The organism is Marinobacter sp. LM1 (assembly GCF_042763285.1).
GTDB lineage: Bacteria > Pseudomonadota > Gammaproteobacteria > Pseudomonadales > Oleiphilaceae > Marinobacter > Marinobacter nauticus.
The window spans coordinates 2,757,167-2,814,837 of the sequence record NZ_CP114373.1 but is presented as its reverse complement, the minus strand read 5'-3'; the positions used below and the strand labels follow the sequence as shown (position 1 = coordinate 2,814,837).

The window sequence follows — 57,671 nt, the reverse complement described above, 5'->3', positions numbered from 1 at the left end:
TCCTTCGGGCCGCCCGTTTCGAGAAAGGCCTGAGTGAAGCGCTGGATTACCTGGAAAAGCGGAACCTGGTGTTCCGCTCCGGCGCGGGCCGCTATTTCCTCAGTTCTGCCGGCAATTATTTTCTGAGCCAGCTGGTGCAGGAGTACGAGCAGAGTTAGTGTCCCGTCTGGCTAATTCCTTAACCTACTGAGCTTCTGAAAAGCCGAAGAGCTAGGCGTGCTGGTGAAGGTTTGGTGGTTCCAAATCTAGCCAGCAGAACGACGTTCTTCGGCTTTTCAGAAGCTCCCGGAGGGCTTGTCTCTGAGGACCCTGAGCCCTGTGTTGCCAGTCCTTGATGTGGAACCACCACATCTGCAGACTGGCGCCTTGGTCAGAGTCCTCAGAGGCAAGCAGTAGATTAAGGAATTAGCCAGACGGGACACTCGCTGCCGCTCAGGCAAACGCCAGGTTGTTCCGGCCGCTGGTTTTCACGGAATACATGGCCTTGTCGGCGGTGGCCAGTAGAAGCTCAGCGGTCTGGCCGTTGTCCGGGTACAAGGCGATTCCCACCGAGGCACCAATGTGTACAGTCTGGCCCTGAATGTGAAACGGCTCATTCAGCACCTGGATCATTTTGCGAGCAATGGGTTGGGCATCGGCATCGTTGGTTAATGGCCCGGTTATGATCACGAACTCATCACCACCCCGGCGTCCCACCACATCTTTGAATTGCGAAGCGTCTTCGACGTTGTGCCGGTAATGTCGCTGAAGGCCGGATTGGCCCGAATAACCTGTAAACCGGTATCGCAGATCACAATGGCTTCGTGGGTGTGATTGAAGACTTGCTGGGCCAGCCGCAGCTCATCGGTAGAGCGGGCAATCTGGGAGGCCTGGTTAACCAGTGCATGCACAATGGGCCTCAGTGAACGCCAAACCACCGTACCGGCCACAGCGGACAACATGAGTATCAGGACAACGCTGATAACAATGTCTTCGATAACTTCGCCGAACACACTGGAACTCCTGGAGTTCATATGGATTTCCCAGTCATACCCTTCCACCGGTCGAATGAACGCCAGTACACGGGTGCCATCTGGAAGCGAAGTCCGGAAAAAATCGAGACCTGGTTTGTAAACGATACCTTCCCGTTCGGCCAGGCAACCATTGGGCGTTGTCAGTTGAAACTGGTGAATGCCCTCGGCCCAGATCAGTCTCCGTGTTCTTTCTACATCCACCAGGCACAGACTGGAGTCCGCATCCACGCGAAAAGCGCTAATCAATGGAGAGAGCTCGAACAGCAGAAGGTCATAGCCAACAATCTGCTCGTCCACGCGTATCGGAGCGATGGCGTGCAGTAACGGCCTCGCTTCGTTATCCACCCCTACCGGGTAGGACTGAATATCAAGCCCGGATGGCATAGGCATGTCAGCAGGTAGTTGATCGTTCAGGGGCCCGGCGCGCACGACTTCGTCACGACTGGCATCAAATCGAATGATTGCGGCAAGGTTATCGATGCTTTTTGCGGCATCTTCAAGTCTGGGGCGAGAAAAGGTTCGCAAGACAGCTAGTGCCAGGTTTCCACTCTTGAATTCGCCCATAACTCGCGCCAGTTCAGAGCGGCTGGCGGTTTGTCGGGCCAGATCCTGATGCTGATCGAAAACCGCCCGAACGCTCTCGGCCTTGGCATCGGCCACCAGGCTCGCAGTGTCTGCGGCCTGGGTATGGATCTGATTGATCAGGGGGGTGGAGACCACCACGGCAATACTGATTCCAGTGAGAACAACTGCAACGATGGCAGTGGTGATAATGCGGCGTTTCTGCTCGAAGATATCCATAGGTGCCGTCGGACGAAAGCGAGGTTATAAGGACATGGTATCCGTTTTTTGCAACGGGTATACCCACCTAGAGTTGTTTTCTGTAACCGATGTTGACATGTGTCAGCCTTCATGTTGGAGATTTTCCATGTAGACTGAGGTTTTTATAGCAGGAGTACTGAATGACAGAGCCCGCACTGTTCCGTTCCCGGCCCAAACGGCGAATATTGTGGCTGGCGCTCTTCGCGTTGGTTGTGGCCGTTCTGGTGTCAGTACGCTTGCAACCGCAACCGGTTGAGGAACGCCTGGTGCGCCTGCATGCACAGAACGTATTCGGTACAGAATCACCGCTGCTGGACGAAGCCTTGCCCCTGCAGGCGCTGCTGCTTGATTACCGGGATGACCGTCTGCTGTTGCTGAAAGCCCAGGCTGCGTTGCAGGTATACCCTGAGTGGGCCAGGTTTGTGATGGACCTGTTTGGTGAAGAACCGGAATTTCAGCAGGCCCTGCGAGCTCATGGCGAGTATCTGATTCCCCCGGTGATGCATTTTTATCAGAACCCGGTTGGGTCGATTGAAATGGTGAACCGGGTGGCAGGCACCGGGCAAGCCCTGACTCCGGAGCAGCGAGCCTGGTACGCCGTCAACTTCGCCAATAAAGAAGGGCAGGATTTCACCGGCCAGTTCGTGGCGGGGGCCGATGGCAATAACATAGAGTGGATCTGGACGGAGCGGATTACGGAGGGTGTTACGCAGTTCTTCACCAGTGGTATCCGGACTCTGGAATCCCGGTACCGTACCGATCAGCCGATTCGCATGGAAGATGTCGGCTGGGCCGCCGTAGATGCGCTGATTATTGGCAGTGCGGTAAAATTCCTGAAAGCCGGTCGGGCAGCGGCCAGTACCGCAAGAGCCTCCAGTGTCACCGCCCGCTCAGCTGCCTATTCTTCCCGATTGGCCCGGGCCGGGCGCATGGCTTCGGTGATGGTTAGCAACGCAAAGTGGCCGGCCATAGCTGCGCTGGCTTACGTGGTTGTCAAACACCCCGCCTTACTGAACGACGTATTTGCCGGCGCTGCCCGGGCATTGGGTGTGCCGGCCTGGATGGTGCAGGTACCAGGATGGTTCCTGGTACTCCTGCCTCTGTTGTTGCTGGTCCGCTGGCTACTGGCCACCGTGGTCTGGCTGTCACCAACGACGTGGCTCCGGGGGCGAAGGCTCAGATAGTGCGCACCAACTGGACGTTCCGGTTTTTCAGAACGGTGGTGGCTTCCTTGAGTTGCTCAGAACTGGAGGCATGCACGGTCAGTACATACTTACCCTCCCGCAGAGCTGACTGCGCTTTGGCAACATAGGGTGTGTGGTCCGGCCGGAGCGTAACGCCTCCAGCCACCAACAGTCCAAGTATCAGGCCGAGCGCCGCAAGAACAGCTGCGGCAACCACGCCATTCTGGGCAATAAACCCCACGCCGATAGCGCTCAGTATGAGGAACACAATAAAGCCTGCGACTGCACCGCCGATACCGAGCCAGAGATGCGAACGCACCAGCGTTTGCCATATGCCCTGATTCTCTGGCTCCAGCTCTTCACCCGGGTGTTGGTCCTGGGGGCTTACAACAATGACTTGCTCGTGATCCAGACTGGTTTCCTGCGACAGCACCCTTGCAACGCCGTTGGCATCGGTTTCTGTCTCGAATATTGCGGCTACTTTATGGGCTTCCTGTTCACCGGTAATACTCACTGAGGGTTTCATGGAAAGACCTCCTGAGTGTTTCGCCGAGGACCAGATCCTCGTCAAAACATAGCGGCTTCATCAGTAACCCTAGTACACCTGAACCTGTATTTCGAATGACCGTATGGCAACAAACCGATCGGGAATCGCCCACCATCCCCCAAATTACCAGGCCAGCCAGATTGTGTGACGGGCGCCTTTACCCGGACGCAGGGCTCTCACAACAACGGGTTCCACCGAAAAGCCAGCGCGCCGCAAGCGTTCGGTAAAGGCCTGTTCCGGACCGGCCGACCAGTAGGCGAGAATGCCGTCGTTGCTCAGGGATTTCTGGGCGGCGGCGATGCCTTCCGGAGAGTAGATCCAGTTGTTTTCTTTACGGGTAAGACCTTCCGGACCGTTATCCACATCCAGCAAGATGGCGTCCCAGTTGCCATCGCCCTGTTGCAAAAGTTCTGCCACATCGCCAATGTGAACGGCGGCCCGGGGATCGTCCAGAGGGTAGCCGGCGGCTGCGCCCAATGGTCCGCGATTCCAGGTTTCTACCTCGGGAACCAGCTCTGCCACCGTCACCTGAGCCTGATCGCCTGTAGCCGAAAGCGCTGCCGCCAGGGTAAAGCCCATACCCAGCCCGCCAATCAGGATCCGTGGCGCGGGCAGATGGCTCAGGCGTTCACAGGCGAGGGTGGCCAGAGCATCCTCCGAACCATGTAAGCGGCTGTTCATCAGTTCACCCGGGGCGCCGGCAATCTTGATGGAAAACTCGTCATTACGTTGCAGCAGTCGCAAGCGGGTGCCGTTGCCGGGGATGGTTGCGGTGCCAATTTCGTTAAAGCGGGCCATGGTTTGTTTCCGGTAGTGTGGGCAGGCGGGCATTCTAACCTGTAGAAACAGGCATCGGCGAAAACCGTATCAATCAGTTGCTGCTAAACTGCAGCAATCATTCCGTCCGGCGCAAAGCCCGTTGAATAGTGTTGACGGAACCGAAACCGTTGGAGGCAGACTTGGAACGAATGCAAAAGGTAGTCCTGGTGACAGGAGGCGCGAAGGGAATTGGCCGAGGCATAGTGCTGCACCTGGCGGCGGCGGGCTGGAAAGTGGCAGTCTGTGATACTGACGAAGCCGTAGGTGAACAGTTGGTTGCCAACGCAGAGGGTGAAGTCGTGTTTCTGGCAGGCGACGTTGCCAGCGAAGCGGATGTTGAGCATATCATTTCCCAAACGGTGCACTGGGGTGGTGGCCTGAATGCCGTTATTAACAACGCTGGCATTGCGGACCCTCATACCGGCCCGATAGAACAACTGGGCCTTGAACAGTGGCAGCGTCGAATGGATGTCAATCTGACCGGGCCGTTTCTGGTGAGCAAACATGCGGTACCGTATCTCCGGAAGGCGAGGGGCGTGATTGTGAATATGGCCTCCACACGGGCCCTGCAATCAGAGCCGGATACTGAAGCCTACGCCGCCACCAAGGGCGGCCTTGTGGCACTGACCCATGCGTTGGCCATTAGCCTGGGACCAGAAATACGGGTGAACTGTATCAGCCCGGGCTGGATAGATACCCGTGACTGGCAGGGAAGCGAGCAGGCTGTCGAGCATCTGTCAGAAGCGGATCACCAGCAGCATCCGGCCGGCCGCGTTGGCAGGCCCGAAGACATCGCTACACTGGTGGCTTACCTGATTTCCTCCGAGGCTGGCTTCGTCACCGGGCAGAATTTTGTGGTGGACGGAGGCATGACGCGCAAGATGATTTACCATGAATGAAAACCTGATTATGGGAGAAATCATGAAACTGATTGGATCTACCACGTCGCCCTACGTACGTCGCATTCGGCTTCTGCTGAACGACGAACCTTACGAGTTCATCAATCTCGACATTTATGGCGAAGGCCGTGATGAGCTTCGGCGCACCAATCCCACCCTGAAAATCCCGGTACTGATTGATGGCGATCAGGAGCTCTATGACTCACGGGTTATCGCCCGTTATCTTGGTCAGAAGCTTGGGCTTGAACCTCTCACCTGGGACCAGGAAAACCAGTTAACGCTGATTGATGGTGCCAACGATTCTGCGGTAACCATGCTGCTTTCTGAGAGGTCCGGAATCGATACCAGCCAGGATGCGATGTTCTATAACCTTCAGCGCGAACGCATCATGACAACGTTGCGAACCCTGGCAGCTATGGTGGAAGCGGGGCAGTTTGAACAGTGGAACTATCCCGCCATCTGTCTCTATTGTCTCGTGGACTGGCTGGATTTCCGTGACCTGGTGGACTTTTCCGAAGTGGATAGCCTGGTGGCATTTCGCGACAGGCACCGAAGTCAGCCCGGGGTAGGGGAAACGGATCCGCGGGCAGCCTGAAAATAGGATGGTACCCCCGGCAGGTTCCACACTAATGTCCCAGTTAGTCTCAGAATGCCCCATATGGTAACTAACCAGCTGTTTTTAAAATAAATTAATTGTGCGATTTGATTTTGATGGTATCGTTGAGTAACAAGTATGCCCATCTAACGACAGGTGTTTTGGGGGGTAGGATGATGGGTAGATTGAAAGTTGGAGCTAGACGATGCCAAAAAAAGTGCCTGAAATGAGCCCCGCTCAAGTTCGCAACCTACGCCATGGGGTGGTGAAAAAGGACAGTAAAACGCGAAAAGCCGGAGAGCCTTGTGTTGCTTATCACAGGGTGGGTGGGGTAGACGGTCTAGTTTTGCAATGTCGTCCGCCAGCGGCTGGACAGGAAATCGGCTCACGCTCTTGGCTTCTGGTCACGACGGTGGGCATACGTCGTCGCGAGATTGGCCTGGGAGGCTATCCCGATGTGAGCCTAGGAGAGGCGCGAGAGCAGGCCCGCCAGAAAAAGGAGGAAATCCGTAATGGCGTAGATCCTGTTGAACAGAATCAAGAGCGAAAGGCCAGAGACCGTGAGCGTCAGCGGAAACAAGTCACCTTCGGAGAGCTCGCGGAGGAATATTACAAGATTAAAGAGGTGACTTTTCGCGGCAAGAACCCGCAGCGGCAGCGAAACCGCTTACGGAAGTCGATTGATCGATGTCTAGGGGAGATTGGTGATACCCAAATCGGCGACCTCACCGTTGAGGACGTAGTACGAGTTCTGAATCCACTATGGACCACCCAAACACCAACGGCCACCAGAATTCGTCAGACTATTGCCCAAGTCTGGAAGCTGGCGGCATCTCGCAACTTGGTTTCCGGGAAGAATCCTGCAGATTGGGACGACAATTTGGATGGCTGGCTGCCACCGGCAAAGCGCATCCATCACACTAAGCATAAACCTGCGATGCGGCATCATGACTTGCCTGAGTTTATGAAATTCTTGCTGAAGCGAGACACGACACCCGCCCGCGCACTGGAGTTTCAAATACTGACTATCGCCAGACCGACAGAGGTTCAGTTTGCTGAATGGCCGGAAATCAATCTTGACGAGGGCACTTGGACAATCCCAGGCTCGAAAATGAAGAACAGAAATCCGAATGAGCTCCACGTGGTGCCTTTGGTGCCGCGGGCAATAGAAATCCTACGGAGTATGCCTCAGTCGGGCCGTTACGTATTTCCGGGTTATCAAGGAAAAGAGCAGATTAGCGAGAACGCGTTGAACAACACGGTGAAGGCAATTCATCAAGAGTCTCTGAAGTCTGGCGGCAAAGGATTTATGGACCCTCGGTATAACAAGATCGCGTGCGCCCACGGAATGAGAAGCTGCTTCAAAAATTTTGCTGCAGCTAGGACAGATTTTGATGATGTGGTCTCCGAGCTCAGTTTGGCGCACCTGGACAGCGATGAGACCCGCGCAGCTTATCTGAGCGAGCAGATCTTGGATCGTCGCCTGCAACTGCTCAACGCCTACTCCAGGTACGCATACACAGGCAAATTGCCACGGAAACGCCAGCGCAAGGATTATTAACCAACAATTCGGAGTTTCTGCACTTTTCTGGCAATTACACGCGCCAACCGGTCCTTGTTTCCGATTAACTTATTGAGTACCAATTAATCGGAATGAGGTACATAACGTGTTCTACAGCATCAAAGAAGTCAGCGAGCGTTACGGAGTTGCTCCCAAGTCCATTTGGCGTTGGATTCGCGAAGGACGTTTTCCGAAACCGCTCAAACTTTCACCTAAAACTGCTCGTTGGCGCGAAGCCGACCTGCAAGCTTATGAGGAGGGTCTCAAAAAGTAGCGGTCTGAAAATCTCGATCGGCCATAATTGAGCTAATGGCGGGTTCTGTTCGTTTCGAACCCGCCACAGAGTACCGCTCTGTTCATCGCATCATGATTTTTCTTGCCTCCGGTAGCCCTGCTTTTCCGGAAAAGCGGGTGTGTAGGCGGGAAGCAAGCACGTTGTTTCTTCTCCCTATCAGCTCGACGCTGTAGTGCCCTTTTCTCTCGCTCAATCTCGTCCTGACGTAATTGCTGCTTGAGTTGGCGTAATACTGCTTTGGCGTTTGATGCGTTGCGAAGCTGGCGGGCCAAATTCCTGCATGCCTCCACGTTGCCTGCTCGGGCACCCCGGGCGAGCACCAGAAGGTGAGGGAGGTTCTTGGGTTCCAATATGCCGGTTTTCATGTGTTCGTTCCTCAGGTTTTATTGTTGGTTGACCTTCAGCAGTATTGATTTATCGACGCTTCAAAGCATAGTGGAGGATGATGGCCATAAACCTTTGGAAATGTGATCAAATGTGGCAGCGTCTGAATTTCAGGGCTTTGTCGCCACTGTATAGAGGAGCATATGAAGAGCAGAGTCAGGGTTACACTTCCGCCACTCGACGTGTTCTTTCTTCCGCACGTGTCTGATTTTCTACGAATCGCGCTCGGCGACTCAGGTTCGTTTCCCCGGTTGATAAAGACAATGGCGAATGCTGCCGGGGTTGAGGCACCGCATCTGAACACGCTAAAAAAAGCTGAGCAGAAGCCAGTAACACTCAGCACCGCGATGAAAATTAAACGCGTCTGGCACGCAAGTATTCCCGACAAGCAATTCCGGGAATCGATCGAAGCTGCAGTGGAGCCCTGGAATGGCCTCCAATTGAAGAACAATGGCTCCTCGTGGGTAGCTGCACTGGCGGGTGCTGACAAGTCGAAAATTGGCTCCGCCCTCAACGGATCCAGAGTTGCCAGTTTCCTTGAGAAGCGGATGGTCCAAGAGAAGACTTTTCTCGACTGGGTCAAACAGGAGACCAGCCGACAGCCGAATAAACAGCATGACCCCGCCGTCTGGATTCGACGGGGTCAAGACTTCTTGAGGGAGTACACCCTGGTGGATCCGGCACTCATCTCCTTGATCGCCGAGATTGACCACACAGCCACAAATCCCGAAAGCGCAGAGTGGCGCAAGGGAAAGAGCATTCTGCACTTGGTTAACCACCAACTGCGAATTGATTTCTACTACACGTTGCTCTGTGAGTTGACTTTGGATGTGGCCGATCATCTTGTTGTGCATGGGGCGTATGAAGCGCACAAACAACAGTTGGTCGATCAGGGATTCGTGGGAGATATTGCTCCCCAAACATCGGCTCAGGAAGCCCCGTCTGAAAAGGACAGACCCTTAATTCGGCTATTTGAGGTTTGGAAATATCGATTGTCTGAGCTTAATGGTTGTGACTTCAGCTATAGACGAATGGCCAGCTACTTGCCTTTGCCCAGAGACTGCTCAGAGGAAGAGTTTGCTTCTCGTGCATTTGAAACCCCTGCGGATCATAAGTACGGAAAGCTGAAGCGCTGGCGCAAAGGCACAATTCCCGATTTATCCGATTTCGAAACATTCATTGCCAGGCTCTGTGCTGGCCACGACTCAGACCATTATCTGGCGTGGATGAAAGCTCAGGTTGCGCTGGCATGGGGGCGATTGATCGATGAGGAAGAAGAGGCCCTTGCCTCAATTGCCACTACGCATCCAGATCTTCAATGTTTCAATGCCATCGGGTCCTACAGCGCATACTGGAACCATTATCAGAAACAGGCCGCCGACATTTCAGCGGCCTGATCTTGCATCGCTATTTACCCTTGGAGGGGGCGTTCCCTCGGCCTCCTCCGGATGGCCGGCCGGTTGTGCTTGGCCAGTTGCCACCCGGATGACCGTTGGAGGGGCGAGCGCTACCTTTACCTTTTGACATAGGAATCTACTCCAGTTCTTGAGTGCGTTTTGAGGGTTTTCTTCGTCGGGTACTACTGTTTGGTCAGATGCCAGCCTGTTTGGTAGGGGCATTCATAGATCCGCAAATGAATGTGGTTGTCGCGACCAATGATCTTCGCCCGGGCCTCCGCTCCCGCCTTAGTTGAATACAGCTCCTTGGTTTCTCCGTCGCTATCGGTGCAGAACTCGCAGGGTTTACTGGGTGTGTCTCGCTCCTTGGGGGTTAAATGCCAATGTTGGCATTGAGGACACCGGTAATATGTGAAATCTTGACCGTAGAACAGGCTCGCATGGTCCGAAGCGCTCCAAGCCTCATACTCACAGTCGTAGGCTGCCAGTGGTTTGCCTGTTCGTTTGCTGACGCAACTGTCGAATGTGTGTCTCATCGGGTACTCCAGTTCAGATTGTGGATTTGCGTTTTCCAGGCAATGAGCTCTCTCATCACCTAACGCGATCATCGGAAATCTGAACCAGTGCCGGGAGGGGGCTCGGCCTGTGAAATTTTTCAAAGAACCCCCACCCGAACAATCGGAGGATCGTTTATCGACGATTTCGTGACCTCGTTTTCGTGACTCGTGAAACCACTCGCCGCCCCCCGCGTGAGGGGTCTTGGACCAGACCCAAGTGACCGAACCAATGCCGTTCTTTCCCCAGCGCCTTTATCATGAGCCGCATGGCACGGGTGTAATCAGCCATTGTTGTCGGTTTCAGGCCTTCGTTGTCGAACCAGGCCTCCCTCACGTATTTCATGTGCTTCAGCTTGATCTGATTGCAGTATCGGACCTCTGGAAACTGGATCTCAATAGCGTTTGCCATCGCCTGAATCCGCTGGATCGTCCGATCTTTAGTCGAATCAGAGGCACCCTCTTTCCATTTGATGTGCTTTGTAATGTCCCGAATATTCATCAGTAGCCCCCGATGTAAGAAGAGGCTACCTGAGGACGCCCATGCCCCAGCAGATGAGCCACCTTTTCACGGGCGATGCGATCCAGTACCCGATCCCCGACAGGCCCGCGGAGCGGGCTGGGCCCACGCACGATTTCTTCGTAAACGTCCTGCGCGAATCCACTGCGAAGTTCCCGGATGGAAGGGATCCCGCATCGCTTGAGGATTCTCCTGCAGCGCGCCAGATCCCGTCGGTAAAAGCTGATGACGTTGTCTGTTTTCGACAAAATGCATTTGGAGCCTGCCGGCCGGACGGAGATAGCGAATTCGAGCGCCTCACGCTGAAATTCACCGGCCAAAATGGTCCTGCTCTTGCAACGCCGGCCTCCTTTCGTTCCCTCCAGAATAGCGGCGGACCCTGTTGCAGTTACCTCTCGCATCATGCGGTCCAGGTCCTGCAGAATGGCCTCATTCGCTCTCATGCCCCAGGCACGCGCTAGCAGAACCACGGCAGCTCCGCGCTCATTGCCGGACGCGATCATAAGATCTGCTGCCGTCTTTGTATCCGCGATATCAGCCTGAATCTGGGTTTTGCGGACATTTGATCTGGCCACGCCCAGCGCTTTGCGAGCGGACAAGTACAGCTTCTCATCTCGACGCATCGCGTACAGACAGGTGTTCACTGTCGAGATAAGATTATGTGCATATGACACTGAAATCGTCGTGTCACGCTTGCCATCGGCCCACTCGTAGGCATCGTACAGGCGGTGACGCAGGTAGCTGCCATAAGCCTCCACCAGCTGCAGATCGATATACCGAGCATCCCGGATACCATGCCGCCGGCAGAATTCGACGAAGAGCCGGATGCGAATGCCGTGAGTTCGGCGCGTCGCGAAATGGTCGTGCTGGCCGAAGAGCGCGTCCAGTGCCCTCTTAATGGCGTACAAAAGCTGTTTACCGTAGCCAAAATTGCGCTTCTGGCTGCGCGGCGTCTTACGTTTCCGTTTCATTGCAAAATTACCTGTTCTTGATGGTTTGAGATTAGTTGCAGCTGTTGCGAGGCAAACCCTGCGGCTGTCGGGGCAGAGCCTGGTCCCCTCGCTGACACTCCACCCCGTCGCCGCAGTCAGATACAAAACCATGGGGAAATCTCCTCTGGTCGTTGGGAGTGTCGTTCGTGCCGCTGCAGGCACCGTGTTTGTCCATTGCGAACCGTGGCTAACGAATCAGCGAATGCTGTTCGTTGGGGTAGCGGAGCCGTCACGGGGTCAGCGTGACGATGCAAAAGATGGGTGCCTGATACGGATCAGGCTTGGGGGCGAACAGGTCGAATCAAGCATGCCGGTGGTGACGCACCGGGGGAATGATTCCGCTCGAATCTGGTTTTAGTCAGGGTTTTCGACGAGTTCTAGTCCGAGGATCGGCTTGGAAGCATTGGAAATACTGGGGTTCCCAGTTCCAGGTCAATGCATCTCTCTAACGTTCGGTGATCGCTCGTAGAGATGAGGGATGCCCAAAAGGGCGATTGGGTTGGCGGAAATGAATTCCGCCCGGCTGCTGTGAGCAGTTTGGATCGGGCTTTGCCCTGAAGGAGACCGCCCAAGAATTGACGGTCATTCGCGTACTGTTTGAGATTTAACGAAGGCCAGCTACCTCGCCGAGTGCTCTCACTCGGATTGAATTTCCATTATCAGAACCGAGAATGGGCTTGTCTACTCGCGTAAACGCAGAATTAGTGCAATAAGACCAATATGATGCCTGTTACCATGCGGCATTATGTGGGGCGCGAATACAGTCCGGGATTGTTTACTGGCCTCCCAGTAGACTCCAAGTGTACTTAGGAGCGACAACCTGGGAAGAGCAAAAAGGGAACCCGTCCCGAAAGTCCATTACAGATACATTTGGAGGACACTACGGGGCACCTTGGAGTAGTTTGAGCATCACCGGTGCACATCTTTTGCCGAGAAATCGTTCAGGCAGGATTTCTAAGTCCAAACTCCGTGTTCGAGCCGGCCGATGATATCGAGCAGCTGTTGCGCTCGCTCGGAGGTATCGATGTAGTTGATGGGCACCTCGTTACCGATTGCTGGAAGAGGTTTTGATAGCCATTTTTCCGCCATCTCCTGATCGCCTTCAAAAAGCTCGGTAGCGTTGGAAATGACTTGAGCCCGAAGCCATTCAAGGTCCGCTTTTAGATTGGCCATGTGAACCCTCATCCTTCAGCCAGCCCGTTAATCTATCGATTCTATGCTGGTGGTAGGGGATAGTGAACCCTTGGAAATTTCCAACGAAGCAAGCAGTATTGATGGCGGGTCAAATTCGCAGGCTAACTACTGGAGTCCGGAAGTTGGCTCAACATCCGATGGATGGTTCTAAGTTTTGGGAGAGGAAATGATTGATTTGTTGGAATCCTGGATTGATGAGATCAATGAGGCCCACAAAAGCGACCGCCACCCCTGTTCAGTTTTGCAGCATCAGTTTGGAAGCTATTATCGCCCAGAGCTGCTCCGCTCATCCTATTTCGTGGTCGTGAACGCTCTCCCCATGCCAAAGATGCCGGAGCTCAGAGAAGCAGGGTTGGGTGACTTTATAGATAACGAGGACCACTTCGGTGGTATCACCTACAAAGATACTTACTACCTTTTGCCAGAGGCAGCCAAAGATGTTGGTATCCACTTTCACGAACTTGTGCACGTAATCCAATGGCGAACGCTCGGCGCGCGAAACTTTATACAGCGCTATATGGAAGAAATACGAAGATTTGGGTACAGCGAAAAGGCACCGCTTGAGGGGATGGCGTATCGTCTGCAGAAAAGGTTCGAAGAGGGAGTCTTGCCCTTCGACGTGGAGAAAAAAGTAGTCGCGACCCTCTGACGAAAAGCGAGGGTTTCAGAATAATAAACAGAAGGATCTGAAACGTTATGCCTTTCCTTTCCCTCCTTGATGACCGAGCCAAACCCAAAGGATCGCGAGACCCGCTTGGCTTCGAGCTGGTATGGACCCATTTCGGCCGAAAGGTGGTTGGTAATCTTACAACCATCACCAGCTCCGTTGAGAACTTCACCGTTGCGCTGCTTGGCTTTTATTGGGTACACCAGATCCATGGGAATGCCGACAAAGACAGTCGCGAGCGGTTAATCAGGGAGACGTTCCTTCGCTACGAGCAGCTTGCCGCCTACCTCCGCTACCAGTCCGGTAGCAAAGAAATCATGGGCATCACCCGCGTTCACAAACATATGACTGATCAGGCGGAGTCACTAGCTATTAGCTTGAAAGCGCAGATTCTGAGCAATCAGGCAAGTTATGGACTGTGGGGCCTGTACAGCTCGGCCCTGAAAGATTCCGGGCTTGTAGAGGGGAGCGATCGGAAGCTTACAGCGGAAGGGATGGACCTCGCTGCAACAATCGCACAGGGTCTGAACGCCAACGAATTCATTCAGCTGTTCAGGGTCGACGGTCAGCTTTCCAGACATGAATGTGAACGCTTGGCCCCCCAATTTTGGCATGCAATTCGTAAGGAGACTGTCCGACAAAATCTCACTCATATACTGCTTCGTGGTCGCCACAATCAGTCAGCCTCGGTACAAGAAGGTCTTTTCGCGGCGACCGAGAAGCTCGTGAGAGCGGGTAAGCTAACCGGTAAGTTTTCCCAGAATTTGAATCAGGTTCAAAGCGTCGGGTCGCCCGAATTGCAGAAGTGTCTGGAGGAAATCCAGCGAGTAGAGCGTGTGCTGGTCGCCGCTAACAACGTTTTCTATTACCTGCTCACACAGGATCATCGACCGGTTTCTTCAGTTGTGGAACAGATTGAAAGCCAAGCTTATGACTATGAACACCTGCCAGAGACTTTGCCCCAAGGGATGACTCGCAGGAGCTCGCTTTGCGAGATCAATGACAATCTGAGAGCTCGCAACCATTGGGGAGCAGTGAGTGCCGTCATCAAGTTAAATGCGGAGGTGATGAAAGCGAGGGGTGGTGCTCCCTGGGTAACCTATGACGGCGACATTCTGAACGTCAAAGTGAAGTCAGAAACGGCTGTTCTTCGGTCCAGGGAAGCTCTCCTGGATGACTGGGACTACGACTACTTCCTGGGCTCCTATTTTCGCATTGCCAAAGCGAATCTGGAGGAGCGTAATGGATAATGCGCAGATATCCCAATACCTTGAAGAACGTCTGGGAGGGCGCCCGGTTAAGGCCGCTGTCTTTACCACCTACACCTTCGATCCCGCATTTTTTGAGCTGGAAGTTGTTCCTCTTTTATTGCCAGAAAACAGCTCGTTCTCGATCGATGAACGGGTGAAACAGTTCCAGGTACGAGAATCCCTCAGGGAAGCCGAACTGCCGATTGATGTCTTTTACGATCAGAACATATTTCGTATTCAGGGCGAAAGCTCCCCTGGAATGGAATACGGCTGCCACGGTGTTTCAGAAGGAAATCGCGCTTTCCACCCGAAGCTATCGTTCCTGCTTGTAGGTAACGGCGCTGGGGAAAGTGACTCCTTACTGATATCCGCCGGTTCCAATAACCTCACTAAGGCTGGTTGGTGGGATAACATTGAATGTCAGCACTGGGAGGAAATTGGCCAACAGAATGGCGATGGAGAGTTTCTGCAGGTACTGAAACAGGACCTTGAATACCTGAAAGGTAAGCAGATAGTCCAGTCGGGCAATGGTGCTGTTTCTGAAATTCAGAGATTTCTGGCTAACTGCGTAGCGGATCCTGAAGCACCACCAGTCCACTACTTCGGATTATCCAGTACAACACGGTTTCTGGATTTTCTATCGGCAGAGACCAGCCAGCTTAAAAAGCCCGTTGAACTGGAGATTATCTCGCCATTTTTTGCCGACGACTCCAGGAATAATCTGCATGAGGCATTTCAGGATTTGGGCGTAAGTAATGTGCGCCTATTGTTGCCGCGTGATGATAAGCAAGAGGCTCTTTGCAACATCGATTATCTGGCCCATATTGATAGGTTGGAGAACGTCTCCTGGTCCGATTGGGTTAAAACAACATCAGACCCATTGGGAGTAGGAAAAGAGCCTCATAGGGAACTGCACGCCAAGATTTTCAATTTCATTGGCGCTGATCGGGCTTTCACCTTTGTTGGGTCAGTGAATTTCACGTACAAAGCGCTCAATGAGAATGTCGAAGCCGGTTTTCTGGTAGCTACAGATCCAGAGTCGCTGTTGGAGACGATCTCCGACGATTTGCCGGAGGTTAGCCAACGATCATTCGAACCAGCACCGGGCGAGATTGACGGCGAAGAGCAGGGCATCATGCCGCAGATCTCCCTCACGTTTGATTGGCTGACCAAAACCCTGAGCGGGAGAGTGGGCTCTGAAAGCCCGATCGAAATTGATTTAATCGGCCCTGACGGGGTAGATAGCACGGCAGTGAAGGGCTGGCCTCTCGGCAACTGTTTGAGCAACTACACTGGCGACACGGAAGCTCTGGAGAAGGCGCTAGCCAACGGCTCCCTGATCCTCGTTTCTGGACGAGTTTGTGATTCCGGTGAACTAATCGCCCCGCACCGTGTTTTGCTTCAGCAAACGCACTGGTCGCACAAACCACAGCCCGAGCTCGCCACACTATCTCCTCAACAGATACTGGCGATTTATGCCGGAATGTCTCCGGAACGACGCCAGCTGCTGCTGACAGACGCACGGGTTAAACGGCTTTTCGAACTGGGCGAGCGAGGAGAAACCAGCCTGATCGAAGAGGCGCCTCTGGAGAACGAGTTCTTTTCCGAATATGCCGAACTGTTCCACGCATTTCGCATGCTGAGGCGTGACCTCAGCAACGAGCAATCCACACCGAAGAAGCAGGATTACTACCTCACCGGCACCGGCGTGGATAGCCTACCAACATTAGTAGGCCGGGCTGCAGCTGCACTCGAACCCGCGCAGGAGAGTGATCAGCAGCTCCATCCCGTCAGTGCGTATCTGTTATTACTCAGTGCCAAGGAAGTCTATCGATCAGCCGAATTTGCAGGTCGCCCCTATGTCACAGAGCAGTTGGAATTTATCGAAACGCTTCTTCAACAGATACGCGAGAGCAAATTGATCAAGCTTTCCAGTGAGCGTGAGGCTGATCGAGACCGGTTCTTTGATTGGTTTGAGGCTCAATTTCTGCAGCAGTACCGGATCGAAAGAGCGGAGGGTAGCGCATGAAACCTTACCCTATTCTCGACCTGGACTCTGCACGCCATATTCTTGATTTCAGTGGTGGTAGGGATGAGCTCAAATCGCTCGGCGAGGTCCAGCTCCGTGGCGCGGTTGCTCTCTACAACATGATCAACACCGAGAATATCGGGTTAGGTTATCTCGCCGATGAAGTCGGAATGGGAAAAACCTACATAGCGCTCGGAGTTGTTGCGCTGATGCGGTATTTCAACCCGGCCCTGCGGGTTCTCTATATCTGCCCGAGTGCCAATGTTCAGGACAAATGGCTGCGGGAACATGCCAGCTTTATCGACAGGAATGTCTGTACTGCTAGCTACCGAGTGCGTACTCCGGAGGGCAAGCCGGCTGCCCCTGTGGCCAAATGCGATAGCCTGGAAGACCTCATCCGCACATCAGCCTCCGGCTTCTATGCCGACTTTTTCGTTCGCAATGGGAGTTTCAGCTTTGGCTTAAAAAAGGCTGCCGATGAATACGACGGGGAAGCAATCAGAAGCTGGAACGAGCAGCGCAAGAAACTGCAGAAAATGTTACCGGCGTTTTCGGTTCCGAGTGGCGATCCCACTCATCGTGGAGTAAAAGACGAGTTCGCCCGGGCACTGAATTACGTGCTGCCCACCTTTGACCTGGTGGTTATCGACGAGAGCCACAATTTCAAACACAACTTCGAGAGCAGCGACCGAAACCGCGTACTTTCTCAGGTCTTGGGTTTCTATCAAAACCAAAACGCTGAGGACAGACCTTTTCAGCGTCGCGTACGCAATGCCTTGCTGCTCTCCGCCACGCCTTACGACCGCAACCTGGAACAGCTACGAAACCAACTTGCTCTGGTAGGGAAGGACGGCCTACTCAGGAACGCCCAGTCTGTAACGGACAAAGCAGAGATTGCCCGGTTTATGGTGCGCCGCCTCAACCGGTTGAAAATCGGCGACCGGGAATACACCCGCAATATGTACCGTGCGGAGTGGCGCGATGGGCAAAAGGCAGCGATTGAACTGGAAACGGATGAACAGAAGCTGGTCACCGCCCTGGTTCAGAAGAAGGTTGGTGATGCACTTGGTCACAAACATGGCTCGCCGTCATTTCAAATGGGCATGCTCGCATCCTTCGAGAGTTATGGTGAAACCACTCGCTCCCCCCGGGTGGAGTTCGACAGCGAAGACCCCGATGACAGGGGACGCGATGCGCAGGACCGGAACGTGGTTGGCGCTATTGTCGACAGCTATGTCAATGCAAACCTCGGGCGGTCACTGCCACACCCTAAAATGGACACCGTTGCAAAGCAGTTGGCCAATGCGGTTTTCCAGGAGAATCGCAAACAGCTTGTATTCGTGCGTCGGGTGAAAAGCGTCAAAGAGCTCAAACAAAAACTCGATGAGTGCTATGACGATTGGCTGATCAATTATCTGAACTTCCGCCTGCAAGATCGCCCGAAAGCCCTGAGCTCTATGCAAGGCGTGATCGGCGAATACCGTGAAATCAGCCGTTTCAGGGACGAGCGCATAGACGAAGGCCTCGCTGAGGAGGGCAGCACTGGGGAGGCCGAACTCCGGCAGCCCCCCAAGAACGACAACCTCTTCAACTGGTTCTTCCGGGGCGATGCGCCAAAGCCTCAAAAACAGAAGAACTGGGGGGATCTTTTAACGCCGGATCAGGTGAGGCAAAGCCTTTCCCAACCCACGCGCCTCGCCAGCCCTCTGTTAGAGGTGAATTGGGCACAGCTCATCTGCTTTTTCAGCGGCGTGGATCCACGCCAAGTTATCGAGCAATGCTTGGCCGCTGCAACCGAAACGTCCCTTGCCGATCTTGGAAAGGTTCAGGCGCAGGAGTACCTCCGGAAATTCAGGCTGTCGCAACTGTTTTTCCTTGATGCCTGGGTCAACCGCCTCGGACACAGCGCATTTGCACCACTTCGAGAGCATCTTCGAGCTTCCGTCAGTCATCAGAAATCTCAGAAAGATGGTGCTCCACTAGACCCTCAGGATGTTCGAGAGCAACTCGGCATACCAACACTGTTCTCTGAGCTAGAAGCCAGCGATGCGCTGAGGGGGCAAATTCTGCCAAGTTTAGGAAGGCTGCTTCGTAAGCTGACTGAAACGGCAGAATGCAATAACCCTGAGGACATTCAAGCGCTTCTGAGGACCGTCGATATACACGCGGCACTTGTATCGACGGTGCTACGCACGGGCCACGGCATGATTGATCTGTACGTGTCACGTCTGAGGCAGGGAGAGGGAGATCTCAGTAGCAGCGTCCTCACTGGCTGGGTTAAAGACTTCGTCACGGAGCTGACTCGACAGTCCCAGGTTCCAGGGTTTTCCACCTATCGTGAACTAAAGGGGCTGGCGGATGAGCTGCCGGCGATTCTGAAAGCCAACCTTCCAGGCATTTTTGACCTGGGTACCAATGAATATCGCCGCTATCTGAGTAACCAGCTAAACCCAATCGCTCCGATCATTGGTGCCACGGGCGAGACCAATGCGCCGGGACAGCGCTCAGCCCAGGCCCGCAAGTTTCGTATGCCGGGGTATCCATTGGTTCTGGTGAGCACGAACGTGTTTCAGGAAGGGGAAGACTTGCACCTGTTCTGTGACAGCGTTGTTCACTACGGCGTATCAGGCTCGCCAGTGAGCATCGAGCAGAAGAACGGCCGGGTTGATCGGGTTGGCTCACTGGCACAGCGTCGACTCACTCGTGAAGGCTTCATTGATCCGGAAGAGGATGACTTAATACAGGTCAGTTTCCCTCATGTGAAGGAGAGCATTGAGCGGGTTCAGATTCGTCGGCTCTCGGAAAATATCAATCGTTACATGGCATCGCTCCATGAGATCGGAAACACGGTCGCTTCAGACAGGGAGGAGATTGCCGAATCTGAAATCGCTGATCGCACCCGAATAGAGCCCCAGATAAGAGATTTCCTGGAAAGTCCTTTTGATCCGACAGATCCAAGATCTGATATGGGACACCTAAGTTTTCTCAAACAGCAGATCAGGGAGACTCAAGAGCAAGTGCAGGCGAACGTCGATCAGGCGAAGCAACTGATTGCCTCAGCGCTCGGTGTAGGTGAGCGCGGTCGCTGGCCACTGAGCGTTAACCTGAAGGTCAGCGATCTAGTCGGACAGGTATCGGATATGGCGGAAGTCCGGCTGACGACAGCCAGGGCATCTGGAGAAATCCTTGCCCGAGTCGTGGTTGATCACCAGGACGGTCGTGGAAAGCAAGTCCAGATAGCATCCCATGGTGAATTGGCTTCCTTGATGCACCAACAGTCCTGGAGCACGCTCCATAGAACCTTTGCCTACCAAACTGCCAGGAATGTTTGGCGATTGGCCTACGATGCCGAAATGCTGGTGGGGGATGAGATTGTAACGGTCGAGAGGGATATGACGGCGCTCCTTGATCGGTTTCATGAAAGGCACGACCCGAAGCAATACCGACCGCCAGGCTCTGTGGTTTCTCAACATCTCGAACGACTTCGGCAAGACCAAGAAGTTCAAGTCGGTCAACAGGCTCTGAAGGTGGATGTGGTCGATTCCGGGAAAACGGTCGGACTCCGGTTTTGGTTCAAAGAGGGCGAATTGCAGCGCTCCCAGACCGTCCTCCTATCGGAGTGCGACGGGCAGTGTATTTTCATAAGCTCCGCAGTGCCTTCGGACGTTGTGAGGATACTGGCTGTTGAGAAAGTTGTAGAGCTTACATGGGAGCGAAATCGCTCTACCGACGTGGTCGAGTTCATGCTGAATGACCACCAGGAGATTGTCGGCCGCTGCGTGCATCCGGTTGATAGCCTGCATTGGCGGGAATTCGTCTACTGTGCTCATGTGCTGGCGGTGGAGAGTGACCGGCTGGAATACCTGGTCTGCGAGGAGGATCAGTTTTGATGCTCCTCTCTGAAACGCAGACACAGAACCAATTGGGACTCTCGTCTCCTTTGGAGAGCTAGATGAGATGAATAGCTGGATGATTTGAGGCTTATTGCAGAAGCTAACATGCACATCGATAGTTAACCACAAGACTGACAAGTTCACACCAGTCTTACGTCGCGTAAGGGGCGCAACGATTACTGACGGGAGCCCTTGGAAATTTCCAATGAATCGAGCAGCATTGATGATTGATCAAATTTACAGGCTAACTATTTGGTAAACATCCCCAGTTGAGTGGCAGGCCACGCGTGGAACGAGTTATGCCGGAGGGGTAGCCCACAACTCCTCCAGATTGACATCATCACTGTCAGGTCGAAGGTCCGGGAGGAGCGGGTCAACCTTCAGGATCATGGGTAGGTCAAACGCTGTCCCCGTCACGACACAGCATCCTTTAGCTAGAGTGGGGATCAGCGCCTTAGAAGATGAGTCCAGAGTACTGATGGTATTGTCCAGAAGCATAAGGTCTCGTTCGTTGACCAAGCGGTGGATGAAGAAGTTGTGAATCTGGGACACGATAGTAGGAGAAATGTCCGCTGGTCTTTGGCTTGACAGCGTGAGGTAGACCCCATATTTGCGGCCCTCCTTAATGATCTCCTCAAAAAGTTCCAGCCGGTAATCCTTCCAGATTTCATGTTCTCGCGTGGACTGTTCAGAAAGGATATTGTGAGCTTCGTCAATAATTAGGTGCAAAGTGCGCGTCGGCGGACTCTTGAGGTTCTCAGAGTCCTTGTGATTGCTGTAGAAGTTTTTAGCGATGAGCAGCGGCAAGATTTTCTTGACCTCGTTCTTGCACTTCTTCAGCGAAATAACGTGCAACAAATGGGGCGGAGATGGGACATCGACGATCTCAAGCACTTTGCGGAGGGCCGATAGAGAGGACTTGGCTCGGGATAGTACGGGCTGGATGTGTTCGTACTGGGCGTAGCCTAGAACAACATCGGAGCAGAGCTGGAGGTAGCATCTCAATATGAGTTCTTTGAATGGATCCAACCCATCCAAATCAATATGCTCGGCAATAATTGGCTTCAGATGGGTTAAGAACCCATCACCGTCAGAGTTATAGTAGTTCCCTGAAGAGTCCTTGAAGTACTTTCTATGAGCATTGTAAGTCATGCCTTTGAGATGATCCTGCAGCTCCTCGCAGTCAGCAATTCTCGCAATCTCTCGACTCAATTCCAAAGCATCAGGCTTTGGTTCGCTTGCACTAAATGCTTTTTCAAGAGTTCTTTCAAGGTAGTGCTTAAGTGGCACATCTCTATACCTGTCCCTGCCGTTCAGTACACGCCGTAAAAACGGCTGTTGAGTGTTGGTTGTAGCTTGGAATAGCAGGCTCAAAGTCTCTGCATCCCAGAAATGGGAGCTCTCAATCTTGAATCTATCGGCACCTTTTTTTGAATCAAGAACAGTGACACGCTTGTCTTTCGCTGGAAGGATTTGCCCTTCTGTGTATTCTCCATTGAAATCGATAATGACAAATTTGCTCTTGTCCTTGAGCCCCTCCAGTTTCTCGCTGAAGAGTGTTGTGTAGAGCTTGGCAAGCGTGTTCGACTTCCCGCTTCCAGTATTGCCGAAGATTCCAAGATGACTGTTAAAGATCTTTGCCCACGGTAAACTGATCGGCACGTTTTCCTTGAGCATGCTACCGATAGAGATCTGGCTATTTCCATCCGTGCCGTAGATCTTGCCCACCATAAGTTCACTTAGTAGCGATGCTTTATCCCTGATCATGGGCATATACTTTACGCCCTCAAAGAATGTACCATCTACAACATAGCCAATAGGGCGAACATCCACCTTTCGAACATAGACAGTTCTCTCGGCCTCAGCCTCTAGCTTTTTTTCGTCAAGGTATTCGCCTTCAACTAGGCATACGATATCAATAAATCCGCGTTGGATTACCAGGTGCTCCCTGAGTGAGACGCCCCTATACTTCACGCCTTCGAAAAAAATTGTTTCCAGGCTGGAGTCTTCGAAAATTCGAAGAGATATTCTTACGCCAGAGACGGCTATCACTTCACCTACCACGATGCTCATAGTTGAACCTCAGGTGGCGTGTAAGTTTCAGGTTTCAGGGAGAAGACGTACTTGTTGAAATTAGTAAAGTCCATCTTCGTTCCGTCCGGTGGGCTAATTACCTTTACGTTTTTCCAGAGTTTAAATTCCTCTTCGATAGCTCTCGCGCTGCCTTGGCTGTAGCAGCAAATGAATGTCTGAAGTAGCGGGTTTGACAGTGAACGTTGGACAAGTTTTAGAATGTGCTCATCCGCAAACGAAAAGCCGAACGTTATCAATATCGAGTTTGGCTTTTCGAGCTCATAACTCAAAAGCCGAAGCATTTGGTAATAGTGTTCTTCAAAGACCGTTTCGTGAAACTTCCATTTCCTAGGATTTACAATTGGAAGCTTATTGTATTCTTCCCAGAACGACTCGATCTTAGAACTATCCAATGAGACTGAAGGAATTTTAGCAGTGGTTCCTCCCTCAGTTCCTAAGTATGTTGAGAATTCTTTTATATTTCGGGCTGTTGTTGGCTCTAGCAGATAATTGAAGTCGTTGGTGTAATTAACCTCGATCTTATCGCCACTTTTTGACCAGTTAACGGACCCATGTAGATGAATAATGTTTAGCTGGGGAATACCATAGGTCGCACGTTCAAATATGCCAGTTTGACACTGAAATGTGTTGAAGTTCTTAGCATGCAGATGCTTCTTGTGAAATCCTGACGTGCCATCGTTCACAACAAAATCATGTGAGCCGCTCATAAGTAAGCTGTCGGCACTGTGCTCCAAGCATCCATCGTAATTTGTAGTGAAGATGTTTATTTTCCGATTGAGATCGTTTCTTCGATCCAGTAAACCAAGGAGGGTTTTTAAAAATATTTCGTAGTTTTCAAGGTTAGCCAAGCCTTTCGCATCTTTAACTTCGGATTGTGTGAAATTCTGCACTGGATAGATGCACGTATCGTAGTAGTGCATGAATAGTGCAGTGAGTTTTTCTGAGTGTGTGTCAAATTTAGTAGCAAGTTTTTCGATCGTCTCTCGGCTACCGTTTTCGTCCTTGATTTTTAATGCCAGTGTCGGGAACAGGTCAGCTGAAGCGCCTGAGCCAATGAGAACATTGATGTTCTTATTGTATGCGTCCAGTGCCTCAATCGGCTCGAACATAACTTCCTCTTTCTTTGGTTTCTTAGAGTAGTGCGTAGTGCGTTGTATGTCCCCACATGCAACGAATCCTAGTTACAAATACCCAAACACGAAAGGTGGCCTCTCCAATGGTTTGCAATACGACGTTGCTATGGCGCTATTCTCTAAACGAATGCCTCTATTGTCCGAACAGGCAGCGAGAGGCCCTCTCCGCACAAGGGCATCGCTAACACAGTAAGCTTCACGGGCCGATCTACTAGGTTCAAGCTCATCTGGTACTCCCCCCGAAAACCCGATTGCTCAGGATACAATAGCATCACCTGGTCACAGCGGTAGGCGCTAGCATAAGTACTCAGTTGATAGAGATCCGCTGAGGAGAGAGAAGCCAGAGGGTTACTGGATTCCAGCAGTTTCCATTTTGTGTCCAGAATGGCTACCGGCCGGTTCAGTTCATCCAATAAGCTGATATCCGGTCGCATCAACAGCCGGCCTTTGCCGGAGTCATCTTCGCCCAGGTATTTGCGCGGGCCTTGCTCCATCAGGCGCAGGCCCATCTTTCGGACGGTTGGCCTAAGTTTGACGGCTACAAAGCGCTCGAATAGCTGGTTCATGTCAAATAGCAGGCTGTAAACCTGTTGGTGGCCGGCCCGGGCGTCCAGGTACTGGCCGTCAATAAACAGTCGGGCCAGATCCACCACGCTGGCATAGCGACGCTGCATCCGGTTCAGGTCGTCGGCGCGGGGCAGGTGATCGCCTTTGTGAATGACACCGATGCCGCCAAAGCGCATCCGCATACTCTGAATGTGTTGGCGAAGCATGGGCGAGCTTGCCAAATGAGTCATACAGAGTAGGGCTGTGTGCAAGAGCCGGTTCACCGGAATATCCACTAACAGCTCATTGAACCGGCAAGCGAGGCGCTGGGGCTTGAACAGGTTCTCCCGTTGCTGGCGGATCAGGTCGATCCGGCCTCGAACCTGGTCGAGCGTATCCTCCACATCCTGGTAGTCCCGAAGCAGGCCCTGTTGAAGCTGCGCTTCGAGAAGCTTTAGAAAATGGCGTATGAATACATCCAGAAGTCGGTGATTGCTGGTGCCCAGGCCCGCTTGCCGGGCACTGAGCCCCTCGATGTCGCCGGCGGTGTCCAGCATTTCGATCAGGGTGGTGCGTTGCTGTTCCGGTGTCTGATGCGGAAAGACCTTGGGCAGAATTTCGATTTGCAGCACCTGCTGAACCTGCACCACGCCACAGAACTGCCGGAACTTTACCCGGTTACGGCCCCATTCAAGACAGTTCTTGGGAAGCACGCTCTCTGCGGCGGCCAACGCATCAGCCTCCGGCGCCGTTAGATCGCCTTCCTTGCCGATGGTCAGCCAGCCATGCTCAACGGCACTAACGAGTTTCACGCGGGCATTTCCAATGAGTCATAGATTTTGCGCAGGGCATCCGGCGTGATCTCGCCTGGCTGTTTCACGCGGAAGTCAGGTTTCTCCGGCAGATCCAGCTCTGCGCCCGCAAACAGCTGGCCGGGGTCCAGTATCTTGCGGGTAATAATCTGATGCTCGGCCGGCGCTGTGTCGTCCGCCAGCACTCGGCGAATCTGCTGCCAGTCGTCATAGAAGTATTCCGCCAGCATGGGGATAATGTCGTACACCATAGCGTGGCGCAGGCTGTCGATATCCTTTACTTCCATGAAGTAGGCATGCCCGAAGGTCTGGTCCCGGTGTAACAGATAGCGCAGGCGCAGGTTAATGGCATTCAGCAAATCACGCAGGCTCAGCAGGCCCCCTTCGCCATCCGGTATATAACCATCCCCCTGATTACCGGTTATCTGTTTGGGCTCCGGCATCAGCTCAATAAAGCGGAACCGCCGACGTAGTGCAGCATCCATCAGGGCAATGGAACGGTCAGCGGTGTTCATGGTGGCGTAGATATCCAGGTTCTTCGGCACACCAAAGCGTTCACCAGAATAGGGCAGCGTAATCTCCATGCCGTCCACCAGTTGGCCTTCTTCATCCCACCAGGCCCGTTTGTCGGCCTCGATCAGGGTAATTAGCTCCCCAAAGATGCGGGAGATGTTGCCCCGATTTATTTCATCAATGAACAAAGCGTAGCGTTGATTCGGATCTTGCCGAGCCCGGTTACAAAAAGCTTTGAACAGGCCATCTCGTACCTCATAGCTGATGCCGCCTTCGGCGGTGGTTTGAGGCCGGATGCCTTCTACGAAGTCCTCGTAGCTGTAAGATTGGTGGAAGGTCACGGTCAGGTGGCGTTTGATCCGTGTTTCCTCGTTTTGAGGTCCTGACTGTAGTTTCTTGAGCTGCTCGCGCAAGCCTTCCCCGGCTTCCTCCCAATCGCCGGCGAAGATCCACTGTCCACCGGGTTTCTTGTCAAAGATAAGCGGAGGCTGGCGTTTATCCGGTGAGTAGTTGACGGTTTCCGATTCCATTACCGTGTGGCTCTGCAATGCGGCCCAGCACTGGGCGCGGAGGTTATTGCTGCCAACACGGCCTTGCACCCGAGTCTTTGCCTTGAAGTAAGGGTGCAGCAACAGTTCGTTGACCGTTGCACTTTTTCCCTTCTGGGTCAGGTCTGCGAGGGCCAGCGCCACGGCCTCCCACCAGGACGTATTGGCCAACTGCTCCTCCAGCCATTCGCCCGTTGAGACCTGGCTGGCGGCCCGTTCGTATTTTGGCTGGATGTGATTACGCCAATGATGGGTTTTGCCTGTGCCGGGTGGCCCGTAGAAAATCTGATTCACCGGTCTGCCGATATTGATGGCCTGTTGCCGAGACGTAGGTTGATGAGCCTCCACGACCTTTACAGGCGGCAACTTGTTCCAGAGGCCCGCCACGAGTTTCGCGGACCTGGGTTTGATTTCGATACCAGAGCCTTGCGGTGTCCAGTTCTGGCTATCCACAGTGCCGGCTTTCAGGTCCGCTAGACTGATGTAGGGCTCGGCCTTTGGATCTCGCAGATCGGTCAGTGTGATGTCCACATACAGCGCTTTCTCGCCCTTGTCCGCCAAATCCGGGTCGTAGTGGACATCTTCATAGGGTTCACTTGTCACGGTGCCCCGGGCAACCAGGCCTTTCGGCTCTTCACCCAGTCTCACCAGGTAGGCGGTGTCGCCTTCTTTCAACTGCTTGGAGACGGTTCGCCAGGGTAGGGTGACATTCTCGCCACGTGCAACCCGAAGCCGGTCATCCTGAAAGGATTTCCACTCCCAGTTCTCCGGGTTCCAGGCCATTAACCAAACACGAGGCGACGGTCGCCATTGGTCGATCCAGGGTGAGGCGTAGAAATCAACGCCTTGCTCCTCCTGCTCTTCCAACTGCTTGCGTATTTCCAGCAGGGTTTCATCCACTTCCCGGTTGCTCATTGCCTTGAGCTTGGCTTTGGGTAGGTCGCCGAGCACCCGGGCTATTTCTTTCTTGTCACTGCCCACGGATATGGATTCAAAGTGATCGGGAAAGAGCAGGAAACAGATAATATGGCGAAACTGTCTTGCCCTGGCATCCGGAATGCTTTCCAGCCAGTCTGCAAAAGACCAGGGACTTTCCAGTGTCTGGCGTTGGGCCTCGGGTGCCAGGGCCTTTAAAGCTTTCATCATTTCGATCAGGAACACTAACTCACGCCACCGCAAGGTGTTGTAGCCAGTGCCTGTACTCCCGGCTCCTGAGAGGGTCGCGTCTTCCAGTAGCCAGCTTTCTGGTAGCGTGTCGCCGGATAACTCCCAGATATTGCGCACCAGATCCCGCTTGGTACCGGGTTTGATGTTGGTGGAGAACAACAGCAACAACCAGTTCAGCTCTGCCATCAATTTGATGGCCTCGGGGGTGGCATCCGACAGCTGTAGCGCCAGTTTGTCGAAGTAGCTCTCGTCGCCCTCCTGGGGATTCTGAATAAAGCGCTGATCCAGCTCCGCCAGTTTGGCACTGCTCCAATACTTGCCATCACCCAGCAAAGGGCCGTCATCCAGGAGGCATTGGTCCTTCCAGAGCTGGGCGGCCTCTAGCAAAGCTTTGATGTCATGACGGGGATTGTACTGGCTCATGACGGAGTTCCTTCAGTTGCGGCGAGTTGATCAAAGGCTTCCAGTACCCGGCGCTGGGTGAGGTATTCGCCGTATGTGGCGATTTCCTTGCGCTTGAGGCCGGGGAAGGTGACAGATGGATAATCCGGGCCCATAACATCAGCTGGGTCGAGGATGTAGCGCAGTTCGTCCCGGGTCAGGCCGTACAGCCGGGCATAGTAGGCATCCAGTTCGCAGCGCAGTTGGTGCCGGCGGTCTGGCTCCCAGGCGAATGGCTCGCCGTCGTAGCCCAGGTCGCGGGCGAAGGGCGCGAGGTCGTGGCTGGTGTAGGTGAGTTCCAGAGCGCGTGGGGCGATGTAGTTGAGGTCGGCTTCAGAGTAGGCTTTCGGCGGTAAGACTGGCAATTGTTTCGCGATAAAAAAGTTCAGGTGGGTGCCGCCAACCTTATGCCGCGTCACGAAGTCGAAGACGATTGTAGAAAGGTTTCCTTGCAGCGCGGCAACCAGATTTGCGGGTGTGGTAACAGGCAAAATACATAACGGGAAGTTGTTACCGACTCCGGCGAAAGGAACTGAGCTGGCAATTGTCGTGCGTTCGTTTGTGGCGTTTGTAATATCCCTGAACCCGAGAAGGTATCTAGGGCTTCGACTCTTCAGACGATCCTCCACCAGTACTGCGTAATCTTGCTGTGCGGAAAACGCCGCCACCCAATCATCCAGCTCCGCATCGGTCATCGGGTGATCTTCAGCCATTTTGCGGGATGCCAGGCCATCTTTGGTGAACTCCGCGGCTTGGAACAGGTTGCCGGTGGTGCCGCGTTTGGTCACCCGGCTACCCAGCAGTTGCGAGGCTTCTTCAAACTGCTCACGGACCAGCAGTTGGCCCGCCAACCATTGGCGCAGGCCTTCCTCCAACTTGGCGGTGTCCTGCTTTTTCAGGCCGTCCAGCACGACACGAGGCATATCGGCGGTGCGCAGCAGTACCTCACGCTCTTCCACCCAGTACCGGGGAAGCGGGGCGTAATCTGTCTGCTGCTTTTCGGCTACCGTCGTGTCGCGGGTAGTTTCGCCGTCTGTTTCGTAGGTAGCAAAGCGATGGTCGTAGTGGTGCACCATTTTGGCTTCGTACAACGGCAGGTAGCGGGTGCCATCAAGGTGGAATTGGTTGTCTTCGAGCTGGGCGCCTCGATCGTCCAGTTGCTGATAGGTGCGGAACAGATCGCTGTCGGCGGACATGTGGAACATCGCCTGGAACTTGATATTCCAAGGATTGGTTTCAGGGTTCTCCTGCATCAACACCGGCGCTTGGCGATACAGCTTACGAGTCAGCTCCGCGTCTTTTTTCGCCCGGAACACCGGGCAGGTGCGGGTGTTCGGGTTGATTAGGGCGAAGTCTTCCGGAGACAATTGGAACAGCCGCTCTTGGTCGTCCAGGTGCTCAATCCGGGTGGAGAAGAACATCAGGTCCGCGTGATCAATCTGATCAGCGATGGTTAGAAGGCTGAATTTGTAACTACGGTGTACCCCTTTGAACAGTCCTTCGCGATTCTCGAAATCGAACAAACTGGCCAATCGCTTGCCGGAAGCCAGGGCTTCAAAATAAGCCTTGGTGCTGTCGTCCGTAGCAATGCCTGTAGGAACGATGATACCGGCTCGGCCACGGCTGGCGGTCAGGTTCAACGCCAACTCGGCAAACAGAGCATAGAGATTGACATCACCGGTGCCGGTCAGGGGAAAGCGTGTGCTGCCGCGCACAAACTGGCTCGCAGCTTCCGCAGCATGTCGAGCCTCAAAGAAGTCCCGGTGCAGGGCTTGATCGTGTTCGCTGTTGCTCGACTCCAGCGCCTGAATCATTCTTCGGCGGGCTGCAGCGTTGGGTGCCGTAGCGATTTCAGGGGACCGGGAGGCGAAAAACTCCTGTTCCTGAAGCTTGATGCGCTCCCAAGGCGGGTTGCCCAGCACCACATCAAAACCTGCGTTGCCCCGGTTGAATACTTCCGGGAATTGCAGTGGCCAGTGGAAGAAACGGTTCTGTTCTGCGCGCAGCCGAACTTCCGCTTCCACTTCGGGGCTGAGTTCGCCCCGGTGGGCCGCCTTCAGTGCACCGTTATCCGGAATGCGGTTGGCGTAGCCCTGGTTCTTCGGGACAAAGAACGCAGCGGTCCACAGGTCTTCCAATAGTCGGGCGCGACGGGCTTCCTGGCTTTGCTGGGCGGCCTGCCATTGCTGACGCTTGTTGAGCACCTCATCCAGGGATTCTTCCGGTAGTTCCTCCACGGCAGCGAGTTGCTGGGCGTTGATGCGCAAATCAATCGCCAGGGTTTGGGCCTGCTGTTTATTGGTTTTCTTCAGGTCTTTCAGCAGCGCCTTGTCGTCGCCCTCCAGGGCTTTGAAAGCATCGTCGGGTATGCCGGTTTCCAGCACAGTGGGGTCATACACGCCAACCAAAGCATTGCCACACTGGATGTGGCTGTCGAGGAAGGTCAGCGGTTTGCCGGGCTCCAGGGCTTCCATCCACAGTGCTGTGCGGCACAACTCCACGGCCATGGGGTTCACGTCTACCCCGAATATGCAGTGTTGTACCACCTCGCGTAGGGCGTGCTGGAACTGGGCCGGCGTGGGTTCGCTGCCCTCGGCATCCAGTTGTGCCAGTTCCCGGGCCAGGGTGCGGGTGGCCGCCAGCAGGAAATGGCCGGAGCCACAGGCCGGGTCTACCACGCGCAGATCGAGCAGGGCCTGGCGCGGTTCGTCCGGGTTATCCGCCAGGCGCTCACGAATCACCGGTTTGAGGGCGGTATCAATCAGTGACTGTACCAGCACATCCGGCGTGTAGTAGGAGCCGGTCAACTTGCGAAGGTTTCCGGCAGTGGTATTGCTCTCATCCAGGCCGATAAAGCTGAACTGCCAGGGCGTGGTGGTAATGGCCGGTACCAGTTCCAGAAGGGCTTCGTACACCGAGCCCAGTTCTTCGGCATCCATATTGGCGTAGTCGGTGGCCACCAGGCTGTTGCTGGTCTCGCTGGGGTGCCAGGTGAGGGCCTTGATGGCTTTGAGCAAGGACTGGTTATCGATCAGTGCGTTGTCGAGGTTGGGGCACTGATCATTGCCAAACAGGCCGCCCAGGGCCGGGAGTGCCAGTAGGGGCTGGCCGGAAGCCAGGCCGTTCATGGTGTGTTGCACCGTCAGCCAGAGATCGTGATGGCGGGCTTCAAAGCGATGGGGCTTGCGGGCCGCCCGGCGCAGCACATCCAGGCTGTAGCCTTCCCGATAGCGCTCCCGGGCCAGTGGGTCACTCCCTTCCGGATGCAGCAGGTCCCGCGCTTCTGCCCGCAGCAGGAAGAGCATGCGATACACCATGCGCAGCAGCTCTTGGTAATAGGTTTGAGCATCCAGCTCACGGGATTCAAACTGCTGGCGGAGTTCGTCGTTTTGCGGGTGACGCAGGAAACCGTTACCCAATGCACCCAGCGCTTCGGTAACGCCCACGCGCAGCTTGTCCAGCAGCCGTTCGCCCTGTTCTTCCGCCTCGGCGCGCCATTGCTCCAGCCAGCATTGGCTGGGTGCTATTTCGCCATCGCTATTGGTGCCCGGCTGAAAGCGGCTGGCGTGTAGCAGCAGCCAAAGAATACGAAACTCCGGCAGCTGTTCCTCGGCAAAGCACGTGGCCAGATCCACTTCTATATAGGCTGGCCGGGTCATTGAGGGGTTGTCGCGCAGAATGCGGAGGCGTTGGCCGTCGCTGACCAAGCCCCATAGCGCCTGGTCGTTGGCGTTCAGGTATTCCTGCAGCAGGCCGGTGGGGCTGCGCCGGCGGCCTTCGTGTCCGAAGCGTGGGTCGGCGGTATCCAGGGCTTTGTCGCCCGGTGCACAAAACACCATGGGTACCCGGCTACCGAAGGCATGATGGGTAATGGGGAAGCCGCGCTCGTCGATCATTTGCGGTTCGGAATAGGCGTGCAGGTCGGAAAAGCCAAATACCTGGGTCAGCAGGCTCTGGAGCCAGTGCTGGGCGGCTGCGGTCGGGTTGGAAAGGTCACTGCGCTGGCGTTGCTGGTCAAAGTTTTGCCAGTTGGCCTGGGCAATACGCCAGAAGCGGCCGATTTCGTCCCGGAGTGTCAGGCCCTGGGGAATGTTGTAGTCTGCTGCGGTTTGCCCCTTCAGCTGGAGGCCTGCCAATTGGTTGAATAGGTCGGCGGGCAACAGGCCGCCCTCCAGAGTAAAAATGCCGTTCTGGTTGGCTTGTGTGTTGCTCATGGATAAAGCTCCTGAATCAAGGCGGTGGGGCCTTGCTGGTAGATCTCGTTAAAACGGTCAGTATGTTCGAGTACCCGCGCCGCTTCCGGGTTGAACCATTGCAGCAGTTCTATGGCATCGGTATGGCGACGAGGCAGGTCTTTCCAGTGCCAGATGGGTTCGTGGTGAAATACCCGGTTCCGGAGTTGTCGCAATCGGTTGACGGCTCGGCTGAGCTCTTTTCTTTGCCGCTGGCGCTTCGGCAGTTGTCTCAGCGGTGAGTGGCGCAGCAGTTTGGGCCAGAGAATCTGTTTGTGCTCATACCGGGTGTCGCACAGGCTGCACCAGAACCCGAACGTCAGCTCTGACACGACCTGGTCCGGATTGATGGGCTGCTCGTTGTCTCGCTTGCGCAGTTCGGCGATCACTTTCTCGATAGAGCGCTGCTCGCGCTTGTGAAGCCACAGGCCCTGGAACCAGTTTTCGGTATCAAACTCTGTGCTGAGGGCCCGGTGCATGGCATTGCGGAACACCACTTCATTGAGGTGCAGTAACGGGTATAAAGCCTCGCTCAGGCGCAGGTTCCAGTGGTAATGTGCCATTGCAAGGCGGTAGTCACCCTGGCTGTAGGCCAGATAGGGCCCCAGCCGCTGGGGAGACAGGCCGGCGATCAGTGAGTCCAGCTGGTTAGTCATTGAGCATGACCTCTCAACCGGTTATACTGTTCGCACAGTCCCCGGGCTATTCCTCTCCCAGTCTTGCTACTGGTGACGAACCCGGGGTTATTTTTTTCTCCCTTCTGTTTTTCTTCCTTGATCAAAACGCGACCTCTGGCATTAGTACGTACACGCCCAGAATGTCGGCTGGCAGTTGTGGGTTAACCTGGAAAGTACCGCGGCCCTCCCGTTCTGAATCCCGCACCCTTCGGTGATCCTGCAGGAGTTGTTGGCCATGCCCGCGGGCAATGTCATCCAGAGCCGATTGTTGTTCCTGAAGACGCTCCAGAGCCTGCTTAACGGCGCGCTCGCGCACATCGGGCGTGGTATTTTGTGTCGCATCCAGGTTAAACAGTGACACCGCTTCCTCTGTGCTGAGCTGGCGGGGCATCTGGTTGCCTTCCATCACGACGGTTACGGCTTCTTCCGCCAGCATTTCCCGGCGATTACCTTCCCGCTCTACCACCAGGTTGGTGCGTAAACGCAGCAGGGCGATGATGGTGCGTTGATTGACCTGATTAGTGGTGATGGCGCCCGCCCGGCGGGCGGGGCGGTCTGCGGCAGGCAGGTCTTCCGATTCCAGGGCGCGTTCGGCCAGTTCATCCGCCAGTACGGTGACCAGAGGGTGGCTGCGGTGAATGTAAGCCACATCTCGTGGTAGCGGTAGCGTAAATCCGATCTGATCCAGTCTGCGGATGCCATGCCCTTCCAGTCTTTGCTGGATGGCCGCTGGCAGTTCACTCCAGCTCATGCGGTAGTGTTGCCTGTGGGGTTGAAGCGGTGCCCGCAATGCCGCCAGAGCTTTGGTAATGAAGCGCTGCACGTCAGCCTGGCTGCCCAGAACCTCCTGCATACGCTGCCATTCCGGCAGCACCTCTTCCGGATGGATGGCTTGCTGGGCAAAGATGGTGCGGTTGCGTTTGGCTTTGTCCCGAGCACTTTCCCAGCTTACGTCCACTTGTTGTTCTATGTCGTCCAGGGTTTCGACGTCCTCCAGCCCCAGGCCCATCTGGCTCATGCCGCTGTCCAGGCCGCGGGTGAGCAGAACCGTCTGCATGATGGCCTGAGTCACCCGGTTTTCGTCTTCGGGCATGGGCACGCTGACCCCCAGTGCTTTGCGGATGGCTTCAGCTTTGCGGATGATCACTCGCAGCACTGCTCCGTCTACAGGGTTGTTATCTCCATAGATCATCAGCGCTTTTACCACCGGAGTGCGCTGTCCGAACCGGTCTACGCGGCCTTCTCGCTGCTCATGGCGGGTGGGGTTCCAGGCCAGATCGTAGTGGATGACAGCATCAAAGTGCTCTTGCAGATTGATACCCTCTGACAGACAGTCGGTGGCGACAAGAATGGGTGGCTCGTCCTCGTTGGCCTGCGCTTCTACACGCTCTTCGCGCTCGGCCGGGTGCAGCTCGCCGGTGACACACTGAACGTTGTACCCCTTAAACGCTTTGGCCAGGTGCTCTGCCACATAATGCGCCGTTGGGATGTAACGGCAAAAAATGACGGGCCGGAAGCCTTCTTCAAGCATGGGTTTGAGCCGGGCAATCATCTGCTTCAGCTTGGGGTCGGCCTTTGGGCCTTGCAGGCTGGCGGCTCGTGCAATCAGTTGTTGCAGCAAAGGCACGTCCTCAACCTGGGCGCTGGGTTCCAGGTCGTCCTGGCTTTCGTCACTGCTGTCCAGAATGGTTCTGTTGCCCAGCTCGTCCAGAGTATCGATGGCTTTTGCGGAGTCTGCTTCTGGCTGGATGGAGCGGTCTATCCGGTTCTGGAGTGTTCGAACGGCCGCCGCAGGTGACGAGGAAATGCAGCGCAGCAAGGCCAGGGCGGCCCACCAATGCAGGCGCTGCTGGAATTGATCCAGGTTCTCGGCGCGGTCTACCAGCTCTCTGGCGTAATTGACGACATCCTGAAACAGCCCCATCCAATCGCCTTGCATGCGGTAGGCCGTTTCAGCCACCTCGCGATCCGGGAACTGGGTATTGTCCTGCCATTCGGCGATATCTTGACGGCGACGCTGAACCATATGCTTGGCAAGGCGCCTGCGAATGGGGTTTCGACTGTCGTCCAGGCGCGTCAGGGTGGCGAATTCTTGATCGAGCAAACCAAGAAGGTTCTGAAATGCTTGCTCATCGCCGCTGTGTGGCGTGGCTGTCAGCAAGAGCAGGTTGCGAGTAGCCTTTTCAGCCAGCCCTTTGAGCAGGGCATAGCGTTGGTGCCGGCCCTGGCCACTGCCCTGGGCGCAGGTGTGGGCTTCGTCTACGATCACGAAATCTGGGCAGCTGCTGAGGAATTCGTCCCGGCGACGGTTGGATTTTATGTAGTCCAGGCTGACCACCGTGTAAGGGTAGTGCTGGAACAGGGATTCGCTTTGTAGCAGGCCTCGCTCAAGCCGGGCGGCTGTGTGGCGGCTGACAATAACCGGGCGCAGGTGGAATTTTTCGCTCAGCTCCTCCTGCCACTGTTCGCACAGGTGGGGCGGGCAAAGTACAGTGAAGCCTTTTACCTCGCCGCGGTCGATCAGTTCCCGCAGAATCAGCCCAGCCTCGATGGTTTTACCGATACCCACGTCATCGGCAATCAGCAGACGCACTACCTCTTGTTTGAGTGCCATTAGCAGAGGCACCAGTTGGTAGGCCCTTGGTTCGAATGCCAGGTTGCCAATGGCCCGGAAAGGCCCGGCACCAGCCCGAAGCTTCAGCAGCATGGCATCGCGCAGTAATTGGCCGGACTGCTGGTTACCTTCGCGGGCATCCTCAGGGTGCGGTGCAGGGAAGAGGGCCTGCTCCACGCGCTCAAGTGCCGCCAGCAGTCGTATGCGGTCGTCATCTCCGCTACCCAGGGCTCTCAGGTAAAGGTCGTCACCGGCAGACTCCGGGAGCACAACCCACTCCCGATCGCGCGCCCTGACAATGCTGCCCGGGTTATAAGCGGGTGATGTGGCTGGTGCATTCATGAGTCGGAAGTCTCCCGTTTAGCTGGTTCAGTCATGGTGCCGAATACATCCGGATGGCGCGCAAATAAGGCGGGCCAGCTGTTGGTTTCTTTGGGGAAGCGCAACACCAGGAAGCCCGCGTCTTCAAGATCCCGTGTTTGTTGCTGGTCGATCATGCGGCGGTCTTCGTGGTCGTGATGGGGGCCGTCTACAAAGATCAGGGCCCGGCTATCGCGGTAGGCGAAGTCCGGCCGTACATTGAACTCTTTGAGGTAAGGCTGTGCCGCATCCGGTTGGCGCAGTGAATAGCGCTGGAGTGCATCCAGCCAGGCTTGCTCAAGACTGCTTCCGCTGGCTCGTTTGAGTTGCGCCGCCTGATCCGCTGGCCGATTGCCGCCAGAGCCTGTTTCCAGCGTCATTTCTGTTAGCTGGGCAAGCCACTGGAGGGCTTCCTGGTCGCGGCGGTCGATGTTTTCGTGATCTGGTTGGTTGAAGTAGCTGAGGATGCAGCGATAACAGCCCGCCTCACAGCTGGCGTTGGTGTCTTGCCATTGGCTTTGAGGCAACTCATGCCAGGCAACGGTGTCATCCGGGCGCTGCCAGTGCATTAGCTCCAGGGCGGTTTCAGCCACCTGGCGCCACGCAGAGGGTTCTGTGGCAAGGCGCGTCAATACCCCCGCACCGCCTTCGGCAGCTTCATAAAAGAGCAGTGCATTGCGCTCATGCATGTTTGGCAGGGGCTCTGCCATCAGCTCGCTTTCTTCCAGCTGGAAATTGAGCTCAATGCCGCGTTTGATCGCATATTGCAGCGTGGCTGCCGTGGTAGGCGACATGGCCAGTCTTGGCCGAATTACCAGGACATTGCGCCGATCGGTGACGAAGGGAGAAATACGCTGGCGCTGATTCACCGGTTCGTCGGCCTCGTTGTCTTCGTTGCCACCCTGTTCATCGTCTTTCAGCCAGGTGCCATTGAGCGGGTCAATCATGAACCCGTCAATTTCTTTATTTTTGCGTCGTTTCCAGCCCAGGTTGATGCGCCAGATGTGGGCTTGTTGCGCATACTCCATCTCAGCGAGCGGGTCATCGCCCTGTTGCATGTTGCTGCGCACAGCTTTCAGAACACCGTTCTCTTCTGGGTACTGGAGCGTGGTGCGAAGGTCGTAGCCCTGGCGCATGCGCTCTTCTTCGTCGCAAGTGATGCGGGTTACTGGACGCGTGGCCACGTTTTCAATTCGGAAAAGGTTGTGCACCATTTTCCCTTCCGACAGCGGTGTCTGGCAGGCGACGCACAAATCCAGGTCAAGTTGCTCGTTGAAGTGCCCGTAACCACAATGTCCGCACATTTTGGCCTGCTGCTCGGGTAGCTTGGCCTCTGTCACTTGTTGCTGATCCACGGCGCCGAGAATGACCCGTTTAACTCTGTACTGCTGGCCTTCGTGGTAAATAAGGCTGAGCGGACCGAATTCCGAAATCGCCAGGAACCGGGGCCGTGACAAGACACGGTTATGATTTTCCCGCCGACTGGTTCGGGTGCCGGGGATAAAGGCCGCCAGCGGCAGGCGGGGGAAGTTGTAGCCTGGAAGGAAACCCTGGCCAGCCAGATAACGGTAGGTTTCAAAGTCTGACTGCCGCTTGCTGTTATCCTGAAGCAGACTGAACTGAATGGAACCTTCCTCCCAGCGCCTTTTTGCAATATCCCGCTCCCGCTTGCTGCTGGCCGGGCTGGTCATCAAGCGATTGGCTTCCTCGATCTGTTTCAACGTGGATCTATAAAGATCGCGCCAGCGAGTGAAGCAGTCGTTGAGCCTTGCCATGGCCTGCTGAAGGCGTTTATCTGCCCACCCTGATGCAGCTACTTCCAGCGGCTCCTGGCTGTTGAGCCATACGCCTTGGGCCGGCGCTAGCGCATCGCCGAGCAGCTGCATCAGCCGCTTGCCGCGTTGTTGGGCACCGGCAAGCGCCTTTTCGTCGGCCAGGGAGTCGGCATAGCTCTCACTGATTGGCATGCCCTCTTCGGTTACGTCGATCAGTTCGTTGATAGCGGCTGGTAATCGAGTTCCCGTTTCAGATAGCCAGGTGGCGAACAGGTGACTGCTGACCAGTTCTTCGTTTGCGAGATCCAGCATGGGCGGGGTCACTTGCCCGTGCACCATGCGTCTGGGTTCGCGGAAGAAATATTGGTCGTGCGGGCTTTGTGCAGCGCAATAGGTGACTACCAGTGCTGGCTGGCCAGAGCGGCCGGCTCGGCCGCTGCGCTGGGCGTAGTTCGCCGGTGTTGGCGGAACGTTTCGTAGGTAGACCGTGTTCAGGGAGCTGATATCTACACCCAGCTCCATGGTCGGGGAGCAGAACATAACCCTCAGCTCACCGGATCGGAATGCACGTTCCCGATCTTCGCGGTCTTCTGGATCAACTTGTGCGGTGTGTTCGTGCGCCAGGAACTGGAACCAATCATGGTGCTGATGTTTCAGGCTATCTGCGACAGCCTGGTAGAGCGCGGTGAAGTAAGGGTTGTTGGCAATGGCCGGTGCGAGGGGATCGCGCTCCGGAGTTCCACTGCCACGTTTCCAGACTAGAACTTCCCCAATCAACTGGTAACCGCTGAGCTCTTTATCGACGGTTTCGGCTTCAATCAATCCGTAGGTTTCCAGTGCCTGAAGCAGTGCTTCGATGAGCGCCGGCCAGTTCTTATCGTTCAGGGGCTCGTAAGGAGCATTGCCCCAAATACCTGGCTTTTTGAGCTCCTGGGCAAGACGGGACCGGCTGCCCAATGAAACGAGGTCGAACTCCCGCCCCTTTGGTCGGCGGCCGATGATGGCGTGGCTGCCTTTCGCCATGTCTCTTGCGCTGCCAAGCTGCCATTTCTCTGTCAGATGGGTAGTGGCAAGGTTTACCCATTGCTCGTGCTGCAGGTGGTCCAGGTAACGGGTACGGATGCACAGGTTTTTGCGCATGACATCCAGTACCAGTTTGCACACCTGATAACGAACTGCAGGGGTTGCCTTTGCAAGCATATCGGGGGACTTTTCCCAAACGCTGTCATCTTCTGTCAGTTCTGTCAGTCCGTCGTAGGCTATTTCCAGCAAACCTAATTGTTCGAGGTTCGGCACTGTGAAACGCCAGCCACGGCGCAGGTCGTGGTATGCCCGGTAGCCCAGTACGTTGCGCATGGCTTCCTCGGCATCACGCTTGAGCCGGGGAATACGTTGCTCTGGGTTTTGGAGGTAGTCTGCCCGGATGGCGGGGTCGTTACTGTCCATTCCCAGGGCATTGAAGATGTGCTGGGCGAGGTCCCGGTCGGTTAACAGCGCACCATCTTGTTGCTCAAGAGAGGCAAGAACACCGGCTCGAACCAGCAGGATCTGCATAAAATCGTTGAAATGGCCGGCCTGGAGCGCAGCATCCTGTCGGTTGTCGCTGAATCCAAGCAGCTTTCTGGCTTCATCCGCCAGCTCATTATCAGCGCCCAGAAGGTATCTCAGTGACGACAGTGTGAGGGTTGTGGTGGCCGAACTCCGACCTTCCGCTGATAAAGAGCCGAGTCGGGTCCAGTCGCGTCCGGAGCTGTGCGCCTGGCCACAGTTCAGGCAGAACCGGAAGCCGCCGGGTAGATAATAGCCGCGCGCGCCTTGTAAGTGTTGGGTGCCACTGGGCAGGACGTGAATCTCCTGGGGGCGGAACTTGGAATAGTAAGACTTTATTTTGGGTGGGTCTTTCTTGAAGTCCAACCAGGTTTCCGGGTAGTCCTCTTCGTTCCAGTGACCGAGCATGACAAAGCCGTAGCCTGTGTCTTCCTCTTCTGCAGACGTTTCCTTGATGTCTCTGGGCTGGAATCCGAGTTCGCCGGTTTCATCATTTTGTTTATGCCAGACAGGGTAGTAATCCTGGCCGCAACTACGGCAGAAATGCACGGTGTAAAAGCGCCGAGAGCGATCACCAGGAACGTATTGTTGGCCATGTAGATCGAGGGTGCGTTTACCCGGCTCTTCGAGTGTGGCGTAGAGGTCGCCTGCACCCGAGATAAACTGGTGCAGGCGGAACGCAAACAGTGGTTTATCGTTTATGTCTCTGGTGCGGTAGGCCAGTAACAGGAACTGTGCGAGGTAACGCTGGCAGTGTTCGGGGGCAAGGCCAGAGGCCTGACTCAGCAGGTCCGCCGCTTCTTCGAGTGTCTTGGGTTTTGCTCGGACCCACATCCCTTCTTCTTTAACAATGCCGAGAGTGAGTTCCACCCAGGCGGCGACAGGGTGCTTTCGTAGAGTGTCGAAATCGATCTGCGCCGGGAGCAGTTGTTGCAGTGCCGCTGCAAGTGCGGCTTTATCCGGCATGTCTCCTGGAATTTGGCGCTGCAAGGTTTCGCCAATGATGTTCGCCGGAGGCACTTTCTGGCCAAACATCTTGGAGGCAACCTCAGCTACCTTGGCCTGACGCTCTTCCCGGGTGCCATCGGTTGCCATGGTGGCGGATGTGCCGATGCAGATCAGACCCAGATTCATCCGTTCCCGAACACGGCGGACTAGCATCGCAACATCGGCACCCTGGCGGCCGCGGTAGGTGTGCAGTTCGTCCAGTACCAGGAACTGAAGCCCATTGGAGTGCCTGATAACTGCCTTGTCCCGTTCGTTCTGCCGGGTCATCAGCAGTTCCAACATCATGTAGTTGGTCAGGATAATGTCGGGAGGATTCTGCATGATCCTTTCCCGCTCTTCCTGGTCTTCCTGACCGGTGTAGCGGGCGTAGCTGATAGGCCGGGTGTCATCGGCGTAGTCAGATAGAAATTTTTCCAGTTCTTCCTTCTGGCTGTTCGCCAGAGCGTTCATTGGGTAGATAACAATAGCGCGAATTCGAGGAGTGGGGTCTTGCTGCTTATCCCGGACGATCGCATCAACCATGGGGATGAAGTAGGAGAGAGACTTGCCCGAGCCAGTGCCTGTGGTCAGAACGTAGGGCTCATTGCGCTGGCAACAATCAATAGCCTCTCGCTGGTGCTTGTAGAGCGTTGCAGGCACTCCAGAGGAAGTGGCGCTCTTGCCGAACCGGAAGATGCTGGCGGTAATGGGCGTGAGGATGCCCTCGGAGGCTAGGGAGTCGACGGTGCCCGTGGTGACGTAGGACGGGTTGATCTGAATCAGTGGGGAGGGCCAATAACGGCCTCCATCGTATTCACTGTCCAGGAAGGTGCTAATGTCCTCAGCCCTGGGTTGAATAAATGAGCGGGTAAAGTCTCGGTAGTCACCGACCAGCTTGTCCCGAAATTCAAAAACGTCCATCAGGCTTGGCGCCTCCCTTGCCTTATTATTGGTGCCCCAGCAGGCAGAATACTGTTGGCATTGAGCGATTTAGACTAGCTCCGAAAGTCTACCAAAGTTTCAGGAGAAAACGTGGATAGATCAAGGGCATATTAGCAGCCCTACATGCGACGAGGTGAGATTTGAAGAAGCGCGCGATGCATCCGCGAGTAAACGCTGGCTGATTTAAGTATCGTTGCTGGAGACAAAAATCGTGCGGGTGTCTATTTATGACTCTAGCTGACCGATGCCCACCCTCGCGAAATTGGAATCGGAGGGTGGTTTTTTTGTGACGCCTCAGTGCATGGTTTTCCCCGCACCAAGTTGAGGGTGCTGGCTGGAAGAGTAGTCAACGGTCGCGTAGAACTTATTTGGCTCCTCAGAGTTCTGGAAAAGATCGAGCGTAATCCAGTCCTCGCCCCGTCGCATCTGGACGGTGAGATTGATCTCTTCGCAATTGAACTCTTTGGTGAGCGTGGCCGCCAGGTTCTGGGTCTTTTTCATGAAGTCCATATTGAATCCCTCCAATCAGAACCAGACGTTCTTTTTGATAGTGCCCAACTGGTCCGCCGGGCTGGCGGTCGCCGGTGTCAGCTGTGACAAGGAGCTGTCACCGGTGGTGCCATCGCTGTAGTTCTGGAGATTGTCGCCGATCACCAGGCTGGTGCCGTCCGTGCACGACACCCGCACCTCGGCTTTGCTCAGCTCGAAATTGTCGAGAGTCTCCGCCAGAGCGTTGGCCTGTTTGAGCAGGTCGGTAATCTGTTCAATCAAGTGTTTCATCATTTTGGAATATCCTCTGCTTGCTTCTTGAATTGGTCACGCAATTCGAGACCTATTTCGACGTTACCCCATTTCGTCGTTCTAGCAAGCAAATAGATTTTGGCCGGACCGTGTGCTTGAATGTCAGGCAAAACAGAGAGATATCGCCCCTATTGACGAACGGCGATCGCCAAGTCGTAAAAACTAGGTGGCTGGTGAGTAAAATTTTTGGCTAAAAATTGATCGTTTTGGGGTTGAGGGGTAGGTTGGTGGGTTAATCGGATTTTCGATTCTAACTATTTGATTTTAATGCTGGGATGGTACCCCCGGCAGGACTCGAACCTGCTACCTATCCCTTAGGAGGGGATCGCTCTATCCAGATGAGCTACGGGGGCATCGCAAAGGAGGCGGTATGATAACGGCCCGAGGCAGCGGGCTCAAGGCTGTCATTTTTCATTTGTTCACACTGTCTTGCCGTTTCCGGGTAGATCACGTGGGTAGTCGCTGACTATCATAGCCCCGGCCTCTGAAGTATGGCCGGGCGGGTTCGTAATCTCTCCCGTCAATCCTTCGGCACAGGGCCCAGGTCCCGCAGGGTCTGAAGGATCGCATCATCATTCACGGCATCGCCGCCGGTGGTGACCAGCAGAGCACGTTGCCGTTCAAGCATGGCCTGTTCGAAGGTTTCTTTCAGCTCCTCCAACGAGACTTTCTGAATGGCATCAGCCAGGACTTCCCGACTATTGAACTTGGTATTTTCCCGGTCGATCTCCCGCCAGTAACGGCTGGACACTTCGCCCAGTTGCCGGTCACGCTCCAGCAATTGGCTGATCACTGCCTGTTTTTCCCGCGCAAGCCGGGTGTTATCCATCTCCGCCAGTTGTTGCGCGAAAGCCTGGCTGAACTCCTCAACGGCTGCGTCGATGGCTTGTGCGTCTGCGGACGGGGATTGCACAACCAGCCCGAGTGCCGGCGTTTCCAGAATCTCGAACGCGGTCGCGTAGACGATGTAACCGAGCTGGCGCGTGGTCCGGATTTCCTCATAGAACGGGCTGCTGATGATTTGTGCCAGTAGCCGGTACCGGGCCCGCTCCGCGTAGGAAGTGTTGTTGCCCTGCAGGTATAAGGTGTAGCCGGTATCGGGGTGCTCAACGGCCAGATGCGCGCCGGTCTGGCCCTGAGGCAGCTGGCGAATTCGCGCCCGATCCACGTTTGTACGCTGGTGATCGGCGAGTACCAGAGCCTGAACCTGTCTGGCCATATTCAAGGCACTGGCCTGGGTCAGGTTGCCATGGGCGAGCATGACGGGATCGGTGCGGGCCAGGAAACTGTCAGCAAAGCCTCTCAGCTCCTCCAGTGTGATATCGCGCGCTGCGGCCAGGCGGTCCTCCACGGGAAACGTGCCTTCCAGCAAGGCGGTTTGGACAAATTCCGAAGTCTGTTGCACCGGCCGTTCTTTGCTCTTGTTTTCCAGAGCATCAATCAGGTTCTGGCGCGCGATCCTGAATCGCTGTTCGGTAAGGCCGGGATTGGCGAACTCCAGTAGTATCTGGTTAACCAGCTTGTGCAGCTTGTCGTTGTAACCGCCTACACGGATGGTAACGCCACGGAGGTGGGGGTAGACACTGTAGTCCAGCCCGGCCAGCCGGGCAGAATACGCCCAAGCGTTGAGGTTGGTATTAATGGCGTCTACCAGTAGCCGTGTGAGCACGGAACTCCGGGCGGATTGCCGCGCGACCGGCGTTCTCAGGCTGACAAACAGGTTGGCTTTCGGGGCGCCGAAACGGGTATCCCGGGCGTACCAGATATCCAGGCCCTCCAGTTCGGCAATTTTCTCCGGCTGAGCCATGCTGTGCCCCGCCACCAGCTCGAGGTTTTCCGGAACAAAGGGGTTGGGCTCGGGCAGGGAAAGTTGTTCAGCCAGGCTGGGGGCGGTCATGTTGTCGATGTCGAGGGCTGCTCTGACCCAGGGCGTTTGATACCACTGAGTATACTTTGGCTCACTCGCGTCCAGGTTCGGGGCGGCAACCCAGACTTTAAGGTTGTCTGGTGTCAGCTGATCGAGGATTGCCCTGTATTGCTCGGGGGCATAGCGTTCCAGCAGCCAGGGCGCGCTCAGCACGTCCTCCGGCGGATAGTCCTTGAGAAGCCTGGACAGGCGCATAGCTTCGCTTTGTGCTTCAGCGCGTTCCCGGAAACGGAAATCAATCATGGCCAGCTGGCGCATTTCGTTGAAACGTTGCTCACTGATGCCGTCTTCGCGAATACGATCTATGTACTCAAAGGTGAGGGCAATGATCTCGTCCTGATGTTCCAGGCCTTCCCGGGTAAGCGACATGCTGATGTCCAGGGTGGCATGTTCACCGGTGTCCATTCCTGAACCTGCGGAGAGGCTTTCTACCAGGCCTGCGCGTTTCAGAACGTCAAACAGGCTGCCGGGGCCTTCGTGGCCCAGCAGGTTGGCAACGTAGGCTGCGGGTTTACTTTTATAGTAACGCTGCTGAGAGGGGATCGGGAAAGACAGCGTCATGCTGCGATTGTCTTTCAACGTCTCGGCTGTCACTTTCTCTGGCAACCGGGAGGTGTCGTACAGCGGGTGAGGGTGAACCTTGGGTTCAAGGTTACGGTTGGCGATGGCGCCAAAGCGCTCCTGCACCATGCGTTCCAGCTCATCCAGCGGCTGTGGGCCGTAGACTGCCAGGGTCATGATGTTCGCCGAATAGTTTTCTTCCCAGAAACGAATCAGGTCAGGCCGAAGCGGGTTGTCTTCGGTGTTTTCCAGGGTCTCGAGGTTGCCGACTGCAAACTGGCTGAAGGCATGATCCGGATTGCCCGCAGCCTTCCTGACAGAGAGCAGGCGCCGTCCGTCATCCTTGAGTTTGGAGCTGTACTCCGAGTGCACGGCATTGCGCTCACGATCCACCAGTTCCGGGGTGAACAGGGGAGCAGAGAACTGTTGGGCGAACCGGTCCAGTGCCGGCTCCAGAAACTCTGCTTCGACATCAAAGAAATAGTTGGTGTCCTCAAACGCTGTGAACGCGTTATGACTGCCGCCGTGGCTGCGAATAAATTGCTGGTATTCGCCTGCCTCCGGGTACTTCTCGGTGCCCAAAAACAGCATGTGCTCGAGAAAGTGCGCCAGGCCAGCCCGCTCTTTCGGGTCGTTTCCGCTGCCCACGGCAACGTTCATGGAGGCGGCGGCTTTGTCGGTTTCCGGGTCCGAAGCGAGGATCACCCGCAAGCCATTGTCGAGTTCGATGAACCGATACTGGTTCGGATCATTGGGACTTTGGGTGGGTGACACACTGGCTGTCGCCAGTGGAGCCAGTAACACGGTGACGACCAGCAACAGCCTCTGTAGCAGAGCGTAGCGAGATCGAACAGGTAACGGATGTTTCGAAGTCATGGTGCCTCGGGTTCCGGAATGGCGTTCAGGTCGGAAAAGGGATCAGTGCATCTGGTTGTTTTTGGCGCTGTCAGGCTTCTGTTCTATGGTTTGGCGCGCGAGTTTGGCCGCCTGGTCAGCGTCGAGTTCACCAGAGGCGATCCGCTCCAGCACCGTCGCCATGATCGCAACGGACTGTCGATAATCGGCAAACTCGGCCTGAAACGCCTTGTCGATTGCCTGGTATACGGCCTGAATCTTGTCTTCCCGGGAACCACTGTCGGCGGCGGTGTCGTTGATGGCCTTCAGGCAGGCACGGGCGATGGCAATATGGCGTTCGGTGTTCGGATTGTTTTTCGGCATGGCAGTTTCTTTTAAACCTTGATGTCTGGCTCGGTTAGTGACGCCGAATGGCGCTGGAAGTTCCCGATTATGTCATTGGTAAGAACCTCTTGCATTGCCTGGTCGTAATTAAATGACCCAATGCGGTGGTCGCGGTTTCTTGTGCTAATCTCAATCACATTGTGTCGATAAACCGGACAGGGAGTGAGGTGGAGCTGGCTGCTTTTAGAGTAATGGCTCTAGCAAAAACAATGGGTTACAGAGTAAAAGCTCTAAAAAAGTTCGATACATGAGGGTTGCAATTAAGTAGAATTGCCGACCGATGGAATCAGCTACGACTTTAGTCGTATCTGTGTCGGTTAAAGACAAAAAACACAACAGGCAGAATGGAGTACCTATGAATTATTTCCTGACAGGCGGCACCGGTTTTATCGGTCGTTTTCTGGTTGAGAAACTCTTGGCGCGCGGCGGCACCGTGTATGTTCTGGTTCGCGAGCAGTCCCAGGACAAGCTGGAGCGGCTCCGGGAGCGCTGGGGTGCAGACGACAAGCAAGTGAAGGCTGTGATCGGCGACCTCACCAGCAAAAACCTTGGTATTGACGCGAAAACGCTGAAATCACTGAAAGGAAATATTGACCACGTATTCCATCTTGCCGCGGTCTACGACATGGGCGCAGACGAAGAAGCCCAGGCGGCCACCAATATCGAAGGCACCAGGGCGGCTGTTCAGGCTGCAGAAGCCATGGGCGCCAAGCATTTCCATCATGTGTCATCCATCGCGGCAGCGGGTCTGTTCAAGGGTATCTTCCGGGAGGATATGTTCGAAGAAGCCGAGAAGCTTGATCATCCTTACCTGCGCACCAAGCACGAATCCGAAAAAGTTGTGCGTGAAGAATGCAAGGTTCCGTTCCGCATCTACCGCCCTGGTATGGTCATTGGCCATTCGGAAACCGGCGAAATGGACAAGGTGGACGGGCCCTATTACTTCTTCAAGATGATTCAGAAGATCCGTCACGCGTTGCCCCAGTGGGTACCCACCATCGGTATTGAAGGTGGCCGGCTGAACATTGTACCGGTGGATTTCGTGGTCGACGCCCTGGATCACATTGCGCACCTGGAAGGTGAGGATGGCAACTGTTTCCATCTGGTGGATTCTGATCCGTACAAGGTGGGTGAGATTCTCAATATCTTCTGCGAGGCCGGCCATGCCCCTCGCATGGGTATGCGCATCGATTCCCGGATGTTCGGTTTTATTCCGCCGTTTATTCGCCAGAGCATCAAGAATCTGCCTCCGGTCAAACGCATTACCAGTGCGGTTCTGGATGACATGGGCATTCCGCCCTCGGTGATGTCCTTCATTAATTACCCAACCCGTTTTGATACCCGGGAGCTGGAGCGGGTTCTGAAGGGCACAGACATTGAGGTGCCGCGTCTGCCGTCCTATGCCCCGGTGATCTGGGACTACTGGGAGCGCAATCTGGACCCGGACCTGTTCAAGGACCGCACTCTCAAGGGCACGGTTGAAGGTAAGGTTTGCGTGGTCACCGGCGCGACCTCGGGTATTGGCCTGGCAACGGCAGAGAAGCTGGCAGAGGCCGGTGCCATTCTGGTCATTGGTGCGCGCACCAAGGAAACTCTGGATGAAGTGGCGGCCAGCCTGGAGGCCAAAGGCGGCAACGTGCATGCGTACCAGTGCGACTTTTCGGACATGGACGACTGCGACCGCTTTGTGAAGACGGTGCTCGATAATCACGGCCACGTGGATGTACTGGTGAATAACGCGGGTCGCTCCATCCGCCGCTCCCTGGCGTTGTCTTTTGACCGCTTCCACGATTTTGAGCGGACCATGCAGCTGAACTACTTTGGCTCCGTTCGGCTGATCATGGGCTTTGCGCCAGCCATGCTGGAGCGTCGCCGCGGGCACGTGGTGAATATTTCTTCCATCGGGGTACTTACCAACGCTCCGCGTTTTTCGGCCTATGTCGCCTCGAAATCCGCACTGGACGCGTTCAGCCGCTGTGCCGCTGCGGAATGGTCGGATCGCAATGTGACCTTCACCACCATCAACATGCCGTTGGTGAAAACGCCGATGATCGCGCCCACCAAGATCTACGATTCCGTGCCGACGCTGACACCGGATGAAGCCGCGCAGATGGTGGCGGATGCGATTGTGTACCGGCCCAAGCGCATTGCCACCCGTCTTGGCGTGTTCGCGCAGGTTCTGCATGCGCTGGCACCGAAGATGGGTGAGATCATTATGAACACTGGCTACCGGATGTTCCCGGATTCTCCAGCAGCTGCTGGCAGCAAGTCCGGCGAAAAGCCGAAAGTCTCTACCGAGCAGGTAGCCTTTGCGGCGATTATGCGGGGGATATACTGGTAATCGTCGTTATAGGCCAAGAAAAAACCCGCCTCGGCGGGTTTTTTCGTTTCGGGTTGGAGATTTCATTCCTGGGGTTCTTCGGCAATTTCGATTGGCGGCGGCGGAAACCCGCCCAGTTCACGCCAGCGATTGACGATGCCGCAGAACAGGTCTGCTGTCTTTTCCGCGTCGTAGGCGGCCGAGTGGGCTTCCTTGTTGCTGAAGGGAATGCCCGCCAGTTTACAGGCCTGGGCCAGCACGGTGTGGCCGTAGGCGAGGCCCGCCAGGGTAGCGGTATCAAACGTCGAGAATGGATGGAACGGGTTGCGTTTGATATCGGCCCGCAGCGCTGCCGCGAAAACGAAATTATGATCAAACGTGGCATTGTGGCCCACCAGTACCGCTCGCTTGCAGTCGTGTTCTTTTACCGCCTTGCGGATGGGAGAGAAAATCTCGCTCAGGCCTTCCCGTTCCGGTACCGCCTCCCGCTCCGGATTCCAGGGATCGATACCGGTGAAATCCAGGGCCGACTGCTCCAGATTGGCGCCTTCGAACGGGTCGATCTGCTGCACGTGGGTTTCGCTCCGGCGCAGCCAGCCATCCTCATCCATGGTCAGCATTACGGCAGCGATTTCCAGCAGAGCATCACGTTCCGGGTTGAAGCCGGCGGTTTCCACATCGACCACCACCGGCAGAAAGCCGCGAAAGCGCTGGGACATGGGGTGGGGCTGTTTGTTTTCGTCTGACACTCGAACTCCGATGTTCGTGGTAGTGAATGAATAGGGTTTACGCCAGGCGCCAGTTAACGGTTTCACCGGCCTTCAATGGAACAATGTCGCCGCCGGCCAGAGGCAGGTGTTCCGGCATGGTCCAGGGTTCCCGCACCAGCGTCACGGTGTCGGTATTCCGGGGCAGGCCATAGAAATCCGCGCCGTTGAAGCTGGCAAAGGCTTCCAGCTTGTCCAGAATGCCCAGTTCCTCAAAGATATCGGCATACAGACCGATGGCGCCGTAGGCGGAGTAACAGCCGGCACAGCCGCAGGCGGCTTCCTTTTTATCTTTTGCGTGTGGGGCAGAATCCGTGCCCAGGAAGAAACGGGGATCGCCACTGGCCACGACTTCTCTGAGTGCTTCCTGATGCTTGTTGCGCTTGAGGATGGGCAGGCAGTAAAGGTGCGGGCGAATACCGCCAACCAGCATGTGATTGCGGTTATACATCAGGTGCTGAGGGGTGAGAGTTGCCCCGAGATTATTGCCCTGGTGGCTACGGACAAAGTCGGCCGAATCGGCCGTGGTAATGTGTTCCAGAACCACCCTGAGCGTCGGGAACGCCGCCAGTGTTGGTGCCAGAACCCGCTCCAGAAACACCTTTTCCCGGTCGAAGATATCGATGTCGCTGTCGGTCACCTCGCCGTGTACCAGCAACAGCATGCCGCAATCCGCCATCGCCTCCAGTACCGGGTAGATATTGCGGATGTCTGTCACGCCGGAGGCAGAGTTTGTGGTGGCACCAGCCGGGTACAGTTTCGCTGCCACTACGCCAGCGGCTTTGGCTTCACGAATGGTCTCGGCGGTGGTGCTCTCGGTCAGATACAGGGTCATCAGGGGCTGGAAGTCTGTTCCCCGGGCCGCGGCCAGAATGCGATCCCTGTACGCCATGGCCGCGCTGGCATCGGTTACCGGCGGTACCAGGTTGGGCATGATGATAGCGCGGCCGAAGCAGGCGGCGGTGGCGGGGACCACATCGTTCAGAATGTCGCCGTCGCGCACGTGCAGGTGCCAGTCGTCCGGGCGTGTGATGGTTATCTGTCGGGTCATGAGAAGGTATCCGAAAGCGAGCGCAAAATTTCGCGGATTATATCAGAAGCGAAAAGCAGATGTTTTTAACCTGATCGTAAGTTATCCGGCTCAAGTTCCCGGTCGGGTCGCCGTTAACCGGTTAGTTCACTGGTTTAAAGGCTCCACGGGGCATTCCTATGGTTTCACCTAATTGGTTCTTCAGACAGGGCAGGTTGCTGAAATCACTGGCGACGGCAGGGTTGATGTCATTGTCCTCTGCGCCCGTGTTGTCATCCAGTTACGGTGCCGGTATTGAAAACAGCCAGTGGTACCTCTCCGAATCGGTCTTTGAGTGTTCCCTTGTCCATGAGGTTCCAGGCTTTGGCCGTGCCGTACTCAGGCACCGGGCGGGGGAAGACCTGCGTTTCTATCTGGAATCGGATCTGAGTGTGATGCGCCCCGGCCAGGGCCAGTTGGTGGTTGAAGCGCCGCCCTGGCGACCGGGAGTGGCGCCGAACCCCATTGGCGCTGTGCAGGTAACGGATAGTCCGCGCTCTGTGAACCTGGGGAATCGGGAAGCGGTGTTGATTGCCCAGGGGTTGTCCCGGGGTATGCAGCCGACGGTTACCCGGGCTGCGGTATACAGCGGCCAGCCGGTACGGGTGCAGTTGTCGAATGTGAATTTTTCCGGCCCCTACGCCGGCTATCGTGAATGCGTTGCCAGTCTGTTGCCGGTTAACTTCGACCAGGTTCGGCGCAGCCGGGTTCCGTTTGCCAGCGGAAGTACCAGCCTGTCACAGGCCGACAGGAACTTGCTTGATAATATTGTGACCTACGTGATGGCCGACAGCACGGTAGAGAGAATCTTCGTGGACGGCCATTCCGACAGTATTGGTAGCCGGATTGATAACCGCGCGCTGTCGGAGGAAAGGGCCAACGTGGTGGCAGAGTATCTCAAATCCCGGGGCATCGATGAGAACATGCTGACGGTCCGGGCCCACGGCGATCAGTATCCGGTTTCCCGCCGGCCGGCTGATAACCGCCGCACCACCATTCGTTTGCAACGCCAGGGTGAGCGCCCGGAACTGCTGCAGGCTAACGGTATGGGAAGCGAATTTTCGGGTTAACCGGAAACGCTCGCTCCCGGGTTTCAATACACCGCGTTCAGAACGTCCAGATGCGCGGCCACACTCTCTGACAGGGCTTTCAGGTGATACCCGCCTTCCAGCGTGGAGATGATGCGGTCGTTGGCGTGGTCATGGGCGACGCTCACCAGCATTTCCGTTAGCCAGCGATAATCCTCGGTTTCCAGATTCAGTTCCGCCATGGGGTCAAGCCGGTGACCGTCAAAACCTGCCGAGATCAACACCAGTTGCGGGCGAAAATCCTGCAGTTTCTTGAGCCACGCGGCTTCAACCGTCTTGCGGTACTCGGCCGGTGAGCAGTCGGCTGCAATCGGCGCATTGACAATATTGTCGGCCTGCCGGTGCACATGGGAATGCGGATAAAACGGATGTTGAAAACTGGAGCACATCAGTATGCGTTCATCACCACTGACAATGTCTACCGTGCCGTTACCCTGATGCACATCGAAATCGACAATGGCCACCCGCTCCAGGTGATGAAAGGTGAGTGCCCGCATCGCGGCCAGGGCGATATTGTTATAGAAACAAAACCCCATCGACTTGGTTCGTTCGGCATGGTGTCCCGGTGGGCGGGCACAGACAAAGGCGTTGGTTACCTGGCTGCTCATAACCATATCGACAGCCTGCACATTGCCGCCTGCGGCCAGCCTGGCGGCTCTCAGGGTATCCGGCATCATCGCGGTGTCCGGGTCGGTGAACACCCGGCCCCGGGTCGGCTGCATCAGGTCCAGCTGGTGCAGATAGCTTTCCGGATGCACGGTCAGCAGTTGGTCCCGGGTAATTTCTTCCGGACGAACCCAGTCCAGTTCCTGTTGCAGGTTGGTATCTGCGAGGTAGGCGAGAATGCTTGAAAGGCGTTCAGGGCTCTCCGGGTGCTCCGGGCCCATGTTGTGCTTCATGCAGTCGTCGTGGGAAAAAAATGCCGTGGTCATGGGTAATGCCTGAACCTGAATATGCTTATTATCGCTTTCATGTTATCAGGGATAACCGAAGCCTGTCGTATTTCTTTGGTCTAATAACCCGTTAGTCGATTTACATCATGAATTCGCCACCTAAGATAAGGTATACACTGATAAGCAAGTCGTTTTATTGAAGTCTGTACATTCCTGTCGCGCACACCACTGGGAGAGCCGCGTTGAGTACCCGCTATCTGGAAAGCCTGTTCAATCCTGAATCCATTGCCGTTATTGGCGCCTCTGAGCGCGCTGACAACCTCGGGGGTATGGTGTTGCGGAACCTGCTGGGCGGCGGCTATCCGGGCCGGCTCGTGGTGGTCAACCAGAGCGACTACGAAAACGTGCACGGGGTGCCCTGTGTGCGCAAAGTGTCCAAACTGGATTTCAGTCCGGACCTGGCGATTATCTGTACCCCGCCGGACACGGTGCCGAAAATGATCCGCAAGCTGGGTGAATGCGGCGTGCGCACCGCCATTGTAATGACCGGCGGTATGTCACGGACCCACAGTAAAACCGGCCAGCCATTGATGTATTCGGTGCGGGATGCCGCCCGGGAAACCGGTATCCGCGTGCTGGGCCCCAACACTATCGGTTTGATGGTGCCGGCGCGGCATCTGAACGCCACCTATGCCCATATGGGGGCCATTCCCGGCCGCGTTGCCTTCGTGGGGCAGTCCGGCACCATTGCCAGTTCGGTGCTGGACTGGGCTTTTGCCAGGGGGGTGGGCTTCTCTTACTTCCTGACCCTGGGTGACGGCATGGACATCGATCACGACGACCTGATCGACTATCTGGCCCAGGACACCCAGACCCGGGCGATTCTTCTGCACATTGAAAACATCCCCAATCCCAGGCGTTTCATGTCAGCGGTGCGGGTGGCCTCCCGAACCAAGCCTGTGATTGCGGTGAAATCCGGACGGGTGCCCGAATCCGAGTGGTTTACCCATGCCTTGCCCGCTGGTATCAAACGCAGCGACCCGGTCTACGATGCCATGCTTCAACGCGCCGGTGTGTTGAGGGTGGACGGGCTTGGCCAGATGTTTGATGCCCTGGAAACCCTGACCCGGATGCGCCCGCTGCGTCGGGAATCCCTGGCCATCATGGCCAACGGCGTGGGCCCCGGCGTATTGGCGGTGGACCGGCTGGCGGATCTCGGCGGTGAACTGGCGGAGCTGTCGGAAGATACGGTCAGGGAACTGGGAGAACTGTTGCCGCCGTACTGGACCCGCAAGAACCCCATCGACCTGAACTATGACGCCACGCCCGAGCTCTATGGCAAGGCCATCAAGATTCTGGCGAAGGACCCTAACGTGGCTAACGTACTGGTGATGTACGCACCCACACTGATCGAAGACAGCCTGCAGATTGCCGATTCCGTGGTGCAGGCGTCCAAGGGCACCCGCCTGAACATCTTTACCTGCTGGTTGGGGCAGAGCACGGTGATGGATTCCCGGGAAGAGTTTTACCGGGCTGGGCTGCCATCGTTCTTTAACCCGGAAAAAGCGGTGATGGCGTTTATGCAGCATGTTCGGCATCAGCGCATTCAGCGGCTGCTGACCGAGACGCCCGAATCGTTTACAGACCACTTCGCCGACCGGGCCAACACCCGCAAACTGGTCGCCAGGGCCTTGCGGGATGGCCGGCGGCATCTGTCCAACCGGGAAGCCCGGCGGGTGATCTGCGACTACGGCATCAATACCATTGAAACCGTTTACTGTGATGACGTGGAAGAGGTGCTGGAGGTCTTCGCAGTCGAGCGCCGCCCCATTGATGTAACTGTTATCCACGAAGATGTGTGTTATCCGTTCCTGGATCTGAGCCCGACCCAGCGCCGCTATAAGGGCACGGTCAAAAAGCTCAACAGCGAACAGGTGATCATCGACAGCTGCCGCTTCCTGATGGACGAATATCGGGAGCATTTCCCGAAAAGCGGCTTCCTGGGTTTTGCCGTCCAGCGTTCCTACCAGCATGTTGGCGGCATCGAATTCAGTGTGGGGATCACCCGTGATGAGGTCTTTGGGCCATTGGTGGTTTGTGGGGCAGCCGGTGCCCAGATCAACATCATGACTGACCGCCAGATAGCCTTGCCGCCGTTGAACATGGTGCTGGCCCGCGAGCTGCTGCGGCGCACTTACATGTACAAACTGCTTAAAGAACACAGCCTGAAGCCGGAAGAGGATATCCGGGCAGTGTCCGAAACCCTGGTGACGCTGTCACAGATTGTGATCGATATACCGGAGATCAAGGGCCTGGAAATCTCGCCGTTGTTGTTCAATGAGCAGGGCGCCGTTGCTGTAAACATCGCCATTGACCTGGATGAACATCCGGTCAAGCCCATTATCCAGCCCTACCCGCGAGAGCTGGAGGAGTGGCTGGTATTGCCCAAATCCGGTCGCCGCGTGATTATTCGCCCGGTGCTGGCGGAGGATGAGCCTGCCCACCGGCTGTTTCACGAGCATCAGTCTCCGGAATCCATCCGTTACCGATTCTTCCAGTACCGCAAGCATTTTTCCCGGGAAGACGTGGCCCAGATGGTGCAAATCGACTATGACCGGGAAATGGTGTTCATCGCCAATGCGCCCCGTGAAGATGGTGAAGGCGAAGAGACCCTCGGTACGGTGCGTACCTGGACCGATGCCGACAATCTGCGTTGCGAGTTCGCCGTCATGGTAGATGACCGGATGAAAGGCGAAGGCCTGGGTGTGGCCCTTATGCAGAAGATGATTGATTATTGCCGTGCCCGGGGCACCATGGAAATGATCGGCAATGTGTTGCCGGACAACCGGCCGATGTTGCAGCTGGCCGAGCATCTGGGGTTCGAAATCAAATACAACCCGGAGGAAGAAGTGATGGATCTGCGGCTGGTATTGAACGAGCCGCAGAAAGACTGGCAGAAGGAACGGCTGGGTAAAGGGGGGCATCTGTAGCCCTCCGTTCCTTTACTCCTCGACGATGGCGGAGCGATCTTCTCCGCCCAGGGCTTCCAGCAGCCCGGGAATCAGCCGTGACAGCTCCAGAGTCATGATGGTGAAAGCTGCATCAAACTTGGCCAGGGCGTCGTCGACATCGACGTCGTCCAGCTGCTCTTGCAGGGTTTCACCGAATTTCAGCCGGCGTATGCCCAGCTCTTCATCCAGCACGAACGAGACATTGTCGTCCCAGGTCAGGGCCAGCTTGGTCACCTGCATTCCGGCTTCCAGGTGGTTGCGGATCTCGTCGGCTTTGAGATCGAGGCCTTTGCAGCGTACCACGCCGCCATCTTCTGACGGGTCTTTCAGTTCGCATTCGCTGCCCAGCGTAATATTGGCCGGGTGATCAATGCTTTCGTTCAGCCAGCCGGTGAGGGTGAAGGCGGGGGATTGCTCAACCGCAGGCGGGCGCACAGGCAGTGATCCCAGGCTTTTGCGCAGGGTGGAGGCAAGGTCTTCGGCCTGTTTCGCGGAGCCGGCATCAACCACCAGCACGCCGTCCTGAGGGGCCAGGTAAGCAAAGCATCGGCGGTTGCGTGAAAACGCCTGGGGCAGCATTTCCAGCATCACCTGTTCTTTCAGTTCGTCTTTTTCCTTCCGGCGCACCTTTCGGCCCTGCTCCAGCTCAATGGCTTCGGCACGCTCTTCCACAGCCTCCTTCACCACTGGCCCGGGCAGGATCTTCTCTTCTTTTCTCAGGGCAATCAGGTGATAACCGTTGGCGCTGTGCACCAGTTGGTCGCCATGCTTACCCAGGGGCGGAACCCAGCCCTGGCGATTGGTTTCCTGAGGACCACAGGGTTTGAATGCGTCCGCCTGGAGTTTCTCTTCCAGCGCTTCTGCGGAAATATCGAAAGGTTTGGTGAAACGGAAAACACGGGCATTACGAAACCACATGGGTCTGAATCCTTGCGTCAGGTCGGAGCTTGTCGAATCGAAAAAAGGGGAAGGGATGATACGGCTACCAGGCGGTAGCCGTAAAGTGACGGCAGGCCGGTCAGATCTGCATAACCTCCACCAGCACGGTTTTCACGATAAAGCCGACAACACCGGCGCCAAGCACGGTGAACAGGGCGATGGTGCCGAATTTGCCGGCCTGGGATTTCTTGGCCAGATCCCAAACAATGAAGCCCATCCAGGCAATAAGGCCGGTCAGAAACACCAGCATGGCGATCTGGGAAAATACTGCTTCGTTCATTGCTACTCCGATATCAACATATGTCTGAAGGTGTTAAACACAGGTCGGAAAACCGCCTGACTACTGCTCGTCCCGCAGGAAAACCCAGTTGTTGTTATCGGATTGGTCTTCGCTGAAATAGTACCCATCCAGGTTGAAGCCTTTGAGATCATCAGCCTGGGTAATTCGATTCTGGATGGCGTAACGGCACATCAGCCCCCGGGCTTTCTTGGCGTAGAAGCTGATCATCTTGTACTGGCCGTTTTTCCAGTCCTTGAACTGGGGGGTAACGAGGCGGGCGTCCAGGTGTTTTTTCTGCACGCTCTTGAAGTATTCGTTGGAGGCCAGATTCACCAGCACCTTGTCGTCGCTGGCCAGGAGCTGGTTCAGGGCCTCGGTAATCTTGCTGCCCCAGAACGCGTACAGGTCTTTGCCCCGGGTATTTTCAAACCGGGTGCCCATTTCCAGTCGGTAGGGCTGCATCAGGTCCAGCGGTTTCAGCAGTCCGTAGAGGCCGGATAGGATCCGCAGGTGTTTCTGGGCAAAACTGAAATCCTCATTACTGAAACTCTCGGCATCCAGACCGGTATAGACGTCGCCCTTGAACGCCAGAACGGCCTGTCGGGCATTATCCGGCGTAAACGGTGTGTGCCAGGTCTGGAAGCGCTCGGCGTTCAGTTGCCCGAGTTTGTCGCTGATGCTCATCAGGTTGCTGACCTGATGTGGTTCCAGCTCTTTGAGTTGGTCAATCAGTTCACAGGCATCGTCCAGGAAATCCGGTTGAGTATGGGTTTCCGTTGCCAGGGGGCTCTCATAATCCAGAGTCTTGGCAGGGGAGATGATCATCAGCATGTCAGAGGATCCTCATTGCAGAAACGTGAGTAACTGGTCCCTGGTGAACGGCCAGTCCAGCTCCGCTCCGGTGTCGTTGCGGCGCAGCACCGGGATGCGGGTGCCGTAGCGCTCCACCAGGGCTTCGGACTGGGCAATGTCCACCACATCCACCGGAATGGGCTCGGGCATCGGGGTGCTGACCAGCAGCGCCTCTGCCAGTTCGCACAAATGGCACTGGGTTGTGGTGTAAAAAAGCAGTTCCATTATTTTTTCGGCTGCGCGTCAATTTGCTGGCCATGAACGCCTTTGCTGTCCCGGCCCATCAGATACAGGTAAATGGGCATCAGCTGCTCCGGGTCCGGGTTTTTCTTCGGATCTTCCGCCGGGTAGGCGAGCACGCGCATGCCTGTGCGGGTCGCGCCCGGGTTCAGGCTGTTTACCCGGATATTGTGGCGCTCGTCGTCCAGTTCGTCGGCGAGTAACTGGGCCAGGCCCTCAACGGCAAACTTGGAGACGGCGTAGGCGCCCCAGTATGCCCGTGCCTGCCGGCCAACGCCGGACGAGGTGAAGATCATGGAGGCGTCCTCGGATTTGCGCAGCAGCGGAATCATCGCCCGGCTCAGCAGGAATGGCGCTGTGGCATTCACGTGCATGACCTTGTTCCAGGTTTCCGGATCGTACAGCTCAACCGGGCTGCGAGCACCCAGAATTCCGGCATTGTGCAGGAGGCCATCCAGGCGACCGAAATTGTCTTCCAGGGTCATGGCCAGCTCTTCATAATCCTTGACCGCCGCCCCTTCAAAGTTCATAGGCACGATGGCAGGTTTGGGGTGGCCAGCGGCTTCAATCTCGTCGTAGACTTCCTCCAGCCGCGAGACCGTGCGCCCAACCAGGATGACGGTGGCGCCATGGGCAGCATAGGCTTTGGCGGCAGCGCGTCCGATACCACTGCCGGCACC

At 55.6% G+C, this 57,671-nt stretch carries 41 protein-coding genes and 1 tRNA gene (2 of these 42 running past the window's edge); 14 read left to right on the top strand and 28 right to left on the bottom strand.

Annotation, left to right across the window (positions count from 1 at the left end; all coding sequences use genetic code 11):
- Window positions 1-158 carry the 3' portion of a hypothetical protein gene (locus tag OZ656_RS13155; RefSeq protein WP_286893152.1) on the top strand. It extends 466 nt beyond the left edge of the window, so only the last 158 of its 624 coding nucleotides appear in the window; its start codon lies off the left edge, out of view; the stop codon is at window positions 156-158.
- Window positions 159-432: 274 nt separating this feature from the next.
- On the opposite strand, the gene OZ656_RS13150 is transcribed toward OZ656_RS13155, so the two are convergent.
- Both OZ656_RS13150 and OZ656_RS13145 read right to left on the bottom strand, forming a co-directional pair.
- Window positions 433-669, bottom strand: a complete 237-nt coding sequence (locus OZ656_RS13150) for a diguanylate cyclase domain-containing protein (protein ID WP_379944577.1) — start codon at window positions 667-669, stop codon at window positions 433-435.
- Window positions 666-1,814, bottom strand: a complete 1,149-nt coding sequence (locus tag OZ656_RS13145; protein WP_379944576.1) for a PAS domain-containing protein — start codon at window positions 1,812-1,814, stop codon at window positions 666-668. Before OZ656_RS13145 ends, OZ656_RS13150 begins: the two co-directional genes overlap by 4 nt.
- Window positions 1,815-1,975: 161 nt before the next feature.
- Here OZ656_RS13145 and OZ656_RS13140 point away from each other — a divergent pair, with 161 nt between their 5' ends.
- The gene (locus OZ656_RS13140) at window positions 1,976-3,019 is read left to right on the top strand and encodes a hypothetical protein (RefSeq protein WP_379944575.1); all 1,044 of its coding nucleotides are present in this window, start codon (window positions 1,976-1,978) and stop codon (window positions 3,017-3,019) included.
- Here the strand turns inward: OZ656_RS13140 and OZ656_RS13135 are convergent.
- Together OZ656_RS13135 and OZ656_RS13130 are read right to left on the bottom strand one after the other, a co-directional pair.
- Complete coding sequence (locus OZ656_RS13135; protein WP_379944574.1) at window positions 3,012-3,545, bottom strand: hypothetical protein; 534 nt, start codon at window positions 3,543-3,545, stop codon at window positions 3,012-3,014. The two genes, OZ656_RS13140 and OZ656_RS13135, sit on opposite strands and share 8 nt — an antisense overlap.
- Window positions 3,546-3,689: 144 nt before the next feature.
- Window positions 3,690-4,364, bottom strand: a complete 675-nt coding sequence (locus OZ656_RS13130) for a spermidine synthase (protein ID WP_379944573.1) — start codon at window positions 4,362-4,364, stop codon at window positions 3,690-3,692.
- Between the two features lie 170 nt (window positions 4,365-4,534).
- Between OZ656_RS13130 and OZ656_RS13125 the strand changes: the two genes are divergently transcribed.
- From OZ656_RS13125 to OZ656_RS13105, 5 genes are all read left to right on the top strand, one after another.
- On the top strand, window positions 4,535-5,284 hold the full coding sequence (locus tag OZ656_RS13125; RefSeq protein ID WP_222562956.1) for an SDR family oxidoreductase: 750 nt from the start codon (window positions 4,535-4,537) through the stop codon (window positions 5,282-5,284).
- A 22-nt stretch (window positions 5,285-5,306) separates the two neighbouring features.
- Entirely contained in the window at window positions 5,307-5,879 is a 573-nt protein-coding gene (locus OZ656_RS13120; protein ID WP_379944571.1) for a glutathione S-transferase family protein, read from the top strand.
- Window positions 5,880-6,084: 205 nt separating this feature from the next.
- The gene (locus OZ656_RS13115) at window positions 6,085-7,440 is read left to right on the top strand and encodes a tyrosine-type recombinase/integrase (RefSeq protein ID WP_379944570.1); all 1,356 of its coding nucleotides are present in this window, start codon (window positions 6,085-6,087) and stop codon (window positions 7,438-7,440) included.
- 106 nt (window positions 7,441-7,546) lie between these two features.
- A complete protein-coding gene (locus tag OZ656_RS13110) occupies window positions 7,547-7,714 on the top strand; it encodes an AlpA family transcriptional regulator (RefSeq protein WP_197061313.1) in 168 nt (55 codons plus the stop codon).
- A gap of 548 nt (window positions 7,715-8,262) precedes the next feature.
- The gene (locus OZ656_RS13105) at window positions 8,263-9,516 is read left to right on the top strand and encodes a hypothetical protein (protein WP_379944568.1); all 1,254 of its coding nucleotides are present in this window, start codon (window positions 8,263-8,265) and stop codon (window positions 9,514-9,516) included.
- A gap of 690 nt (window positions 9,517-10,206) precedes the next feature.
- Here the strand turns inward: OZ656_RS13105 and OZ656_RS13100 are convergent.
- From OZ656_RS13100 to OZ656_RS13090, 3 genes are all read right to left on the bottom strand, one after another.
- Window positions 10,207-10,572 carry a hypothetical protein gene (locus OZ656_RS13100; protein WP_136629448.1) on the bottom strand — a complete coding sequence of 122 codons (366 nt, stop codon included), beginning with the start codon at window positions 10,570-10,572 and terminating at the stop codon, window positions 10,207-10,209.
- Window positions 10,572-11,561 (bottom strand): integrase domain-containing protein, encoded by a 990-nt coding sequence (locus tag OZ656_RS13095; RefSeq protein ID WP_169054485.1) that lies wholly within the window; start codon window positions 11,559-11,561, stop codon window positions 10,572-10,574. The genes OZ656_RS13100 and OZ656_RS13095 overlap by 1 nt, the downstream gene beginning before the upstream one ends.
- A 975-nt stretch (window positions 11,562-12,536) precedes the next feature.
- Entirely contained in the window at window positions 12,537-12,755 is a 219-nt protein-coding gene (locus OZ656_RS13090) for an antitoxin Xre/MbcA/ParS toxin-binding domain-containing protein (protein ID WP_379944567.1), read from the bottom strand.
- Window positions 12,756-12,942: 187 nt separating this feature from the next.
- Here OZ656_RS13090 and OZ656_RS13085 point away from each other — a divergent pair, with 187 nt between their 5' ends.
- From OZ656_RS13085 to OZ656_RS13070, 4 genes are read left to right on the top strand one after another with little or no spacing between them, the layout of a single operon-like run.
- Window positions 12,943-13,425, top strand: a complete 483-nt coding sequence (locus OZ656_RS13085; protein WP_379944566.1) for a hypothetical protein — start codon at window positions 12,943-12,945, stop codon at window positions 13,423-13,425.
- A 47-nt stretch (window positions 13,426-13,472) separates the two neighbouring features.
- Entirely contained in the window at window positions 13,473-14,693 is a 1,221-nt protein-coding gene (locus OZ656_RS13080; protein ID WP_379944565.1) for a hypothetical protein, read from the top strand.
- Window positions 14,686-16,722 carry a phospholipase D-like domain-containing protein gene (locus OZ656_RS13075; protein WP_379944564.1) on the top strand — a complete coding sequence of 679 codons (2,037 nt, stop codon included), beginning with the start codon at window positions 14,686-14,688 and terminating at the stop codon, window positions 16,720-16,722. The genes OZ656_RS13080 and OZ656_RS13075 overlap by 8 nt, the downstream gene beginning before the upstream one ends.
- Window positions 16,719-20,612, top strand: coding sequence for a DEAD/DEAH box helicase (locus OZ656_RS13070; RefSeq protein WP_379944562.1), 3,894 nt, complete (start codon window positions 16,719-16,721; stop codon window positions 20,610-20,612). Before OZ656_RS13075 ends, OZ656_RS13070 begins: the two co-directional genes overlap by 4 nt.
- A 300-nt stretch (window positions 20,613-20,912) precedes the next feature.
- Here OZ656_RS13070 and OZ656_RS13065 read toward each other — a convergent pair whose 3' ends face one another.
- The 13 genes from OZ656_RS13065 to OZ656_RS13005 all read right to left on the bottom strand — a co-directional run bounded on the left by OZ656_RS13065 (window position 20,913) and on the right by OZ656_RS13005 (window position 45,511).
- Window positions 20,913-22,688 (bottom strand): ATP-binding protein, encoded by a 1,776-nt coding sequence (locus OZ656_RS13065; protein WP_379944561.1) that lies wholly within the window; start codon window positions 22,686-22,688, stop codon window positions 20,913-20,915.
- Entirely contained in the window at window positions 22,685-23,818 is a 1,134-nt protein-coding gene (locus tag OZ656_RS13060; protein WP_379944560.1) for an SIR2 family protein, read from the bottom strand. The genes OZ656_RS13065 and OZ656_RS13060 overlap by 4 nt, the downstream gene beginning before the upstream one ends.
- A 143-nt stretch (window positions 23,819-23,961) precedes the next feature.
- Complete coding sequence (locus tag OZ656_RS13055) at window positions 23,962-25,200, bottom strand: McrC family protein (RefSeq protein ID WP_136631993.1); 1,239 nt, start codon at window positions 25,198-25,200, stop codon at window positions 23,962-23,964.
- Window positions 25,197-27,851: an AAA family ATPase gene (locus OZ656_RS13050; protein WP_375172517.1), complete on the bottom strand. Its 2,655-nt coding sequence runs from the start codon at window positions 27,849-27,851 to the stop codon at window positions 25,197-25,199. The genes OZ656_RS13055 and OZ656_RS13050 overlap by 4 nt, the downstream gene beginning before the upstream one ends.
- Window positions 27,848-32,083, bottom strand: coding sequence for an Eco57I restriction-modification methylase domain-containing protein (locus OZ656_RS13045; RefSeq protein ID WP_375193129.1), 4,236 nt, complete (start codon window positions 32,081-32,083; stop codon window positions 27,848-27,850). Before OZ656_RS13045 ends, OZ656_RS13050 begins: the two co-directional genes overlap by 4 nt.
- Window positions 32,080-32,757, bottom strand: coding sequence for an Abi family protein (locus OZ656_RS13040; protein ID WP_136631990.1), 678 nt, complete (start codon window positions 32,755-32,757; stop codon window positions 32,080-32,082). Before OZ656_RS13040 ends, OZ656_RS13045 begins: the two co-directional genes overlap by 4 nt.
- A gap of 121 nt (window positions 32,758-32,878) precedes the next feature.
- Window positions 32,879-35,734 (bottom strand): helicase-related protein, encoded by a 2,856-nt coding sequence (locus tag OZ656_RS13035; RefSeq protein WP_136631989.1) that lies wholly within the window; start codon window positions 35,732-35,734, stop codon window positions 32,879-32,881.
- A complete protein-coding gene (locus OZ656_RS13030; RefSeq protein ID WP_379944559.1) occupies window positions 35,731-40,983 on the bottom strand; it encodes a DEAD/DEAH box helicase in 5,253 nt (1,750 codons plus the stop codon). Before OZ656_RS13030 ends, OZ656_RS13035 begins: the two co-directional genes overlap by 4 nt.
- A gap of 315 nt (window positions 40,984-41,298) precedes the next feature.
- The gene (locus OZ656_RS13025) at window positions 41,299-41,514 is read right to left on the bottom strand and encodes a hypothetical protein (protein ID WP_136631988.1); all 216 of its coding nucleotides are present in this window, start codon (window positions 41,512-41,514) and stop codon (window positions 41,299-41,301) included.
- Between the two features lie 15 nt (window positions 41,515-41,529).
- Window positions 41,530-41,787 carry a hypothetical protein gene (locus OZ656_RS13020; protein WP_136631987.1) on the bottom strand — a complete coding sequence of 86 codons (258 nt, stop codon included), beginning with the start codon at window positions 41,785-41,787 and terminating at the stop codon, window positions 41,530-41,532.
- A gap of 294 nt (window positions 41,788-42,081) precedes the next feature.
- A tRNA-Arg gene (locus tag OZ656_RS13015) sits at window positions 42,082-42,158 on the bottom strand.
- Between the two features lie 167 nt (window positions 42,159-42,325).
- Window positions 42,326-45,169: an insulinase family protein gene (locus OZ656_RS13010; RefSeq protein ID WP_379944558.1), complete on the bottom strand. Its 2,844-nt coding sequence runs from the start codon at window positions 45,167-45,169 to the stop codon at window positions 42,326-42,328.
- A gap of 42 nt (window positions 45,170-45,211) precedes the next feature.
- Complete coding sequence (locus tag OZ656_RS13005; protein WP_278350489.1) at window positions 45,212-45,511, bottom strand: hypothetical protein; 300 nt, start codon at window positions 45,509-45,511, stop codon at window positions 45,212-45,214.
- Between the two features lie 376 nt (window positions 45,512-45,887).
- Between OZ656_RS13005 and OZ656_RS13000 the strand changes: the two genes are divergently transcribed.
- On the top strand, window positions 45,888-47,873 hold the full coding sequence (locus tag OZ656_RS13000) for an SDR family oxidoreductase (RefSeq protein ID WP_278350490.1): 1,986 nt from the start codon (window positions 45,888-45,890) through the stop codon (window positions 47,871-47,873).
- A 62-nt stretch (window positions 47,874-47,935) separates the two neighbouring features.
- Here OZ656_RS13000 and rnt read toward each other — a convergent pair whose 3' ends face one another.
- Together rnt and pyrC are read right to left on the bottom strand one after the other, a co-directional pair.
- Window positions 47,936-48,601: a ribonuclease T gene (rnt, locus tag OZ656_RS12995; protein ID WP_153741649.1), complete on the bottom strand. Its 666-nt coding sequence runs from the start codon at window positions 48,599-48,601 to the stop codon at window positions 47,936-47,938.
- A gap of 37 nt (window positions 48,602-48,638) precedes the next feature.
- Window positions 48,639-49,670: a dihydroorotase gene (gene pyrC / locus OZ656_RS12990; protein ID WP_273030995.1), complete on the bottom strand. Its 1,032-nt coding sequence runs from the start codon at window positions 49,668-49,670 to the stop codon at window positions 48,639-48,641.
- A gap of 158 nt (window positions 49,671-49,828) precedes the next feature.
- On the opposite strand from pyrC, the gene OZ656_RS12985 reads away from it, so the two are divergent.
- Window positions 49,829-50,758 carry an OmpA family protein gene (locus tag OZ656_RS12985; RefSeq protein WP_379944557.1) on the top strand — a complete coding sequence of 310 codons (930 nt, stop codon included), beginning with the start codon at window positions 49,829-49,831 and terminating at the stop codon, window positions 50,756-50,758.
- A gap of 23 nt (window positions 50,759-50,781) precedes the next feature.
- Here the strand turns inward: OZ656_RS12985 and OZ656_RS12980 are convergent, their stop codons facing one another.
- Window positions 50,782-51,708 carry a histone deacetylase family protein gene (locus OZ656_RS12980; protein WP_114435037.1) on the bottom strand — a complete coding sequence of 309 codons (927 nt, stop codon included), beginning with the start codon at window positions 51,706-51,708 and terminating at the stop codon, window positions 50,782-50,784.
- A 203-nt stretch (window positions 51,709-51,911) separates the two neighbouring features.
- On the opposite strand from OZ656_RS12980, the gene OZ656_RS12975 reads away from it, so the two are divergent.
- Window positions 51,912-54,659 (top strand): GNAT family N-acetyltransferase, encoded by a 2,748-nt coding sequence (locus OZ656_RS12975; RefSeq protein WP_011785961.1) that lies wholly within the window; start codon window positions 51,912-51,914, stop codon window positions 54,657-54,659.
- 12 nt (window positions 54,660-54,671) lie between these two features.
- Here the strand turns inward: OZ656_RS12975 and rdgC are convergent, their stop codons facing one another.
- The 5 genes from rdgC to OZ656_RS12950 all read right to left on the bottom strand — a co-directional run.
- Window positions 54,672-55,598 carry a recombination-associated protein RdgC gene (rdgC, locus tag OZ656_RS12970; RefSeq protein WP_011785960.1) on the bottom strand — a complete coding sequence of 309 codons (927 nt, stop codon included), beginning with the start codon at window positions 55,596-55,598 and terminating at the stop codon, window positions 54,672-54,674.
- Between the two features lie 100 nt (window positions 55,599-55,698).
- Window positions 55,699-55,899 carry a DUF2788 domain-containing protein gene (locus OZ656_RS12965; RefSeq protein WP_011785959.1) on the bottom strand — a complete coding sequence of 67 codons (201 nt, stop codon included), beginning with the start codon at window positions 55,897-55,899 and terminating at the stop codon, window positions 55,699-55,701.
- Between the two features lie 60 nt (window positions 55,900-55,959).
- Entirely contained in the window at window positions 55,960-56,730 is a 771-nt protein-coding gene (gene yaaA / locus OZ656_RS12960; protein WP_011785958.1) for a peroxide stress protein YaaA, read from the bottom strand.
- A 12-nt stretch (window positions 56,731-56,742) separates the two neighbouring features.
- Window positions 56,743-56,976, bottom strand: a complete 234-nt coding sequence (locus OZ656_RS12955; RefSeq protein ID WP_011785957.1) for a glutaredoxin family protein — start codon at window positions 56,974-56,976, stop codon at window positions 56,743-56,745.
- Window positions 56,976-57,671, bottom strand: partial view of a YciK family oxidoreductase gene (locus tag OZ656_RS12950; RefSeq protein WP_011785956.1) — the 3' portion only. 57 nt of this gene lie beyond the right edge of the window; 696 of the gene's 753 nt are visible here — the last part of the coding sequence; its start codon lies beyond the right edge, outside the window; its stop codon occupies window positions 56,976-56,978. Before OZ656_RS12950 ends, OZ656_RS12955 begins: the two co-directional genes overlap by 1 nt.

What these genes read in the sequence shown, in the direction of transcription:
- OZ656_RS13020 (WP_136631987.1), bottom strand. Translation starts at nt 41,787, where the DNA reads ATGATGAAACACTTGATTGAACAGATTACCGACCTGCTCAAACAGGCC.
- OZ656_RS13105 (WP_379944568.1), top strand. Translation starts at nt 8,263, where the DNA reads ATGAAGAGCAGAGTCAGGGTTACACTTCCGCCACTCGACGTGTTCTTT.
- OZ656_RS12965 (WP_011785959.1), bottom strand. Translation starts at nt 55,899, where the DNA reads ATGAACGAAGCAGTATTTTCCCAGATCGCCATGCTGGTGTTTCTGACC.
- OZ656_RS13050 (WP_375172517.1), bottom strand. Translation starts at nt 27,851, where the DNA reads ATGAGCCAGTACAATCCCCGTCATGACATCAAAGCTTTGCTAGAGGCC.
- OZ656_RS13095 (WP_169054485.1), bottom strand. Translation starts at nt 11,561, where the DNA reads ATGAAACGGAAACGTAAGACGCCGCGCAGCCAGAAGCGCAATTTTGGC.
- OZ656_RS12985 (WP_379944557.1), top strand. Translation starts at nt 49,829, where the DNA reads ATGGTTTCACCTAATTGGTTCTTCAGACAGGGCAGGTTGCTGAAATCA.
- OZ656_RS13025 (WP_136631988.1), bottom strand. Translation starts at nt 41,514, where the DNA reads ATGGACTTCATGAAAAAGACCCAGAACCTGGCGGCCACGCTCACCAAA.
- OZ656_RS13090 (WP_379944567.1), bottom strand. Translation starts at nt 12,755, where the DNA reads ATGGCCAATCTAAAAGCGGACCTTGAATGGCTTCGGGCTCAAGTCATT.
- OZ656_RS13040 (WP_136631990.1), bottom strand. Translation starts at nt 32,757, where the DNA reads ATGACTAACCAGCTGGACTCACTGATCGCCGGCCTGTCTCCCCAGCGG.
- OZ656_RS13115 (WP_379944570.1), top strand. Translation starts at nt 6,085, where the DNA reads ATGCCAAAAAAAGTGCCTGAAATGAGCCCCGCTCAAGTTCGCAACCTA.
- OZ656_RS12980 (WP_114435037.1), bottom strand. Translation starts at nt 51,708, where the DNA reads ATGACCACGGCATTTTTTTCCCACGACGACTGCATGAAGCACAACATG.
- OZ656_RS13065 (WP_379944561.1), bottom strand. Translation starts at nt 22,688, where the DNA reads ATGAGCATCGTGGTAGGTGAAGTGATAGCCGTCTCTGGCGTAAGAATA.
- yaaA (WP_011785958.1), bottom strand. Translation starts at nt 56,730, where the DNA reads ATGCTGATGATCATCTCCCCTGCCAAGACTCTGGATTATGAGAGCCCC.
- OZ656_RS13035 (WP_136631989.1), bottom strand. Translation starts at nt 35,734, where the DNA reads ATGAATGCACCAGCCACATCACCCGCTTATAACCCGGGCAGCATTGTC.
- OZ656_RS13000 (WP_278350490.1), top strand. Translation starts at nt 45,888, where the DNA reads ATGAATTATTTCCTGACAGGCGGCACCGGTTTTATCGGTCGTTTTCTG.
- pyrC (WP_273030995.1), bottom strand. Translation starts at nt 49,670, where the DNA reads ATGACCCGACAGATAACCATCACACGCCCGGACGACTGGCACCTGCAC.
- OZ656_RS13100 (WP_136629448.1), bottom strand. Translation starts at nt 10,572, where the DNA reads ATGAATATTCGGGACATTACAAAGCACATCAAATGGAAAGAGGGTGCC.
- OZ656_RS13045 (WP_375193129.1), bottom strand. Translation starts at nt 32,083, where the DNA reads ATGAGCAACACACAAGCCAACCAGAACGGCATTTTTACTCTGGAGGGC.
- OZ656_RS13075 (WP_379944564.1), top strand. Translation starts at nt 14,686, where the DNA reads ATGGATAATGCGCAGATATCCCAATACCTTGAAGAACGTCTGGGAGGG.
- OZ656_RS13080 (WP_379944565.1), top strand. Translation starts at nt 13,473, where the DNA reads ATGCCTTTCCTTTCCCTCCTTGATGACCGAGCCAAACCCAAAGGATCG.
- OZ656_RS13060 (WP_379944560.1), bottom strand. Translation starts at nt 23,818, where the DNA reads ATGTTCGAGCCGATTGAGGCACTGGACGCATACAATAAGAACATCAAT.
- OZ656_RS13005 (WP_278350489.1), bottom strand. Translation starts at nt 45,511, where the DNA reads ATGCCGAAAAACAATCCGAACACCGAACGCCATATTGCCATCGCCCGT.
- OZ656_RS13135 (WP_379944574.1), bottom strand. Translation starts at nt 3,545, where the DNA reads ATGAAACCCTCAGTGAGTATTACCGGTGAACAGGAAGCCCATAAAGTA.
- OZ656_RS13140 (WP_379944575.1), top strand. Translation starts at nt 1,976, where the DNA reads ATGACAGAGCCCGCACTGTTCCGTTCCCGGCCCAAACGGCGAATATTG.
- OZ656_RS13125 (WP_222562956.1), top strand. Translation starts at nt 4,535, where the DNA reads ATGCAAAAGGTAGTCCTGGTGACAGGAGGCGCGAAGGGAATTGGCCGA.
- OZ656_RS13010 (WP_379944558.1), bottom strand. Translation starts at nt 45,169, where the DNA reads ATGACTTCGAAACATCCGTTACCTGTTCGATCTCGCTACGCTCTGCTA.
- OZ656_RS13085 (WP_379944566.1), top strand. Translation starts at nt 12,943, where the DNA reads ATGATTGATTTGTTGGAATCCTGGATTGATGAGATCAATGAGGCCCAC.
- rdgC (WP_011785960.1), bottom strand. Translation starts at nt 55,598, where the DNA reads ATGTGGTTTCGTAATGCCCGTGTTTTCCGTTTCACCAAACCTTTCGAT.
- OZ656_RS13145 (WP_379944576.1), bottom strand. Translation starts at nt 1,814, where the DNA reads ATGGATATCTTCGAGCAGAAACGCCGCATTATCACCACTGCCATCGTT.
- OZ656_RS13030 (WP_379944559.1), bottom strand. Translation starts at nt 40,983, where the DNA reads ATGGACGTTTTTGAATTTCGGGACAAGCTGGTCGGTGACTACCGAGAC.
- OZ656_RS12955 (WP_011785957.1), bottom strand. Translation starts at nt 56,976, where the DNA reads ATGGAACTGCTTTTTTACACCACAACCCAGTGCCATTTGTGCGAACTG.
- OZ656_RS13070 (WP_379944562.1), top strand. Translation starts at nt 16,719, where the DNA reads ATGAAACCTTACCCTATTCTCGACCTGGACTCTGCACGCCATATTCTT.
- OZ656_RS13130 (WP_379944573.1), bottom strand. Translation starts at nt 4,364, where the DNA reads ATGGCCCGCTTTAACGAAATTGGCACCGCAACCATCCCCGGCAACGGC.
- OZ656_RS13120 (WP_379944571.1), top strand. Translation starts at nt 5,307, where the DNA reads ATGAAACTGATTGGATCTACCACGTCGCCCTACGTACGTCGCATTCGG.